Source organism: Kitasatospora sp. NPDC054795, assembly GCF_053611565.1.
The window spans coordinates 1-57394 of the sequence record NZ_JBSHAP010000045.1; the positions used below are offsets into that span (position 1 = coordinate 1).

Sequence of the window (57394 nt, forward strand, 5' to 3'; positions counted from 1 at the left end):
CGCGGCATCCACGTCGACGGGCTCGACCTGGTCGTCAACCTGGACCCGCCGGCCGACCACAAGGACTACCTGCACCGCGGCGGTCGCACCGCCCGCGCCGGCGAGTCCGGAACCGTCGTCACCCTGGTCCTGCCCAACCAGCGCCGCGAGATGGCCCGCATGATGGCCACGGCCGCCATCACCCCCGTCACCACCAGGGTCGGCGCCGGCGACGAGGAGCTCGCCCGCATCACCGGCGCCCGTGTCCCCACCGGCATCCCCACCGTGATCGCCGACCCCGTCGTCGAACGCCCCCGCCGCAGCGCCTCCGCGAGCCGCGGGCGCCGCGGCCGACCCACCCGCGCCGGCCGCAACGCGCAGAGCACCGCCGGCTCCCGCAACGCGGCACCCAGGCGCGTCGCCCTCGCCGCGTAGGACACCGCGCGGGTCCGGGCCGCGTCACGCTCCGGGCCCGCACGGTGCCACGCCCTCCCACAGGCACCGTCGCCCGCGCCATCGCCAGTGCCCCGACCGTCGCCACGACCGGCGGCAGAGATGCGAAGGAGTCCACCCATGACCATCACCCTCGAACGCCCCGCGCCCACCGCCACGGTCGGCGACCTCATGAAACGCCCGGAGCTGCAGATCAGTGACGACGTCATGGTCGACACGGCGATGGACATCCTGCGGAGCTCCGGCGCGGACCACGTCCTGGTCCGCGACGACGACGGCCGCTGCGCCGGGCTACTGACCCGCCTGCACCTCGCGCCGTTCCAGGCCCGCTCCTGGTACACCGAGCGCACCGCCGTGCGCGACATCGTCCTCGACCGCGCCCCCTTCGCTACCGCCGACATGCCCGCCACCACGGCCGCCGCCGCCATGCGCGCCCGCCGCCTGGACGCGTGGCCGGTGGTCGACCACGACGGCTACGCCATCGGCCTGCTCAACTTCTAGGCCCCGGCCGCAGGCACCCCACAAGCCGATATCCCCCCACTCCACAGGACGCGCCTACCGTCGACGGGCCGGGCGAGGAGCACGGTCAGGCGCCAACCCGCGAGAGCGCGGCGCTCCCATCCACGTCAGCAGCCACGGCCCCACTCGCGGCGTCCTTCCCGGACTGGTCCCGGGTCGTGTCCAGCGCGCTGTCCAGGACGGCGATCAGCGACGGCGCGGTGTCCTGGTCGAGGTCACCCGCCGCGTCCAGCACGTTGTCGCCTGATCCCGGCCGGTGAGGACGGGCGGGTCGAACTCGGCACGGACGGCCGCTCGGGACTCCTCACGGCCCCGACTCTCCTGCGCTCGGCAGGCCGCCCGCGGTGAGCGCCTGGCGCTCACCGCAGGCCTGTCCCATGAGGCGGGAGGGTCGTGGGGTCAGCTGTCGGCTGCGGATTCCGGGCCGGCCTGGGAGCGACGCAGTTGTTCGTTGATGCGCAGGGCTTCTTCGAGTTGGTCTTCGAGGATGACGATGCGGCAGGCCGCGTCGATGGCGGTGCCCTGGTCGACGAGGTCGCGGGCGCGCATCGCGATCCGCAGCTGGTAGCGGGAGAAGCGGCGATGACCGCCGTCGGAGCGCAGCGGGGTGATGAGGCCCTGCTCGCCCAGGGCGCGCAGGAAGCCGGGGGTGGTGCCGGTCATCTCGGCGGCGCGCCCCATGGTGTAGGCGGGGTAGTCGTCGTCGTCGAAGGAGCTGACGGTGTCGGGGGTGTGGGGCCTGTCGGTCGTCGTAGTCACTGCACCTCTCTTGGTTCCTGGGGAACGCGCCGAGGGGCCCCGGCGCCATAGCGGCTCCGGGGCCCCGAAGGGGATACAACACCATCTACCGGCCGGGGCCGGGTTCCTTGTTCCGCAACTCGCCATCGGTGGGGGGCTGCGGGGATCGCGTATGCGTGACCGGAAACCACCGTCCTCGTACTCAAAAGGGGGTCTGCGGTGTCCGCCCGGGTGACGTCTTCACGGGCCGGGCGATCCTGATGGCGCTCTGTCCCTCCGTTCATTCTCTTCATGGACTGGTACTGCCAACTGCGGATACTACGGACCTTCTCGGTACCGCTGAACTGCCAACTTTCTGTACTGCCGCGGCCCTGACGGGCCACCCGGCCCGGCCGCCAATCCTGTCGCCTACTGCACCAACCCTGGCTTCAGGACCCCACAGCCGTGCCGACCTGCAAACTTCTTTGATTCTGCCCGCCAGTTCGTGTCTGGCGGGTATCTCTTGACTGCGTCTACGAGAGAAACGCTAGCCGCACACCGGGGCAATGTCTACTCCAGCCAGCACAGATTTTTCGGTGTTCGAGAGGGAGGTAGTCTGCGCCCCGCAGGACGTGAGGTGAGGTCCGCAGGAGCCTGGTCGCGACCACGAGCGGCAGCACGGACGAGAGGGTGACCGGTGGAAGAGCCACAGACTGCGGGTCGGGGGCGCACACCCGACCCGCGCGGGCGGACGTCGCTGGTGGCCGCCCCTGCCGAGGCGGTCCGTGACCGGGACGAACGGGGCCTGCGCCGTCACGGTGACGGTCATCGTCGGCAGGTGTCATCCGTCCCCGGTAGTCGCAGACCCTGTGACGGGATGGGGTGGGTGGTGCAGTGGGGGCGCGACGGTGGCGATGCCGGGTACCGAATGTGCCCGGCTGTTCGTTTCGCAGGGTGGAGAGGCGCAGGCCGCGGGCGTGGATCGCGGTTCGGCCAAGGAGCAGGCACTGCTGCGGAAATGGCGGGCCCGCGCCCGACTGGCCGACGCCCTCCCACAGCCACGGTGACCGAACCGACGATGAGCCACGCCGCACTCGTCGACATCGGTTCCGCGTGGTCTTCGCCGAGCAGGAGTGCAGCGCGTTTCTAGTCCGCGGCCAGCGCGGACAGGATGTCGAGGCGAGCTGCCCGCACAGCCGGGGTCAGCGCCGCGAGGACACCGGCGATCACGGCAGCCGCCGCCAGTTCCGCAAGGGTGATCCAGGGCACTGACAGGACGGTTTGAGCCTCACCCGCCATGCGATGGAGGGCGATCCCCCAGACGATGCCGAGCGACAGACCTGACAGAGCCCCCAGAGCAGTGGTCACGACCGACTCCAAGCGGACCATGCGGCGGACTTCGCGGCGTGAGGCGCCGACCGCGCGCAGCATGCCGATCTCGCGCGTCCGTTCCCCGACCGACATGGCCATCGTGTTGGCCACGCCCAGCACCGCGATGACGACCGCGAGAGCCAGGAGCCCGTACGCCATCGAGAGCATCTGGTCGGCGCTGCTTCGGACGGATGCCTTGTAGGCCGCCCGGTCCTGCACGGCCAGCTGCGGATACCCGGCCAGCGCCGCGGTGAGCGCCTTCCCGACCGCTGTCGGGTCCGCGCCGCGGGCCACGAAGGCGAACAGGGTCGTGTCGGAGGCGGTGGGAGCCAGGGCGGACAGGACGTCGAATCCGACACTGGGCGCGAGTCGTACCCGGCCCATCGACATGCCGGACGGTTCTTGGCGTTGGACGGCGCCGATCGTCAGGGTCACCGGCGGGCTGCCCGGTCCGGCGAGGGTGACCTGGCCGCCGATGCCGACGCCGAGTCGCTCGGCCATGGCGTCCACGAGGACGATCTGGCCGTGGGCGAGCGCGGCCTGCGGGTCGCCCGCCGTGTAGGTCTCGTGCATCGCGGTGGGGAAACCTGGCTCGTCGCCGTAGACGGTGGTGGACAGCGTCGTCGCTCCCGCGGTGAGCGTGGCCCTGGTGATCCGTTCCCTGACGACCTCGCGGATTCCCGGTACGCGCCGCGCCGTCTCGGCGGCCTCGGGCCCGAACTGCGCCTGCGAGTGCTGTCCGCTGATGATGAAGTCCGCGCCGAGCATCCGGTCGGTGCGAGCCGCCATGGAGTCCGAGGCGGAGGCCGCCGAGACGGCCATCGCCGTTGCCACGCAGATGCCGATCATCAGCGCGGCAGAGGTGGCGGCAGTGCGGCGCGGGTTGCGCAGCGCGTTCCCGGCGGCGATCGCGCCGATCGGCCCGAAAAGCCGCGGGAAGGCGGCCGTCAGGACCGGGACGGCGCCGCGGACCAGTGCGGGCCCGAGCGGGAAGAAGGCGATCAGGGTCAGGATCATGCCCGGCGCCGTCGCGGCGTGGCCCGCGATCAGCAGACCGGCCCCGGCCAGCAGCAGCGCCGCGCCGGTCAGCGTGCGGCCGCGGCCGGGCCGGGTGTTCGGCGCGGCCGCCTCGCGGAGCGCGGCCATGGGCGGGATGCGTCCCGCACGCCGCGCCGGGATCACCCCGGCGGCCAGCGTGGCCACGGTGCCGACGGCGTATCCGGCCAGCACGGCGCCGGGCCCGACGACCAGCGAGGTCGAGCCCAGGTCGAGGCCGAAGGAGGTCATCGCCGCGTGCAGCCCGACGGCCAGCCCGATCCCGGCGCCGATGCCGAGGGTGGAGCCCAGGAGGCCGAGGACCAGGGCTTCGAGCAGGACGGACCGGTTCACCTGTCGGCGGCTCGCGCCGATCGCGCGCAGCAGGCCGAGCTCGCGGGTCCGGGCCCCGACCAGCATCGAGAACGTGTTGAAGATGAGGAGCACGCCGACCAGGACGGCCACCACCGCGAAGCCCATCATCACCATGCCGAGGAAGTCAGTGGTCTGACCGGCCCCGTTGTCCGGGCTCACGGCGGTCGGATCCTTGGCCTGGACCTGGACCGCGCCTCCCAGGGCGGCCGCGAGGCTGCGACGGAGATCGGCGGGCGTGACGCCGCCGGCGTCCACTCGGATCGAGGTGGCCGCGCCGGGCTTGCCGAGCAACCGCTGCTGGGCGGTGGCGGTGTCGACGTAGACGCGGGTGTTGCCCTGGCCGGCGGCCTTGAAGTCGGCGATGCCGGTGACCCGGGCCGCGAACGTGCCGGGGACGGCGACCACCCGGATCGTGTCCCCGATCCGCACGTGGGCGCGGTCGGCCGAGATGCGGTCGAGCACGGCCTCGTCAGGGCCCTGCGGGGCCCGGCCGCTGGCGAGCCGCACCGGCGACCGGTCGGAGTCGTACCAGTTGCCTGCCAGTACGGGGATGCTGCTCTTGGCGCCGAAGCCGGACATCCCGCCGGCCGCGTCGATCGCCTTGCCCTGCGAGTCGGTCAGCGTCGCGGTGTCGACCGTGACGTCGGCGTACGCCGCCGCCACGCCCGGCACGGCGCGCACCTTCCCGACCAGGGTGTCGGCGTCCGGCAGCGTGCCGCCCTCGCCGACCGCGGCCCGTTGCACCGCGTCGCCGACCTCGGCCGGCCCCGTGCCCGCCGGCAGCGGGGCGGTGACGGTGACGTCCGGGGCGCTCGCCGCCGCGGCGTCGTCCAGGGCGCCGTTGATCGTGCCGGTGAAGATCATCGTGCCGGTGACGAAGGCCACCGAGAGCACCACGGCCAGGCAGGACATCGCGAGTCGTCCCTTGTGCGCGAAGATGCCGCGCAGCGCCACCTTCAGCATCAGCGCTGCCCCCCGCCCCGGCGCATCCGGTGCGAGACGGCCTCGGCGGTCGGGGACCGCAGCTCGCCGGCCACCCGGCCGTCGGCGAGGAAGACCACGCGGTCGGCGAAGGACGCGGCGGTCGGGTCGTGGGTCACCATGACGACGGTCTGTTCGAGCTCGTCCACGCTCCGGCGCAGCAGCCGCAGTACCTCGGTCCCGGCCTGGGAGTCCAGGTTTCCCGTGGGCTCGTCGGCGAACACGATCTCCGGCCGGCCCGCGAGGGCGCGGGCACAGGCGACCCGCTGCTGCTGCCCACCGGACAGTTCCGAGGGCCGGTGGCGCAGCCGGTCCGCCAGGCCGAAGGTGACCAGGATCTCGTTGAGCCAGGCCCGGTCGGGCGTGCGGCCCGCGATCGCCATGGGCAGGGTGATGTTCTCCAGGGCGGTCAGGGCCGGGATGAGGTTGAACGCCTGGAAGATGAAGCCGATCCGGTCGCGGCGCAGCTCGGTGAGCTCACGCTCGCGCAGCGCGGTGAGCTCGATGTCGTCGATCCAGATCCGGCCGCCGTCCACCGAGTCCAGGCCCGCCAGACAGTGCATCAGGGTCGACTTGCCCGAGCCGGACGGGCCCATGATCGCGGTGAACGCGCCGCCCTCGATCTCGATGTCGACGGCGTCCAGAGCTGTGACCTTCGCGTCGCCAGCGCCGTGGACCTTGGTGATCTTCTCGCCGCGGGCGGCGGGTTCGGACACGGGAACCGGCGTCCGGCCGGAACCCGGTGGTTGATCCGGAGCGGGTGTTCGGTCGAGAGTCATGCGGATGCTCCATCCTTCGAAGATCGTCAGGTGTCGGACGGCCTTCCACGATGGCGGTCGCGGCCGGTCCGCCGGATCAGGCCGCGGCACGGGATCGGTGTCCGGGCCTCGGGCCCGGACACCGTGTGTGCCCCTGGTCCGAGGTACAGGTCCGAAGATGCGACCGAAGACGGATGACGCGCCCACGCACCCGCGACTAGCGTCAGGACGTGCACCTTCGGCCCCCGCTCACCAAACGGCTGACCCGCGACCAACTCGTCGGGCTGGATGTCGTGGTCGGCGCGGCGCTCCTGCTGTGGGGGCGTCCCACCGACGCCCAGCTCGCCACCGCCGGAGTCTCGCTCCCGGGCTGGTACGCGCTGTTGACCACGCTGGCCTGCGCGGTGGCGGCCAGACGGCTGTGGCCCCGGCTCGCCCTCGGGGTGTCGCTGGCGGCGTACGCCACGATGGCGGCCCATGGGTTCGCCAAGTTCCCGTCGCTGGCGGTCGCGTTGTGCCTCTACCAGTTCGCGTTCTCGCAGCCGCGGTTCCGGGCGGTGGCCGGCCTGGTGCTCACCGAGGCCGTCGTCGGCGTCGGCATCGCGATGGGCAGCAGCCCGGTGCTCTTCGACAATGAGTGGGCCGCGATGTGGTCGGGACAGAGCGCGCCGATCGTGGCCTTCTGGGCGGCCGGCATGATGATCAGGTCCCAGCGCGCCTACGAAGCCGGGCTGCGGGCCCAGGCCGAACGCCAGGCGCAGGCCCGCATCGAGGAGGCGCAGCGGACGGTCATCGAGGAACGCCTGCGCATCGCCCGCGAGTTGCACGACGTGATGGCCCACAGCATGAGCGTGATAGCCGTGCAGGCCGGCGTCGGCCGCCACGTCATCACCGGACACCCCGACGAGGCCGCCAAGGCGCTGACCGCGATCGAGACGGTCAGCCGCACGGCGCTGCGCGAGATGCGGGCCCTGCTCGACGTGCTGCGGGAGGAGTCACCCGCCGACGACGCGGCGGCCGGCTCGGACCTGGCGAGGCCCGGCCTGAGCGACCTCCCCTTCCTGATCGAGCAGACCGGCCGGACCGGACTCCAGGTCGAGCTGCGGATCAGGGGCGCCACCCGGCAGCTCCCGCCGTCGATCGACCTGGCCGGCTACCGGATCGTCCAGGAGTCGCTGACCAACTCCGTCAAGCACGCTGCGACCACCCGCGCCCGAGCCCAGGTCAGCTACCACCCGGATGGCATCGAGATCGAGGTGACCGACGAGGGCCGCGGCTCCCCCGCTCTGCCGGGCCACCCCGGCCCCGCCGTCGCGCCCGACAGCCCCGGCGGCCACGTCGGCCACGTCGGCCATGTCGGCCATGTCGGCCACGGCCTGATCGGGATGCGAGAACGGGTCGCGCTCTGCGGCGGCGACTTCGCCGCCGGCCACCTCCCGCTCGGCGGCTTCCGCGTCTGGGCCCGGTTCCCCACCGGGGAAGCGGCGTGAACGGGGACGTACGCGGCGACGTGCGGGTGGTGATCTGCGACGACCAGGCCCTCGTCCGTGCCGGCTTCCGAGTGCTCGTCGACACCACGCCGGGCCTCACGGTGGTCGGCGAGGCCGGCGACGGAGCCGAGGCGGTCGAGGTCATCCGACGGGAGCGGCCCGATGTCGCCCTGATGGACATCCAGATGCCCGGGATGGACGGGATCGAGGCCACCCGGCGACTGCTCGGCGGCGAAGACCCGCCACCGGTGCGGATCCTGATCCTCACCACCTTCGACCTCGACCGTTATGTGTTCACCGCGCTCCACGCGGGCGCCAGCGGCTTCCTGCTGAAGGACACCCCACCGGAAGACCTTCTCTCGGCCATCGGCGTCATCGCCGACGGCGAGGCTCTGCTCTCTCCCCGCGTGACCCGGAAGCTGGTGGCCGAGTTCACCAGGCGCCCCCAGGTGGCGGTCGGAGCGAACCGCCGCCTCGACGAGATCACCGACCGGGAGCGCGAGGTCCTCGTCCTGATCGCGAATGGCATGTCCAACACGGAGATCGCCGACGAACTGCACCTGTCGCACTCCACCGTCAAGTTCCACGTCAGCAGACTCCTCGCCAAGCTCGGTGCCCGGGACCGAGCCCAGCTCGTCATCGCCGCCTACGAGAGCGGCCTCATGAACCACCGGTGAACCAGCCCTCTCGCTTCCGCCATGGTTCCCTCGGGATTCGCCACCCAGTGGGGGGTATTTCCCAGCCGTTCCAAGAGACCAGCGTTTTAGCAGGTCAGAGGCTTGTTCGAGCAGTACTACGACCTGTAGAGGGCCGCGGGGCCGACAGTGCGTACCGGGCGGGTGGTCCGACGGAGGTCGGGCCGGCCGCCCGGTACGTGCTGTTTCCGGCCGCGGGGGTGGGGCGAGGTCAGTAGGAGTCGGGGGTGTGCTGCTGCTGCGGGTGGGTGTCCCTGGGGGTGAAGGCGGTGGCCCAGGGGGTGGTGACGGTTTCCAGGGCACCGGGGGTCCGGGCCGGGGCCGGCGGTGGGGCGGGCTGCGGGGGGAGGGGTTCGGCGGCGCGGAGCTCGGCGATGCTCCTGGTCATGCCGGTCTTGAGGCGGGGCGTCAGGGGCCTCTCGATGAGCCGGTGGGCCAGCCAGGAGGCGACGAGCATGCCGGCGGTGACGACGGCGACCGCCGTCCAGGGCTTGACGTCGCGCTCGTGGAGGGCGCGCAGGGCGGTCCAGCCCATGGTCTCGTGAAGGAGGTAGAGGGGGTAGGTGAGGGCGCCGGCGAAGGTGAGCCAGCGCCACTGGATCCGGGATCCCCAGCCCAGGGCGACCACGATCATGACGAGGTAGGAGAGGCTGGTCAGCAGGACGGCGGGCCAGGTCGGCAGGTCTACGCGACCGAGGTAGGGGTTCACGTCCTTCTGGTGCTGGATGGTGTAGAGCACCGAGAGGATCCAGCTGATCCCGACGATGCCGAAGAGCATGAGGTTGGGACCGTACCGGTGGACCAGGTAGAGCGCGAGGCCGGCGACGAAGAACGAGGAGACCTGCGACATCGCGAAGAAGTCGAGCACCGGCCACTTGGTGCTCGCCGCGACGATGCCGGCGACCGTCCAGATCGAGCAGAAGGCCACGATCCGCCGGTAGGTCACGCCCCGCCACACCACGATGGCGAACAGCAGGTAGAAGCGCAGCTCGATCCAGAGCGTCCAGTAGACGGCGTCGACGTCCTTGATGCCCAGGCCTTCCTGGAACATCGTCAGGTTGGCGAGGACCTGCTCCGAGGGGAGCGGCTGGCGCACGAGCGGCCACATCGTCACGACCGCGGTGGTGAGCAGGACGGCGAACCAGTACGCGGGGTAGAGCCGGATGACCCGGGAGCGGACGAAGTCGCCCACCGGACGGCCCCAGCTGCTCATGCAGATCACGAAGCCGCTGATCACGAAGAACAGGCAGATGCCGGTCCACAGATAGGCGCCGAGAAAGGAAGCGCGGTGGAACACCTGATCGACCGGCTTGCCCCAGGCACTGTCCTCGGGCTTGGTACCACCGCCGTAGCCGACGTAGTGGTGGAAGACCACCATCAGCGCGGCCAGGATGCGCAATCCGTCCAGGACCGCGAGACGGCCGCCCTTGGCGGACTTGCGGCGGCCCGAGGAACCTGATCGTTGCCGGGGGAAAATGCTCACGGCAGAAGATAGCGCACACACCTTCAATTGCCCGGTGCAGGCCCGGAGGCGCTCACTCCGGGAGGCTCGGCGGCACGGTCCGGACGACGGCCAGGAACGCCACGGCGGCCGCGAAGCCGAGCAGCGCGCCCGCCGCGACATCCCCCGGGTAGTGCACGCCGGTGTGGACCCGGGAGTAGCCGACCGCAGTCGCCAGCGCGCCGAGCGGCAGCGCCAGCGGTGGCAGCAGCACGCCCACGGCGGTGGCGAAGGCCGTCGCCGAGGCCGTGTGCCCGGACGGGAAGGAGGCCGACTCCGGCATCGCCACCTGCCGGCCGACGGTCACCCTCGCCAGCTCCCGGTCGGGCCGGGGGCGGTGGACCAGCTGCTTGCCGACCAGGTTCGCCGCCACCGAGGCCAGCGCCACCGCACCGACGCCGGCCACCGCCGCCTGCCGGGGGCGGCCGGGCCGCAGGGCGAGCAGGGCGGAGACGGCCAACGAGATCTTCGAGTGGTCGGCGGCCCTGGAGAGCCGGCGCAGCGCGGAGTCGAGCGTCGGGGTGGAGGTGGCGGCGACGGCCGCGTAGACGGCTCCGTCGAGCGCCCGAAGGTCGGTGAGTACGGACGGCGGGGCGGGAGGCGGGGCGGGAGGGGCGGCGTCGTGGTCCGGGTGGTCAGTCACGGGTCGGCCCCTCCGCAGTCGGGTCTGAGCTGTGGTCGGAGCCGCGGTCGGTGCCGGACCCGGAGCTGTCGCCGGTGCCGGGGTCGGAGCGGCCGAACGCGAGGGCGGCCAGCCGGCGCCAGTTCACGGACGGCACGGGAGCGGGGACGCCGGGGCGGTCGCGCGGCACCAGGACCCGCAGGGCCCGAGGGCGCAGCGTGCACACCACCGGGACGGGCATCCGCAGCGTCTCGCCGTCCACCGCCACCGGGATCTCCTCCTCGTCCGCCGTCACCTCCACCCGTCGTGCGGTCAGCGCGCTCAGCCCGGTGGACTGCGGGCCGCGCACGGCCAGGTCCGCGGCCTGCGCCGCGCCCTCCACCCGGATGCCCAGGACGCCGAGCAGGCCGCCGTCGAGCCGGGGTCGGCGGCCGCCGATGCCGAGCTCGTCGGTCGAGCCGTACGGGTTGTTGCTGACCAGCAGCGCCTGCTGGGCGGTGAGCACGGTGGCGTCGGCCCTCACGTCGACCCGCCGTACGCCCTCGCCGACCAGCAGGTCGGGCAGCAGGCTGAGCGCGGTGCCGGCCTTGGCGTCGCGGTACTCGGGGCGCTCCACGACGTCGGCGTACACCCCGAAGGAGACGGTGTTGACGAAGGCCCGACCCGCGACCTCGCCGAGGTCGACCCGCAGTTCCTCGCCGTCGGTCAGCGCGTCCAGGCAGCGGGAGGGGTCGTCGCGGTCGAGGCCGAGGTCCATGGCGAAGTGGTTGCGGGTTCCGGCGGAGACCACCAGGAACGGCAGGCCGTGCTCGGCGGCGACGGCCGCGACCAGCGCCTGGGTACCGTCGCCGCCCGCCACGCCGAGCAGGTCCGCGCCCTCGGCCACGGCCGTGCGGGCCAGCCCTGCGACGTCGGCGGGGGCGGCGGGGTCGAGCAGGACCACCCGGGCGCCGAGTCCCTCCGCCCGCTCGACGAGCCCGAAGCGGCCGACCTTCCCACCACCGGACTTCGGGTTCATGATCAGGACCGGTCGCAGCGGCCGGGGCGCGGCATGCCCCCGCATCGGCGGCTCCGGACGGGCCCGGCGCAGCGCGGCACGGGCGAGGGCCAGCGCGATGCCCCAGACCAGGACGAGGAGCAGGGCCGTCAGCCACAGCTGGTGGTGGGCGAAGAGCACCAGCACCGCGACCGGCGCCGCGATCGCGACCAGCAGCCCGAACACCCGGACCACGCCCCGGTAGGCCAGGAACCACCAGACGCCGGCGGCCCAGACGACCAGTCCGAGCAGCCCGGCCACGAGCACCAGCAGCCCGCCCTCCCCCAGCGCGAACAGCAGTACCCCGACAGCTCCCGCGGCCGCCAGCAGGGCGCAGCGGGCGAGCAGCGGCGCGCCCGCTCCCCCGGCGTGGTCCGCCGTCCGTGTCCTGTCGATCTCGTCCTCCCGTGCCGCGCCCCAGGGCGTGTCTGCCCCGGGCCCGGTCGGGCCCGGTCGTTGCCAGCAGCCTGCGCACTCCCGCGCCCGGGGGCATCCCGGCGGGCCCGTCCGGGTGACCGGGGCGGCGAGTGGCGGGTGGCGGGTGGCGGGAAGAACGACGGGTGGCGGGTGGCGGGAATGACGAGGGCGGGAAAAGCGGTTGCCGGGCCGAGTTGGATGGGGCCATGGGACACAGGGAGAAGGTCACCCCGACGGTGTACGTGTCGGTGGACGTGGAGTCGGACGGGCCGATCCCGGGGCCGTACTCGATGCTGAGCTTCGGGGCCGTGGTGGCCGGACGGCACGACGGGGAGGGGTTCCGGCGGCCGCCGGCGGGGGCGGCGGCGTTCTACCGGGAGCTGCGGCCGATCAGCGCGGAGTACGTCCCGGAGGCGCTGGCGGTGTCGGGGCTGGACCGGGCGGCGCTGCAGGCGGACGGGGCCGATCCGGCGGCGGCGATGCGGGAGTTCGGCCGCTGGGTGGAGGGGGTGCGGCGCGGGCCGGGCGGACAGCGGTACCGGCCGGTGATGGTGGGCTACCCGGCGGTGTACGACTGGCAGTTCCTCTACTGGTACCTGGTGCGGTTCACCGGCTCCAGCCCGTTCGGGCACTCCGGCTGCCTGGATCTGAAGACGCTGTACGCGGCGCGGGCCGGGGTGCCGTTCGCCGGGATCGGCAAGCGGTCGATGCCGCCGGAGCTGCTGCCGGACCTGCCGCACACGCACCATGCCCTGGACGACGCCCGGGAGCAGGCGGAGCTGTTCGCGAACCTCTGGGAGTGGTCCGGGCCTACGGGACGTCCGGAGTGAGGGCGAGGACGGCGAGGTCGTCGGCGAGCAGGCCGGCGTACCGGTGGACGTCCTGGGCCAGGAAGGAGACCACCCGGTCGGGGGCGGTGGTGCCGAGGGCGGCGAGGCGGGGGGCCAGCGGGTAGAAGGCGCCGGCGGTGTCGCGGGCCTCGCTGACGCCGTCGGTGTAGAGCAGGACGGTGTGGCCCGGGGGCAGCGCCACGGCGACCGCCTTGCTGCGCTCGTCGGCGGGGCCGAGGTGGCCGAGGCCGAGCGGGAGCTCGTCGGCGCAGGACACCGGGGTGATGCCGCCCCCGCCGAGGAGCAGCGGGGTGGTGTGACCGCGGTTGACGATCTCGACGCAGTCCGAGCCGGGCCGGTACTGGAGCAGGACGGCGGTGACGAACAGCTCGTCGTCGCCGCGGTCGGCGGCGTCGCGCAGCACCGCGCGGTCCAGCTGGTCGGCGAGTTCGACCAGCCCGGGGGTGTCGTACGCGGCCGCCCGGAACGCGCCGAGGACGTCGGCGACGGTGCGGACCGCGCCCAGGCCCTTGCCCCGGACGTCGCCGAGCAGCACCCGCACGCCGAAGCGGGTGTCGCAGACCTCGTACAGGTCGCCGCCGACCAGCACGTCGGCCTGGGCCGGGCGGTAGAGGCCGGCCACCCGCAGCCCGCCGGCCCGCTCGGGCACCGGACGCAGCACGGTGCGCTGCAGGGTCTCGGCGACCGTACGGGCCTGGAGCAGGTTGCGGTTCTGCCGGGTGCGCTGCCAGGACAGCGCGGTACCCATGACGCCGGAGAGCAGGGTGGCGATGTAGACCCAGACGTGGTGCTGCTCGTTGACGTGGTCCGCGCGCAGCGCCAGGCCGAGCTGGAGTCCCAGAGAGCCGGCCGTCGTGACGGCGGTCAGCACCGGGCCGTAGCTGAAGGCGGCCACCACGGGCAGTGCGGTGAGCAGGAAGCCGGCGGCGACGGCGTCCGGGACGACGGCCTCGGCGACCAGGTCCAGCACCAGCAGGAGCACCGGCAGCCAGGGCACCCAGCGCGGGACCCTGGGCTCCAGCACCGCGGGGCGCGGCGGGCGGGGTGCTGTGCGCACGGTGGGACCTCCTGGCAGGTGGCCGTTCCGGGTGATCGGTCCGGATTGGCCGCTTTGTCCCTCCATGCTCTCCCACGAACGGCCCAGCCACGAACGGCCGAACGTCCCGGTCCCCGGGGCCGGAGGAGCCAAATCCCCCGGTCCCGGGGACCGCGCGTTACCGGCCGGTCACCGGACGGTCACCGGCAGGGTCTCGTAGCCGCGCAGCACCAGGCGGTCGCGCCGGGTCGGGACGCCGCCCGGGGCGAGCCGGGGGAAGCGGTCGAGCAGGGCGGGCACCGCGACCTCGGCCTCCAGCCGGGCCAGCTGGGAGCCCAGGCAGAAGTGGGTGCCGCCGCCGAAGCTGAGCGGCTGGCTGTCGGTGCGGGTCGGGTCGAACACCTCGGGGCGCTCGTACCGGGCCGGGTCGTGGTTGGCCGAGCCGATCAGCAGGGTCACCGCGTGGCCGGGCGGGATCGGCAGGCCTTCGACGCTCAGGCCCTCCTCCAGCGCGACCCGGCCGGTGGCCTGCACCGGGGAGTCGAAGCGCAGCACCTCGTCGGTGAACCCGGCCGGGGTGATCGCGCCGCTGCGCAGGCCGGCGGCCGCCCCGGGGTGGCGGAACAGCAGGGCCAGGCCGTTGCCGAGCAGGTTGGTGGTGGTCTCGAAGCCCGCCACCAACAGCAGTACCAGGTTGGCCAGCAGCTCCTCGGCGGAGAGCCGCTCGTCGTCCGCGGCGGCGATCCGGGCCAGGTCGGTGACCAGGTCGTCCTGCGGCCGGGCCAGTCGCTCGGCGGCCAGCTCGGTGAAGTAGCGGGCCAGCTCGTCGGCGGCCTCGTCGGCGGCGGCCAGCTCGTCCAGGTCCTGGATGATCTCCAGCGCGACGGTCAGGTCGGAGGCGAGGTCGCGGAAGCGGTAGCGGTCCTGCTCGGGGACGCCGAGCAGCTCGCAGATCACCCCGACCGGCAGCCGGAAGGCGAAGGCGTCCATGAAGTCCACCGGCGAGCCGTCGGCGCCCTGCTCGGCCATGCCGTCCAGCAGCCGGTCGACCGCCGTCTCCACGGCCGGGCGCAGCGCGGCGACCCGGCGGGCGGTGAACACCGAGGCGATCAGCGAGCGGACCCGGGGCTGGTCGGGGGCGTTGCGCTGGAGGATCGAGCGGCCGAACAGGGCCAGCGAGGAGTGCACGGCGTACTCGGGGGCCAGTCCGGCCATCATCTCGGCGGTCGCCACCCCGAAGGCGGGCGTGCGCAGCACCTTGTTGACCGCCGTGTAGCCGCTCACCACGAACATGCCGTCCCCGGCCGGGGCCACCGGGCCCAGCTCGCGGGCCCTGGCGTACAGCGGGTACGGATCGGTCCTGACCTCCGCGGTCATCAGCTGTTCGATGATCGCCGCGCCGTCCATGCGGTGCTCCCCTCCCGAGATCACGCTTCCTGTCCGGTCAACCGCCGTCGGGCGCGGTGGAGTTCCCGTACCCACCGGAATCGCGCGGCGGGGTGGGGCGGGCCGATGCGCGCGGCGGGGCGGGGCGGGCGCGGACGGCTCGGTAGGGTGACCGGCATGGAGATCTGGATCAACCCGCGGTGCGGCAAGTGCCGGACCGCGCTCGGCGAGCTGGACGGCGCCGGAGTCGAGTACACCGTGCGGCGCTACCTGGAGCAGCCGCCCACCGCGGCCGAGCTGGTACAGGTGCTGGAGCGTCTCGGCCTGGAGCCGTGGGACATCACCCGCACCGACGAGCAGGTCGCGAAGGACCTGGGGATGAAGGGCTGGCCCCGGGAGGCGGGTGAGCGCGACCGCTGGATCGCGGCGATGGCCGAGCACCCGATCCTGATCCAGCGCCCGATCATCACCGCGGACGACGGGCACGCCGTCGTGGCCCGCACCCCCGAGGCTCTCAAGTCCGTCCTGCCGTAGGGGCCTTGCGGCCGGATCGGCCGGTCAGTGGACCTGGATCCGCTCCACCGGCCGACCCGGGTGCCAGTTGTGCACGAGCAGGTGGTCGCCCTCCACGGAGGTGTGCACCACCTGGTCGAGCTCCAGCCTGAACGCGTGGAACGGGCCGGGCGGCGCCTCGGGCAGATCGGCGGCGAAGGCGGCGAGTTCGGTCTCGTCGGTGACCTCCACGGCCCTGCCGGAGACCTTGGAGTCCCCGCCGGCCATGGTCTCGTCCCCCGGGTGCGCGTGCAGTGCGAAGCGGGCGTCGCGCTGGAGGTCACGTGCCTTGACCGCGCCGTACATCGACCCGATCCACAGGTCGGCGCCGACGAACTCGACCTCCGTGCCGCTGACCCGGGGCGATCCGTCCTTGCGCAGCGTCGCCATGACGTGGTGCTTGTTCGCCTCGAACCGGGCGCGGACCAGGGGCGCCAGATCGGGGGCCTCGTGCTCGAAATCCTGCCAGGTAGCCATGGCGCCAGTCTGGCACCCGGCACCGACGGCCGCCGTGCGCGGACGACCGGACGGGCGGGGGCCGGGCCGTTGTCGGTGGCCGGTGCCACACTGGCCGGGTGACCACCACGACCACGTACATCGCCTTCCTGCGGGCCGTCAACGTCGGCGGCCGGACGGTGCGGATGGAGCGGCTGCGGGCGCTGTTCGCCGAGCTCGGCCTGGGGAACGTCCGCTCCTACATCCAGAGCGGCAACGTCTTCTTCACCACCGACGAGCCGGACCGCGCGGCACTGACCGCGCGGATCGAGGAGCACCTGGAGCAGGCGCTCGGGTACCCGGTGCCGGCGCTGCTGCGGACGGTGGACGAGGTGGCCGGCCTGCTCGCCGCCGAGCCCTTCCGGGACGTCGAGGTGACACCGGACGTCCGGCTGGTCGTCGCCTTCCTCTCCGAGCCGCTGCCGGGCGAATTCGCCTTCCCGTACCGCTCGCCGAAGGGCGACGTCGAGGTGCTCGGCGCCGACCCGGGGGCCGCGTACGTGGTGATCCACCTCCGGGACGGCAAGTGGGTCACCAAGGACATGTTCGGCAAGGCCTACCGGGGCACGGTCACCTCCCGGTTCCTGCACACCACGGAGAAGATCCTGACCGCCGCCCGCAAGGCCTGACGGTCCGTACGGCGCCCCGGAACGGGCCGGGCGGCACGACCGGAGCACCCCGCCCGGGCGGCCCGGAACGTGCGGAACCGCCCGGCCGGAAAGGGCGTCTGGACTGCCGTGACGTACGAACCCCGCGCCCGTGCACGGCGTGATCTGGACAGCCTGAGTCGGCCGCGCCGACAATTTGGCCATGACGACTCCTGAGCTCCCCACCGGCGCGGCCGGTCCGACCGGCGCGGTCCGACCCTCCGACGCCGAGCGGGACCAGGCGCTCGGGGTGCTGCGGGACGGCGCGGGCAGCGGGCGGCTCTCGCACGACACCTTCCTCGGCCGGATGGACATCGTCCTGCAGGCCACCAGCCGCGGCGAGTTGGACGCGGCGGTGGCCGGGCTGCCCACCGGCGGGCCGGTCGAGCGCTTCGTGCTGCGCACGGTCGGGCGGGCGTCCGCCTTCGGCGACCGGCTGGGCCGGGCCTGGCGCACCGAGCGGCTGCCGGGACTGAGCCTGCCGCAGGCCGGGGCCGGGCAGTTGACGATCGGCCGGATCCCCGGTTCGGGACTGCGGCTGCACGACGCGTCGGTGTCCCGGCGCCACGCCGAACTGCGGCACGAGCAGGGCGGCTGGGTGCTGTACGACCTCGGCTCGACCAACGGCACCCATGTGAACGGGCGCCGGATAGCGGGCGGCGTACGGGTCGGCCCGGGCGACCAGGTGCGGTTCGGGAACCTGGAGTTCCGGCTCGCCGCGTTCTGACCGGCGTTCCGCGCCCGCGCTCCCGGTCAGTGCGGGAACTGCCGGGGCGGCCGCTGTCGGGGCAGCTCGTCCTGGAACTCGGCGATCACGGTGGCGATCTGGCGGGTCACCACGGTGTGCTCCAGCCGGTCCAGGTACCGGTTCTCGGCGGCCAGCGCCTCGACCGTGACGCCGAAGTAGAGCGTCATCAGCGGATTGACGAAGAGCTGCTCGCCCTTGGTCCGCTCGGTGAAGCGGACGTCGCCGAACTCGCCGCGCAGCGCCGCCGCCACCGAGCCGTTGACGATGCTGGGGTGGTCCGGGAAGGCGGCCCTGGCGTGCTCGACGGCGTCCAGGTAGAGCACGCCCTCCCGGCTGTCGCGCGGGATGGAGAAGGCGCCGAGGTAGCCGCCGGCCCGGTCGATCGCGGCGAGGTTCTCCAGCACCAGGGAGTGGTTGACGCCGTGGTAGGCGTCGATGCCGAAGCCGAGGCAGGCGACCAGCCGCTCGGGCACCTCGGACAGGCCGGCCACCGCGCCCAGGCTCGCCATGTCCTCCTCGGGGGTGCCGAGTCCGGCCTCGTCGCCGCGCATCAGGATGTCGGTGCCGCCGTCGACCAGCAGGATCGCGTCCACGCCCAGGCGGGCGACCAGCGCGCGGTAGGCCTCGCGCAGCGGCTGCACGCCCACCGTCGGGAAGGCCCACACGGTGTCGGGCATCCCGTGCCGGTTCAGCCAGCGGGCCAGGGTGCGCTCCGGGAAGTAGCCCTCGGGGGCGGCGGTGTCCGGCCCGATCCGGGCCACGTCGGGCTCCGCCCAGACGTCGAGGGGCAGACCGTAGAGGTGGGTGAAGGAGAGGTTGGCCAGGTGCACCTCCTTGCCCGCGGCCCGCAGGGCGAGGGCGATCGGCAGCCCCGCGTACACGTCGAAGCCGCCGCCGGCTCCGGCGATCAGGATGCGCTCGGCGGCCAGCAGCCGGGTGATCAGCGGTGGTTGCAGCAGAGAAGTCACCGGCGGACGGTAGCAGGGCGGTGCCGGGACGGCGGCGGCGGAGGCCCGGGCGTCGCACCGCAGGCCCGGGCGCTGTCGGTGGCGGGTGCGAGGATGCGGGCATGACCGAGGAGACGGTTCCCACCCCCGACGTGCTGCGCGAAGCCCGGGAGCGGGCCCGCGAGTTGATCCGGTGCGGCTTCCAGGAGCCGGACGAGATGGCCGAGTCCCTGGTCGAGCACCTCGACGACCGGGGGCTGACGCAGGAGGAGGCGGAGCGGATCCTCGCCCCGCTGTGGACCGAGCGGCTGGCCGAGCAGGCGGCCTGGCCGGAGACCACCGACGTGGACCGGCTGGCGGACGCCTTCGACGCGCTGGAGGACCGGGGCATCGTCGCGGCGATGGACTTCACCTGCTGCGCGGGCTGCGGCTACGCGGAGATCGGCGGCGAGGCCGGGACGGACTCGGTCGGCTTCGTCTTCTTCCACCAGCAGGACACCGGGGCGGCGGCCGCCGGGCGGGGGCTGATGCTGCGCTACGGCGGGTTCCGCGCCGGGGAGGAGACGGCCGAGGTGTCGGAGCGCCGGACGGTGGAGGTCGGGCGGGCGGTGGTCGCCGCGCTGGAGGCGGTCGGGCTGCCGGCGGAGTGGGACGGCTCGCCGCACACGGCGATCCGGGTCGCCCCGATGGAGTGGCTCAACCGCCTGCCGGGGTAGGCGCCGGGGAGCGCTTCGTCGTGGCGGGGCGCCTCGTCGTGCCCGGGGGCGGTCAGTCCCGCTCGATGTGCAGTTCGGCGTAGTGGTCGTCCTTGTTCGTCTTGCGCAGGGTGATCCTGACGCCGCCGACGGAGGTCTCGGAGTCCTTGGTGGCGGTCTTCCTGTCGTCGCCGACGGTCACCTCGGCCGAGTTGTCGCCGATGTGGCCGACGGTCATCCTCATCGGGTTGTCGCCGCCGAAGACCTTGACGGTCTTGGTGCCGTCGGCCTTGTCGGTCTTGATGCCGACGGTGCACTTGTGGTCGTCCAGGCAGAGGGCCACGCCGCCCTCGCAGGCGGTCAGTCCGGCGCCGAGCACCAGGACGGCGCCGGCGGCGAGGAACGCGGGGCCGCGTCGGAAGCGGGTCCCGGGACGGGTGCGGTGCGGGCCGGGTGTGCTGCGCGCTGTGGTCATGCGGTCGACGGTAGTGCGGCGGGTACGGCCCGCCATCAGCCGTCGGCGTGACGCCTTCCCTGGTGCGGCCCGGAGCGACCGGGGCGGCCCGACCCCGAGGGCGATGGGTCGAATCCCCTAGGGGGCGTGGGGAGTTGAGAGCTCCCCCGCACTGGGGACCGGCTCGGCATATGCCGCAGTCCCCTGCCTCCGGCTCATGCCACGCGCGTAGATCAAGGGCCCGCGAAGAGCCCCGGAGTCAGTCCGCGATGCGCCCCAGGTCGTCGAGGCCGAGGTCGTCGAGGCCGGCGCCGGCGGCCGGACCGTCCGGCGGGCCCCACAGCGACGAGGTGCAGCGCTGGTAGGTCGCGTGCCAGTGCGGCCAGTTGCGGGCCACGTCGTCGTCGCACTCGGCCAGCAGCCGCTCGACCAGCTCGGGCTCCACGCCCTCCAGGAGCCAGGCCAGCGCGTCCGCCGTGCCGGGGCCGTCGGCCAGGCGCAGCAGGTCCAGCAGCTCGCCCAGCCCACCGAGCCGGGAGCCGTCGGCGATCACCCGCTCCATCCGGGGCAGCAACTGCCGCTCCTCGATCCGCAGGTGGGTCTCCAGCCGGGCCGCGAGGTCCTCCATCGCGTACGCGACCGGCCAGGCGCTGCCGGTGTCCCAGCTGGCGATCCGCACCAGCGTGGTGACCCGGGTGAAGGAGTGGTCCAGGTTGTGGTGGTCGTCCTCCAGCCAGTTGAGCAGCAGCCGCAGCTCGGGCGCGAAGCGGCGCACGATCGGCCACAGCCGGGTGTCCTGCTGCTCGTGGTGGCAGGTGAGCATCGCGGTGATGAAGTTCCAGTGCCGCAGCAGGGCCTCGCCCTTGTGGTCCTCGTCGGGCTGGAGCAGCCGCAGCGCGTTGGGCAGCCGGGCGAGGTCCCGGCGCAGCGCGGCGTGCACCAGGCGGAGCCCGGAGAACCGCAGGACGGCCGGCTCGTCGGCCGCGGCCCGTCCGTACGCGTCCGCGCCCAGCGAGGCGGCTCCGGACTTGCCCTGCGCGGGCACGGTGGGGACGGGCTGGGGCACCAGGTGGATCGGCATGGCACTCTCTTCACGGCTTGGGGCACGGCGGGTGGTGGCGGCCGGTGGAGGACCGCCCCAGCCAAGGTGCTCGCAGTCGATCAGAAGCGAATCAATGTCCGATTGACGCGCAGGTCACGGGCCTGCGGACGGGCGGCACGACCTGCCCGGAGCCGCCGGAAAGCAGGACCGCCGGCGTCGGGAGCGCGAACGCGTCCCGGCACCGGCGGTACGGGTGAGAGCAGTGCGGCAGTCCGAGCAGTGCGGCAGCAGCACGGGCCGTGCGGGCAGTGCGGCAGCAGCACTGGCAGTGCGGGCAGCCGAAGGGCGGGCCCTCAGTCGGCCGCCGGCCCCGCCAGGTGGGCGGAGAGCCACACCAGGGTGTCCGGGATCATCTTCTTGAAGTCCGAGGTCAGGTGCTTGCCGCCGGGCTGCTCGTGGTACTGGAGGCTCACCGGCGGGACCGCCTTGTCCACCCAGCTCTTGACCACCTTGGTCTCGTACGGGTTGGCACCGCCCGCGGTCACGAGCATGCTCACCTCGGCCTTGCCCTGGGCGACCAGCACGTCCGGGTTGTTGGCGGCCCGCTCCGCGTCGTGGCCCTTCCACAGCCCCGAGTCCGGGATGAAGTAGCCGTCGATCGGCACCGCGGCCTTGTAGACCTGCGGGTACTGGAGGGCGAGCTTGGCACTGCAGAAGCCGCCGGTGGAGGCGCCCATGACGCCCCAGCCGTCGCGGCCCTTCACGGTGCGGAAGTTGGCGCGGACGAAGTCCGGGAGGTCCTCGGCCATCCAGGTGGCCATCTTGGGCTGGCCCGGGATGTCGGAGCAGTCCAGCGCGTTCTTCTCGTCGCTGTTGAAGTTCTGCACCGGCATGATCATGATGAACGGGTGGGACTTGCCCTCCTTGACCAGCCGCTCGTTCTCCTCCTGGATCGGCAGCTGGTTGTCGGTCCAGGTGTTGTAGCCGTTGCTCTGGCCGCCCGCGAACAGGGTCAGCACCGGGAAGCCGGTCTTGGCGAACTTGGGGTCGTTGTACTCGGGCGGCAGCCAGACCCAGACCTGGCCGGTGACGCCGGACTTGGCGCCGGTCACCTTGGTCATCATGATCGGGCCGGCGCCGGTGTCCCGGGACTTGTTGAGGGCGGCGGCGGGCCCGGTGGGCATCAGCACCTTGCCGGAGGAGGCCGCGGTGGCGGTGCCGGTCGCGGCCGGGCCGGTGCCGCCGGCGCTCGGGCTGCCCGCCGAGCTGCTGCCGCCGGCCGGGGTTGCGTTCTTGGCGCTGTCCCCCTTCCCACCGCCGGAACTCCCGCAGGCCGCGAGCGAGGCGGCCAGGGCGAGCACGGCGGCACCGGACAGGACGGCGCGGGAACGGGACGACTGCCTAAGCACGGTGAGGACTCTCCGACCGATGTCGCGCCCGGTCCGTCTGACCGGGCGGCGGCCCCCCGGTGGGGCCGGACAGACCGGGGGCACAGCGCTGGCGCGTCCCCCGGAGCGATGGCGCGCCGCCCCTCGCGGGGGTGCGCCTTCCTGCGATCTTATGACGTGGGCCCGGGTGGCCCGGTTGCGCGGTGGCCACCGGAAATCCAATGTTTGTTCGCGATCGGGTAAAGGCCTTCACCGCTCCCCCCGGTCGGCGGGGGTCGGATGGCGGGGGTGGCCGCCGGGCTCCCGCCGAGCCGTCCGGATTTCGGCGGCTTTGACCAGTGACGGCGGGCCGCCGGTCCGCGACGATCTCCAGGGCACGCCCAGGGCCGACCGGAAACAGTCATCGAGGAGGGTGCCATGAACCAGCGGATCGCCGTCGTCACCGGAGCCGGGAGCGGCGTCGGCCGCGCCGTGGCGGTCGAACTGGCCGCGGACGGCTGGCGGACGGTGCTGGCCGGCCGGCGGCCCGGACCGCTGCGGGAGACCGCCCGGCTCTGCGCCGCCCCGGCCGACGTGGTGCCGGCCGACGTCACCGACCCGGAGGCGGTGGACGCGCTGTTCGCCGCGGCCGCCGGGCGTCACGGCCGGGTGGATCTGCTGTTCAACAACGCCGGCGCCTTCGGCCCGGCCGTCCCGCTGGAGGAGCTGTCGGTCGAGGACTGGCGGGCCGTCGTCGACCTCAATCTGACCGGCGCCTTCCTCTGTGCCCGGGCCGCGTTCCGGCAGATGAAGGCGCAGGACCCGCGGGGCGGCCGGATCATCAACAACGGTTCGGTCTCCGCGCACGTCCCGCGCCCGCACTCGATCGCCTACACCGCGACCAAGCACGCCGTCACCGGCCTGACCAAGTCGCTTTCGCTGGACGGCCGCCCGTACCGGATCGCCTGCGGGCAGATCGACATCGGCAACGCGGCGACCGACATGACGGCGGCGATGGGCGCGGGCGTGCGTCAGGCGGACGGCCGGATCGCCCCCGAGCCGACCATGGACGTGGCCGACGTGGCACGCACCGTGCGGCACATGGCCGGGCTGCCGCTGGAGGCCAATGTGCAGTTCGCCACCGTGCTGGCGACGGCCATGCCGTACATCGGGCGGGGGTGACGGACGGCCGCGCCGCCCGCCTCCCGGCCGCCCTCGTGGGGGATCCCCGCCGGAACGGGCCGACGGGGATCCGGGACGGGCCGGGGCCCGCGGCTCACGGCCGCCAGGTGTCGTTCAGCGCGACGGTCCCGCCCGAGGGCACCGTCGCCGTCCGGTTGGCGCCGGACTCCCAGGTGACCGCACCGCTCGCGTCCTTGCGGACGTACTTGTACTGGAAGGACGTGCCGGCCGGCAGAGACAGCGCCAGCGACCAGACCGGGTAGCCGGCCGAGGAGAGCGGCAGGGCCTTCGCCGGGTCCCAGGCGCCGAGCGCCGCGGCGTCGCCGACGACGTAGATGTTCTGCCCGACCGAGGTGGTCGCGTTGACGTTGAACGAGGCGCCGGAGACGCTCGCGCCGGACTGGACGTACAGCGCGACCGCGTCGCCGGCACCGACCGTCGCGGTGAACTGCCCGTTGGCGCCCACCTGGTACGTCGGGCCGGTGCAGCCGCCGCCGGACTGCGGGTCGCCGTGCTGGACGTCGCAGTAGGTGCCGGCCGGCAGCCCGGTCTGGAAGGTCCGGGTGATCGCGCCGCCCTCGTGGTTGATCGCGACGTAGCCCTTGTTGCCGCGTCCGAAGGCGATCGCGTTGCCGCCGTTGGACCACCAGTCGGTCACTCCGGTGCCCGCCACCGCGTTGCGGAAGCCCACCATGTTGGCGACCTGCCGCCAGGCGTGGGTGCAGTTCCAGCCGTCCTGGTAGCAGGCGTTGACGGTGCCGCCGTTCGGCGGGCCGTCGTCCTTGTTGGCGAAGGAGTAGCCGGAGTGGACGTTGGGGGCGCCGTACGGCGAGGCCAGCAGGAAGACGTTGGCCAGCGTGTAGGTGTTGCCGTAGGTGTAGTTGAGGGTGGAGCCGTTGCGCTCGGTGTCCCAGTTGTCGACGAAGGCGCGCGCCTGCCCGCTCGGCAGGTAGCCCCAGGAGGCGCCCCAGCCGCTGAGGTTGGCGAGCTTGTCGGTGGTGAACATCCGCTTGAGGTCCGTGCCGACCCGGAACTCGTCCACGTCGCCGGTGCCGGTGTACTCGGTGGGCTGGACCGGCTCGCCGGCGCCGTAGATGACCTCCTGGACCCAGTAGGCCGCGGGGTTGGCCATCCTGGCCTTGATCGCCGCGAGGTCGGCGGCGGCGATGTGCTTGGCGGCGTCGATCCGGTAGCCGTCGACGCCGAGCGAGGCGAGGTCGTCCAGGTAGTGCGCGATGGTGGTCTGGACGTACGCGCTGCCGGTGTTCAGGTCGGAGAGGTTCTCCAGCTCGCAGTTCTGGACGTTGCCGCGGTCCTGGTAGTTGGTGATCGGCTGGCGGCAGGTGTGGAAGTCCTGGTCCTGGTACGTGCCGGGGTAGGTGTACTTGGTGTACGCGGTACCGCCGGTGCCGGTGCCGGACCCCGCCGACATGTGGTTGACCACCGCGTCGGCGATCACCTTGACGCCGGCCGCGTGGCAGGCGGCGACCATGTTCTTGAAGGACGTGCGGTCGCCGAGCCGTCCGGCGATCCGGTAGCTGACCGGCTGGTAGGAGGTCCACCACTGCGCGCCCTGGATGTGCTCCTGCGGCGGGGAGACCTCGACGAAGCCGTAGCCCTTGGGGCCGAGGGTGGAGGTGCAGGCCTGGGCGACGGAGTCGAAGCGCCACTCGAAGAGGGTGGCGGTGACGTCCTTGCCGTTGTTGGCCGGCGGGGCGGCCTGGGCGGCGGGGGCGCCCAGGGAGGTGCCGAGCGAGAGCGCGAGCGCCGCCGAGGCGGCGAGCGCACCGGCCGCGCGGGCGGGCCGGCGGGTGGGCCTGGGGGTCCTCCCGGCCGGAGGCCGGGGGAGGGTGGGGGCGGTGGTGACCACGTCGTCTCCTGAGGGGGGGGCTGGGGGGGGGCAGCCGGAGGTGAAGCCTGCAGGAAGTTTCTGCAACTTGCCGGAAACTTGCAGCGCCGAACCTAGAGGCGCCCGCGAGGGCCGTCAAGACCTCGGCCGAAACCCCTGACAGCACGACAAGGGCCCGGCGGCCGTAGCCGCCGGGCCCCTCACCTGTCCTGGTTCACCGGCCCTTCAGGAGCCGGCCCGGGGTCAGCCGGTCTGGACGGAGGTGTCGTCGATCACGAAGCTGGTCTGGAGCGAGGCGTCCTCGGTCCCGGCGAACTTCACGGTGACCGTCTGGCCCGCGTAGGCCGACAGGTCGAAGGTGCGCTGCTGGTAGCCGGCCGCGGCGTCCACGTTGGAGTAGGTCTTCAGCGCGGTGCCGTTGACCGAGACGGTCAGCTTGTCGTACGCGGTGCTGCCCGACTCGGCGGTGTCGATGTGCAGCCAGAAGCTCAGCGTCGCCTTGCAGCCCGACGGGATGCTCACCGTCTGCGACAGCGAGTCCGAGTGGGTCGAGCCGTAGCCGTTCATCCACGCCTTCCAGGAGCCGCCGTGGGCCGCCTGCGAGGAGCTGTTGTCCACCACGCCGCTGGACGCCGTCCACGGGGTGGCGGTGCCCGTCTCGAAGCCCGCGTTGCCCAGCAGCTGCGCCGGGGTGCAGCTGCCGCCACCGGTGGAGACGGTCCAGGTGAAGCTGGTGCTGCCGGTCTTGCCGGCCGCGTCCTTCGCCGTGACGGTCACGTTGTAGGTGCCCGCGGTGGAGGCGGTACCGGTGATCGCGCCGGAGGAGGAGATCGACAGCCCGGTGGGCAGGCCGGTCGCGGTGTAGGTCAGCGGGGCGGTGCCGCCGGTGGCGCTGACCTGGAGGTTCACCGCACCGCCGACGGCGGTGGACTGGTTGCCCGGGTTGGTGACGGTGACGCCGCCGCTGGGCGCGGTGCCGACGTTGACGCCCGCCCAGGCGGTGCTGACCGCGGTCAGCTCGGCGCTGCCGGCGCCGTACAGGTCGGTGGCCGCCTTCTCCGTCGCGATGCGCGCCGCGGCGTAGTTGGTGCTGGAGGTCATGTAGGTGGTCAGCGCGCGGTACCAGACGGCCGCGGCCTTGTCCCGGCCGATGCCGGTGACCGAGATGTTGCCCTGGGTCGGCGAGTCGTAGCTGACGCCGTTGATGACCTTCGCGCCGCTGCCCTCGGACAGCAGGTAGAAGAAGTGGTTGGCGACGCCGGAGGAGTAGTGGACGTCCTTGTTGCCGACGGTGGAGGACCAGTAGTCGGCCGAGGCACCGTCCTTGGACGGCTTGTCCATGTAGCGCAGCGGGGTGCCGTCGCCGTTGATGTTGATCAACTCACCGATCAGGTAATCGGGGTTGTCGGTGGGGATGTTGGCGGAGAACTCGACCATGGTGCCGAAGATGTCCGAGGTGGCCTCGTTGAGGCCGCCGGACTCGCCCGAGTAGGTCAGGTTGGCGGTGGCCGCGGTGACGCCGTGGCTCATCTCGTGGCCCGCGACGTCCAGCTCGGTGAGCGGCGCGGTGTTGTTGCTGCCGTCGCCGTACGTCATGCAGAAGCAGGAGTCGTCCCAGAACGCGTTCACGTAGTTGTTGCCGTAGTGGACGCGGCTGTAGGCGCCGACACCGTCGTTGCGGATGCCGTTGCGGCCGAAGGTGTTCTTGTAGTAGTCCCAGGTGGCCGCGACGCCGAAGTGGGCGTCGACCGCGGCGGACTCGCCGTTGTTGACGGTGCCGTCGCCCCAGGTGTCGGTCGCCTTGCTGTACAGCGTGCCGGTGCCCGAGGTCCCGTGGTTCAGGTTGGTGGTGTACATCCCACCGCGGGTGGTGTCCTTCATCTGGAACGTCGAGCCCGACTGGGTCGTGCCGATGGTGACGTTGCCGACGAAGACGCCCTTGCCGGAGCCGGTCTCGATGCCGTCCCACTGCTGGATGACCTGGCCGCTGGTGGCGTCGGTGACGACGTGCATCTTGCTCGGGGTGCCGTCCGACTTGGTGGAGGAGACGACGGTCTCCCAGGCCAGACGGGGGCTGTTGTCCCCGGCCCAGACCACCAGGCGCGGCGCGGTGTCGACCGCGGTGCCCGACTCGGCGGCGAGCGCGGCGCTCTGCGCGGCCGGCGCGGCCAGCTTCGGCGTGGTGCTCACACCGCTCAGCGAGGCGGTGCTGGCCCGGTCAACGCTCTTGGTCGCACCGGTGGGCGCCTGGTGCACCACCAGGTCCCCACCCAGGACGGGCAGTCCGTCGAGGGTGCGCTCGTACCGCAGGTGGCGGGTGCCGTCCGCGTCCTGGATGACGTCCCTGGTGACCAGCTTCTCGGTGCCGCTCAGGCCCAGGGTCTGGGCGAGGGAGGCGGTCTGCTGGTTCGCGACGGAGATCAGCTGGGCGCGGCTCGCCTGCTGGGCCGCGACGGCGGCCGGCGCGTCCGGCGTGGCCGCCTGGGCGATCACCGGTATGCCGGTGACCAGCAGCGCGGTGGAGGCGGCCATGACAACCGCCGCCTTCCGGGCGTGAGCGTAACGGGACATGCGGACTCCTTTTCCGACCGGCGCTGGGTCGCGCACGGTGGAGAGAAACCTGGGCCGCGGTTGCGGCGCAGTGGGGGCCCCCGCCGGGTGCGACGGGAGTGCGGATGCGTTGCTCACAACTCGTTTGCAGGGTCGGGACGCGCTGCACCTGAACTGGAACAGCTGCACCGGGGGGTGGGGTCCCCTCGTCTACAGCCGGGGGAATCGTGGCAGCTACCGAGCGGTTAATGACAGATGCATGCCACGGATTGGCCGATTCATTACCGAAACCGTATGCAGGACGGTTCGTCAGTTGTGTTACCCCGTGGCGAACTCGTGAACACGGTTTTCATGCTCCGGACAAAGTTCGATCACTGCCGACGGTCGGTGACCAGCACTCAGGGCCGCTTCTCCCCGCGGAGAGCGGCCGCCGGCGCCCGGCAGACCCGGCACATCACAGTTCAGGCCGTGCTATCAACGGTTTCCGGCCATTGTGCGTCCGGAACGGAACCTTGCCGTCCCCGAACCGGAGCCGGGCCCCGCACCACCTGAACAGTGGTACGGAGCCCGGGAGTTGTCGCAGTGTACGAATCAGTGTTGGACGAACACCGCCACGGTGCGGCCCGGCACGGTGAAGGTGCCGGTCGCGGCGTCGAAGCCGGACCGCTGCACCACCCGGTCCGCCCCGCCCGCCTGGACGGGGTGCAGCGCCTGGCCGGTGCCCCGCAGGGCCGGCACGGTCTGCGCCTGCGCCGCGGGGGTGGCGTTGAAGACCACCGTGATGCCCTTCTCCGCCCCCGGCAGCCCGGTGCCGTCCAGGTGCAGGGTGATCACCCCGGGCGTCTCACCGGCGGTGCCGGAGAGCGGGTAGGAGAGCCGCTGCTGGACGGCGGCCAGGCTCGGCAGCGAGAACAGCGGCGAGGACCGCTTGATCCGCAGGAACTCCTGATACTGCGCCGAGGCCGCCCGGATGTCGGCCGCCCCCACCGTCAGCTTCGGGTTCGCCAGCAGGGACCGCGCGGCCGTCCACTGCTCCTGGTTGTCCTTCGCCATCGGCAGGCCGCGGCCCCAGCCGTTGCCGTCCGCGGCGTCCCAGTGGATCGCGTTGAACCAGTCCCCCGAGTCGTAGGAGTTGGAGTCGAGCGACTTGGAGCGCAGCAGGTCGCTGCCGGCCTGGGCGAAGCCCGCGCCCTGGGTGAGCGCGGTCAGCGAGAGCGCGAGCGCCTGCATCCGGGCCCGGTCGGCGGGCGCGGTGCCGGTCGGCAGCTTGTACGCGAGGGCGTCGAAGAGGTCGGTGTTGTCGTGGGCGTCCACGTACTCCACCGCCTCGCCGGGCTTCGCCGCGTACCCGGTCGGGGCGCCGTTGTAGTCGACCTGGGCGCCGGTGACGGACTTTCCGGAGCTGTCGGTGAAGGAGTAGCCGGCCAGGTTGCCGGTCAGCCCGACCTTCAGCTGGTCCATCCCGTGCAGCAGCCGGGCCCTCTGCTCCTCCGGGGTGCCGTTCGCGGCCGAGCCGTTCGGGTCCGTGAACAGGCCCGAGGCGAAGCCCTGCTGCGGGGCGGAGTTCAGCATGAAGTTGCCGCCGCGGGCGGCGTCCCGGATCCGGTCGTCGAAGGTGGCGATGCCGGTGCCGGCCATGTTGGCCTGGGTGGCCTGCTCGAACCGGGCGTTGTCGGCGACCGCGCCGAAGTTCCAGCCCTCGCCGTACAGGAAGACGTTCTTCCCGTCCACGCCGTCCGAGTCCGGCGTCATCCTCCGCAGCGCGGACTGCACGTCCAGCATGGTGGACTTCGGGTCCAGGCCCATCAGGTCGAAGCGGAAGCCGTCCACCTTGTACTCGCGCGCCCACAGCGTCACCGAGTCGACCACCAGCCGGTTCATCATGGCGTGCTCGGGCGCGGTGTCGGCGCAGCAGCTGTCCGTCGTCACCTTGCCGTCGGCGTCGAGCCGCTGGTAGTAGCCGGGGACCACCTTGTCCAGCACCGAGTGCTCGGCCTGGCCCGCGGCCGCGGTGTGGTTGTAGACCACGTCGAGCACCACCCGCAGCCCGGCCGCGTGCATCGCCTGCACCATCTGCCGGAACTGCACGGTGCGCGCCGTCCCCCCGGGGTCGGTGGCGTAGGAGCCCTCCGGCACGTTGTAGTGCAGCGGGTCGTAGCCCCAGTTGTACGCGTCGTCGGCGGCGACGGCCGCCACGCACTCCTGCTGCTTCGGGCCTTCCGGGGGAAGGGACTTGAGGTCGCAGGCCGGCAGCTTCTGGTCGGCCCGGTTCTCCCGGACGGTGGCGATGTCGAAGGTCGGCAGCAGGTGGATCGTGGTCACCCCGGCGTCGGCGAGCTCCCGCAGGTGCCGCATGCCGGCCGAGTTCGACTCGGTGAACGCCAGGTAGGTGCCGCGCTCGGCGGCCGGGACGGTGGGGTCCTCCACCGAGAAGTCCCGGACGTGCAGCTCCTGGATCTGCTGCTGCGCGGGCGGGACGGCCTGCGGGCGGGCGTGGTCGTCCCAGCCCGCGGGCTTGAGCTCCTTGGCGTCGAGGTCGGCGACCAGGCTGCGCCGGGAGTCGGTGGACAGTGCCACCGAGTACGGGTCGGTGACGGTGTTGACCACCAGCTGCTGGGTCGAGGGAGCCCAGACCTTCACCTGGTACAGGTAGTACTTGCCGTCCAGCTCGCGCTTGTCACGGACGACTTCCCACACCCCGGTCTCGTCGTCGAGCTTCAGCGGCAGCGTCTTCGGGGTGCCCCCGGTGGCGCTGTCGAAGACCTGGACGGAAACCTCCTGCGCGGTCGGCGCCCACAGCGACAGCGCCACCTTGCCGTTGTAGTGGGCCGGCCCGAAGTCCACCTTGCCGGTCCGCCCGGCGTACAGGTCGTCCAGCACGCCCGGGATCTGCACCCCGGTGGCGGCCAGGACGGCGCCGCTGGGCAGGTGTTCGGTGAACAGCAGCTGGCCGCGCAGCGCGGCCGGGACGCGGGCGGCGTCCCGGCCGTCCACGGTGAAGGCCCGGTAGCCCGCCAGGTGCGGGTACTTCGCCTTCTGGGCGTCGGTCGGCCCGCCCTTGACCGGGGTGAGCCGCAGCCACTGGCCGGGCTTGGTCAGCACGCCCTTGTCGGCCTTGATGCCGCCGGCCGGGTCGTACACCAGCTGGGCGCTGGTGCCGCCGGCCAGGGCCTCGTCGCCCGCGCCGTAGTTCGCCGGGACGAGGACGGTCCTCGCGTCGATCCACTGGGCCTTGGCCCCGGTGAGGTCGATCTGCGCGGAGGCGGCCGGGTTCTGCGGCAGCAGGTAGCCCTCGCGGCCGCCGAGGATCCAGACCTCCTTGCCGTTGACGGCGAGGTCCAGCGACTGGTCGGCGGGCAGGTCCTTGTCGTTGCCCTTGTGCAGGATGTAGCTGAGGCTGGTCGCCCCGGGGGCCAGCGGCACCTCGAAGACGGCGCCGAAGGCGTCGCGGCGCACCGGCGCCAGCGGCTTGCCCCAGTCGGTCGGGGTGGCCGCGCCGGTCCAGTCGTGCAGTCCCCAGCCGTCGTAGTCGCCGTCGGCCCGGTTGTAGTGGATGACGGCGGTGTTCGCGGGCTGGGTGTTGCCCGGGCCGGGGTCGGCGGTGCGCACGGCCGGGTCGCCCTGCTTGAGCCACACCTCCCCGGTGCTGCCGACGTCGAGGTGCCGGTCGGCGTCGACGTCCTTGACGCCGTCCTTCTCCACGACGAACCCGACGTCCGAGGCGCCGGGCTTCAGCCGCACGTAGGCGAAGGCGCCGTACGCGTCCCGCCCGGTGAAGGGGTGCCCGGCCGGCCACGGGGTGGCCTCGCCGTCGGCGAGGTCGCCCCAGGCGTAGAGGTTCCAGCCGTCGTAGTCGCCGTCCGGCCGGTTGTAGTGGACGACGGCGTACGGGCGGGAGCCCGCGGTGGGCGCCGGCTTCGGTGCGGGGGCGCCGGTGGTGAAGCTCCCGGTGGCGGAGCGCAGGTGGCCGCCGGGGTCCTGCACGACGGCCTTGTAGCGGACCACCGTGCCGGGGGCGACGGCGCCGAGGTCCTGGGTGACCTTGTACACGCCGTTGTCGGCCGTGCCGAGGGTCTGCCAGGGCCCGTTGCCGACCTGGGCGGCGAAGCTCACCCGGTCGAAGCCACCGCCGTCGACCTTCGCACCGACCGTGACGAGTCCGCTCGAACCGTCCGCCGGCGGCTGCACCGCGAGCTGCGGAGCCGGGCCGACGGCCGCGAGCCGGGCGCCCGCCTTGAACACCACGGAGGACAGCGCCGGCACGGTGACGGTCACCTTGCGGTCGGCACCGCTGGTGATCCGGTCCCCCGCGGACGGGTAGATCAGGTCGAAGCCCGTTCCGGCCGAGAAGGTGTCCAGGGTGACGGTCTTCGCCTCGGCGGCGTTGTTGACCGCGACCAGGTACTCGACCTGCTGCCCGGCGTCGATCCGGGAGAAGGCGTACACGCCCGCGCCGTCGGCGGCGTACCGCTCGACCTGGGCGCCGTCGGCCAGTGCCGGGTTGTCCCGGCGCAGCCGGGCCAGCCCGGCGATGCCCTGGTAGAGCTCGCCGCCCTGCCCGTAGCGGTCGGCCGGGCCGGAGGGTCCGCCGAGCACCCGGTCGCCGTTGTAGGAGGCCGTCTTCGAGGCGAACAGGTCCTGCCGGGCGTCCTTGTCGCCGCCCGCGCCGGTGAAGCCCTGCTCGTCGCCGTAGTAGACGACGGGCTGGCCGCGGGTGAGGAACTGCAGCTCGTTGCCGAGCCGGTCCTTCTTCAGCAGCGTGGCGTCGTCGGCGCCCGGGTTGTCGGCGAGCAGGAAGGAGCCGAAGCGGCCCATGTCGTGGTTGCCGAGGAAGGTCGGCAGCTCGTACGCGTCGGTGTCGGCGCCGGTGTAGCGGTAGTCCTGGCCGTAGACGTCGGCGAGGCCGCGCGCCGAGCCGCCCTGGGAGACGTAGGAGCGGGCCGCGCCCTGGAACGGGAAGTCCAGGGTGGCCTGGAGCCTGCCCTTGGTGACGTACGGCGAGGTGACCGCCGGGTCTCCGGAGTAGACCTCGCCGAACATGAAGAACTTCTTGTTGCCCTGCTTGGCGGCGAAGTCCTTGAGCGCGGGCGCCCACTGCTGCCAGAAGGCCATGTTGACGTGCTTGACGGTGTCGATCCGGAAGCCGTCCACGCCGGCGTCCCTGACCCACTGCTGGTAGACCTTCTCGAAGCCCTTCACCACCTTGGGGTTCTGGGTGTCGAGGTCGTCCAGGCCGCTGAAGTCGCCCTCGGTGGCGGACTCGCCGACGAAGGTCGAGTCGCCCCGGTTGTGGTAGAGCGCCGGGTCGTTGAGCCAGGACGGGGTCTTGGCCCCGGCGTCGGCCGGGGAGCGGAAGACCGGGGTGTAGGGGAAGGAGTCCTTGGTGGTCCGCGGCCAGGGGGCTCCCGCGTCGGCGACGGCGGTCTCGTCCACCGGGTTCCCGTCCGCGTCGAGCGTCGGGTAGGCGCCGGCGGAGCGGTAGCCGTACTGCTTCTCGGCGTAGTCGACGACGTCGGCGGTGTGGTTGGTGATGACGTCGAAGAAGACCTTGATGCCGCGGGCGTGCGCCTTGGCTATCAGCTCCTTGAGCTGCTCGTTGGTGCCGAAGTGCGGGTCGACCTGGGTGAAGTCGGTGATCCAGTAGCCGTGGTACCCGGCCGAGGCGTCGGCCCCGCTGCCCTGCACGGGCTTGTTCTTGAAGATCGGGGCCATCCAGATCGCGGTGGTGCCGAGGTTCTGGACGTAGTCGAGCCGCTGGATCAGCCCGGCGAGGTCGCCGCCGTGGTAGAAGCCCTTGTCGGCGGGGTCGAAGCCGTTCTCCAGCCGCCCGCCGGTGATGCCTCCGCTGTCGTTGGCGGCGTCGCCGTTGGCGAAGCGGTCGGGCAGGACGAAGTAGAACTGTTCGCGGGTGAGGTCGTGCCGCCCGGCGGTGGCCGCCAGCGCGGCGTCCGAGGGCGGGGCCGGCGGGGCGGCGGCGAAAGCCGCGGGGGCGCCGCCGAGGGTGGCGGCGGTCAGTGCGGCGGCCAGCAGGACGGCGGTGCGGCCCGGCGGTCTGCGGCGGCCGGTGGTTCGTCGGGCGGTGCTCCGTCGGGGACGGAGCGGGGCATCGGCCACTGAGGGCTCCCTTAGGGGAAGGGGCGATCGATTTTCCCAGGAAGCTAGCGGCCTGCAATATGTTTCAGCAAGATGCTGAAACCGTTTCGTGGCCGGGAAATTCCAGTTGGGCGACCGTCTCCGACCACCCCGATTACTTCCTCGGAGCGACGGGCGTGACAATGGGACGTATGTCCGTCCCACCGGTACGCACCGAACCCCAGAGCACCCCCTACCCCGGTGGGCGCCGGCCCCTAGCCCTCAAGGGGGACAGCCGGTGAAGAATCCACTTCCAGAGGATGAGCGGACGGCTACGAGCGGTCTGGCAGACTTGCCGTCCATGGGGGAACCGACCGAGATCCAGCGAGGCGACGCCGGGCGCGCCGACGCGGCCAGTGGTGGCGGTTCCGAGGCAGCGAAGGCCCTCCCCGGCCGCCTGCCCGATGGAGCCACCCGTGCCGCACAGTCCCGTACCGCCGTCCTGCGCGGCCGCATCGGCGCCCAGCGCCGGTCACCGGCCAGACCGCGGATCTGGTTCGAACTGGCGCTGATCGGGATCAGCTACTGGATCTACTCGATCGTGCGCAACGCGGTTCCCGAACAGGAAGCGATAGCCCAGAAGCACACGCGCTGGATCTGGGACCTGGAACAGCACCTCGGCATCGCCGTCGAGCGCTCGATCAACCACGCCGTGGACAGCGTCGGGTGGCTCATCACCGGGATGAACTACTACTACGCGACGCTGCACTTCGTGATCACGATCGGCGTGCTGGTCTGGCTCTACCGCAGCCACCCCGGGCGCTACGTCGCGGCCCGCACCGTGCTGTTCGTGACCACCGGGATCGCCCTGGTCGGCTTCTACTTCTTCCCGCTGGCCCCGCCCCGGCTGATGACCGACGGCGGCTTCATCGACACCGTGAAGGTCCACGGGACCTGGGGCTCGATGGCCTCCGGGCCCGCCGCGCACGTCTCCAACCAGTACGCGGCCATGCCCTCGATGCACATCGGCTGGTCGATGTGGTGCGGCCTGGCGATCTTCTTCCTGGCCCGCCGGACGTGGGTCCGGGTGCTCGGCCTGCTGTACCCCGCCGCCACCCTGGTGGTCATCGTCTCCACCGCCAACCACTTCTGGATGGACGCCGTCGGCGGCGAGCTCTGCCTGGCCGTGGGCTTCCTCGCCGCCCGCTGGCTCTACCACGAGTGGGTCTACAAGCTGCCCAGGGTGCCCGCCCGGGAGACGCCGGCCGAGCAGCCGGTCACCGTGCCCGAGCAGTGGAGCGAACCCGCGGTCAGCAGCGCACGCCGCTAGCGGCGCCGCGCCGGCCCGCACGCCGGCCGCCCGGAACGTCGAAGGGGCCCCGCACGGGGCCCCTTTCGCGTGCCCGTCAGCCGGAGCCGTAGAACAGCCGGTCCACCACACCCCGGGCCCGCCGGGTGATCCGCCGGTAGTCGTCCAGCAGCTCGCCGCTGTGCCCGGAGCCGTACCCGAGGTAGCGGGCCACCCCGGCCAGCTCCCGGGCCTCCCCCGGGAAGCTGTCCCCGGGCCGGCCGCGCACCAGCATCACCGCCGCCCGCACCCGGGAGGCCAGCACCCAGGCCGCGTCCAGCACCTCGGCGTCCTCCGACCCGACCAGCCCGGCCTGCGCGGCGGCCGCCAGTGCCGCCCTGGTCCGGGTGGTGCGCAGGGCCGGCAGCTCGTGCCCGTGCCGGAGCTGCAGCAGCTGCACCGTCCACTCGACGTCCGCCAGCCCGCCCCGGCCGATCTTGGTGTGGGTGGTCGGGTCGGCCCCGCGCGGCAGCCGCTCGGCCTCGATCCGCGCCTTGATCCGGCGGATCTCCACCAGGTCCCGCTCCGGCACCCCGCCGCCGGGGAAGCGCAGCGGGTCGATCAGCCGGCGGAACCGCGCGCCCAGCTCCTCGTCCCCGGCCACCGGCTCGGCCCGCAGCAGCGCCTGGCTCTCCCAGGCGTGCGACCAGCGCCGGTAGTAGGCCGCGTACGAGGCCAGGGTGCGCACCAGCGGGCCGCTGCGGCCCTCCGGCCGCAGGTCCGCGTCGACCAGCAGCGGCGGCTCGGTGGAGGGCGCGCCCAGCTGGGTACGCAGCTCGTGGCAGACCGCCTGGGCGGCCCGGGCCGCCTCCTCCTCCAGCGAGCCCAGCAGCGGCTCGTGGACGAAGAGCACGTCCGCGTCCGAGCCGTAGCCCAGTTCGTGGCCGCCGAAGCGGCCCATCGCGATCACCGAGATCCGGGTCGGCAGATCCCCGTGCTCGGCCTCCCACCCGGCGACGCAGGCGCGCAGCGCGCCGCCCAGGGTGGCGGCGTTGAGCGCGGTGAGCGCCTCCCCCGCGGTGTCCAGCGCCTCGGCGGGGTCCTCCCCGAGCCGCCCGAGCACGTCCGCCGCGGCGGTGCGGAACAGCTCCCGGCGGCGCACCGAACGGGCGGCGGCCACCGCGGCGTGGGTGGACCCGGCCCGGCCGACGGCGGCCAGCACCTCCGACTGCAGCGCCGCCCGGCCGCGCGGCTCCAGGCCGCGCGGATCGCCCAGCATGGCCACCGCCTCGGGGGCGCGCAGCAGCAGGTCGGGGGCGAGCCGGCCGGCCGACAGCACCCGGGCCAGCTGCTCGGCGGCGGCGCTCTCGTCCCGCAGCAGCCGCAGGTACCAGGGCGTGCGGCCGAGCGCGTCGGAGACCTGGCGGAAATTGAGCAGCCCGGCGTCCGGGTCGGCGGACTCGGCGAACCAGCCGAGCAGCACCGGCAGCAGGGTCCGCTGGATCGCGGCCTTGCGGCTCACCCCGGAGGCGAGCGCGCCGAGGTGCCGCAGCGCGGCCGCCGGGTCCGCGTAGCCCAGCGCCTCCAGCCGGGCCCGGGCCGCGTCCGGGCTCAGCCCGGTGGCGCCCTGCGGCAGTTCGGCGACGGCGTCCAGCAGCGGCCGGTAGAACAGCTTCTCGTGCAGCCGCCGGACCTCCATCGCGTGCCGCTTCCACTCGCGCTGCAGCGCGGCCACCGGGTCGGCGCGGGTGTCGTCGTTGATCAGCGCCGCCAGCGAGCGGGCCAGCCGGCGCAGGTCCTCGTCGGCGGTGGGCATCAGGTGGGTGCGGCGCAGCCGGTACAGCTGGATGCGGTGCTCCAGCGAACGCAGGAAGCGGTACGCGGCGTCCAGCGAGGCGGCGTCCGCCCGGCCCACGTACCCGCCCCGGGAGAGGGCGGCCAGCGCCTCCAGGGTGTTGCCGCTGCGCAGCGCCGGGTCTGTGCGGCCGTGCACCAGCTGGAGCAGCTGTACGGAGAACTCGACGTCGCGCAGCCCGCCCGGGCCGAGCTTGAGCTGGCGGTCCAGCTCGGTGGCCGGGATGGAGTCGACCACCCGGCGGCGCATCTGCTGCACGTCGGCGACGAAGTTCTCCCGGGCGGCGGCCTGCCAGACCATCGGGGCGAGCGCCTCGACGTACGCGGCGCCGAGTTCCGCGTCCCCGGCGACCGGGCGGGCCTTGAGCAGCGCCTGGAACTCCCAGGTCTTGGCCCAGCGCTGGTAGTAGGCGAGGTGGCTGGCGAGGGTGCGCACCAGCGGGCCGTTGCGCCCCTCGGGGCGCAGGTTGGCGTCCACCGGCCAGATCGTTCCCTCGCCGGTGGTGTCCGCGCACAGCCGGGTGAGGGCGGCGGCCAGCCGGGTCGCGGCCCTGATCGCCTCCGCTTCGTCCACGCCCTCGCGCGGCTCGGCGACGAAGACCACGTCCACGTCCGAGACGTAGTTGAGCTCGCGGCCGCCGCACTTGCCCATGCCGATCACGGCGAGCCGGCAGGCCGCGGCGGCCTCCGGGTCCTGCTCGGCGGCGAGGTCGAGGGCGGTCTGGAGGGTGGCACCGGCCAGGTCGGCGAGTTCGGCGGCGGTCTGCGCGAGGTCGGTGGTACCGGTGAGGTCGCGGGCGGCGATGGCGAGCAGGCAGCGGCGGTAGGCGACGCGCAGCGCGTTGGCGGGGCCGCGGGCGTCGTCCCGGACGCCTTCGGCGAGGGCCCGGCGGAAGTCCTCCGGGCCCGGGTGCATGTCGCGCAGTTCGAAGGTGACCAGCACGTGCCAGTCGTGCGGGTGCCGGGCCAGGTGGTCGCCGAGCGCGGTGGAGACGCCGAGCACGCCGAGCAGCCGGTCGCGCAGCGGCTTGGAGGTGGTGAGGGTGTCGCGCAGGGTGTGCCGGTCGGCCTCGTCGGCGGCCTCCAGCAGCCGGGCCAGGCCGAGCAGCGCGAGGTCGGGGTCGGCGGTGGCACCGAGCGCGTCCAGCAGCAGCGGGTCGTCGGCCAGGCCCTCCAGCCCGGGGCCCTCCAGCAGCCGTACCGCCCGCGCCGGGTCGGTGAACCCGCGCCGGACCAGCCGGTTCTCCGGCCGGCTGACCCGGCTCCCGGCCCGCTGCTCCTCGACCGCCATCGACCCCTCCGTCCGTCCGAGGACCGCCCTCGCACCCGCGTCCTCAGGACCCGCCCCCGGATCCCTGCCGGGTCCGAGCCGCGGGCCCTAGCAGGCTACGCGCCCCCGGTGCCCGCCGCCGGACGCGCCCGCCGGGTGGACACGGCCGGCCCCTCGACCGCCGTAGGCGTGACCTCGTCCCGGCCGCGCTCGTTCAGCCGGTCGCCGCGGCGCTGCCCGCGGCCCCGCCCCTTCCCCCGGAGCGCCGATGCCCACGACCGGCCCCGCCCGCCTGCCCTCGCTCACCGGGCTGCGCTTCTGGGCTGCCCTGCTGGTGGTGGTCTACCACCTCTCCCACAAGGTGGGCACGCTTCCGGTGCTCGGCCCGCTCGCCTGGTACGGCCGTTCGGGTGTGACGTTCTTCTTCGTGCTCTCCGGCTTCGTGCTGGCCTGGACGTACGGGGCCTCGCCCGCCCCGGCCGGGGCCCTGGCCTTCGCCCGCCGCCGCTTCGCCCGGATCTGGCCGCTGCACCTGCTGACCACCGTGCTGTCCCTGGGCGCGGACGCGGCGATCGGCGCGGTGCTTCCGGTGGTGGCCGCGCTCTGGTCGCTGGCGCTGGTGCACCCGTGGGCGCTGCCCACCGTCTACGGCGGCAACCCGGCCTCCTGGTCGCTGGGCGCCGAGGCCTGGTTCTATCTGCTGTTCCCGCCGCTGCTGCGTCTGCTGGCCCCGCGCCGGCGCGCCTGGCTGCCGCTCGCGGCCCTGTGCACCGCGCTCGGCCCGGTGCTCTGGGCGGCCGGCGCCCTGCTGCCCGCCGACCCGACGGTGCGCGGCTGGCTGCTGGACTATCTGCCGCTGACCCGGACCCCGCAGTTCGTCCTCGGCGTGGTCACCGGCCTGGCCGTGCGGCACGGCGCGCTCCCCCGGGTGCGGTCGGCGCGGTCGGGGCTCCTGCCGGCGGCCGCCGCCGTGGCGCTCTGGCACCTGCTGCTGGTCCCCTGGCACGCCGCCGTCCCGGACGCCCTCTGGTACGGCCCGTACAGTGCCTCCCAGTTGCTCCCCGCGCCGCTGTTCGCGGCCCTGCTGGCGGCCGCCGCCCGGCGCGACGCCGCCGGGTGCCCGCCCCGGCCGCTGGCGGGCCGCACGGCCGTCCGGCTCGGCGAGTGGTCGTTCGCCTGGTACCTGGTGCACGAGATCGGCATCCGCTGCTGGCTGTCCGTCCAGGGCCGCCCGGCGCCGGGGGCCGCGACGCTCGGTGTCTGGCTGCTGCTGGCCGGCGGTTCGCTGGCCGCCGCGGGCGTGCTGTACCGCTGGGTGGAGCGCCCCTGCGAGCGGCTGCTGCGCGGCGCCGTGGTGCGACGGGGGATCAGCCCTCGGTGGAGCCGTCCAGGTTGACGTAGGCGTAGAAGACGCCGAGGTCGTAGCCGTCCTTGTCGGTGTCGAACAGCACCTTGATGTCGGTGTCCCCGTTGCGCAGGAACGGCGAGATGTCCCAGCGGTTGGAGTCGTAGCCGAAGTTGTTGCGGTTGTACGGGGTGCGGACGAACTGGTCGGCCGGGGTGAGCTCCTCGATGGTGGAGTTGAACGCGTCGTTGGAGGCGTGGTTGAGGTCCGAGAAGAGCGCCAGGGGGCCGTTGGTGGACTTGATGGCGAGGGTGTCGCCGGTCCACTTGAGGTCGCCGTCGTAGACCACGAAGCCGAGCTTGCCCTCCACCGGGCCGGCGGCCGGGGTCCTGAGCCCGGTGAGGTCGAACTCGCGCGGCGGGCTGTCGGGCAGTTCGACCCGGAAGCCGTCCCACAGGTGGACGTGCCGGTAGGGCTTGCACTCGTTCTCGTAGGCGACCACGATCGTCCAGCCGCCCCAGCTGTGCGGCTTCACCACCGAGTCCATGTTGGCGACGGTGTAGGTGCCGTTGCCGGCCTGCCTGACCAGGTCGGTGATGTCGGCGGAGGCCTGGTAGCTGCTCTCCACGTCGGTGGTGATGTAGCCGATGGAGGGCTGGTCGTTGGCGATGTTGCGGTACTGGGGCTCGCCCGGGACCTTCAGGTACACCTCGTCGATCTGGTTCTCCGGCAGCACGACGTCGTCGATGCCGCGGGTGCCTCCCCAGTACAGCCGGGCGTACTTGACCCGGGAGCCGTCGATCAGGCCGAGGTCGGCGGAGCTGGCGGAGTAGATCGCGTCACCGAGCGGGCCGACCGAGCCCGGGTCGATGTTGATGTACTTCATCTCGTACTTGTTGTTGATCGGCCTGGTGCCGAGGCCCTTGCGGGCGTCCAGGCAGGGCGGCTGCTCCGGGTCGAGCGGCGCCTTGGTCTCGTCGCAGGTCATCAGGGAGTTGCTGATCCGGGTGACGGAGCCGTGGAAGTCGCCCTCGAAGCGGGTGGTGAACGGCAGTTGGTTCTCGGCGATCGTGGTGGCCCGCTGCTTGGCGCGCTGGGCGGGCTGGCCGTGCCGGGCGTGCTGGACTCCCGCCTCCGGCCCGGAGGCCGTGCCCGAACCACGGGCGTCTGCGGTGGTCGGGGCGGCCAGCAGTTGGCCGGCGACGGCGGCGACGGCGGCGCCCGCGACGCAGGTCCGGCGGAGGAGCAGGCGGGTGGCGGAGGCGCGACTGACGGAGGAGATCATGTGATCCTCTTTCAGGATGGACGGACGAGCAGGCCGGTCGGACCACAACTCTCCGTCACATAAGCATCACATTCCGCCACCGGTGCGGCGATTCCGTCACAGGTCCACTCCATAGCAGGGCCCGCTGCCGCCCTCCTGGGCGACAGCGGGCCGACGGGGGTTTGAGCGGCCGTCACCCGCTCACAGCACCTGGAGGTTCTTCCGCAGCTCGAACGGCGTCACCTCGGAGCGGTACTCCTCCCACTCCTGGCGCTTGTTCCTGAGGAAGAAGTCGAAGACGTGCTCGCCGAGGGTCTCGGCGACGAGTTCGCTGCGCTGCATCAGGTCGATGGCCTCGCCGAGGTTCTGCGGCATCGGCTGGATGCCGAGGGCGCGGCGCTCGGAGTCGGACAGCGCCCACACGTCGTCGTCGGCGCCGGGCGGGAGCTCGTAGCCCTCCTCGATGCCCTTCAGGCCGGCCGCGAGGGTGACGGCGTAGGCGAGGTACGGGTTGCAGCCGGTGTCCAGGGAGCGGACCTCGATCCGGGTGGAGCCCTGCTTGCCCGGCTTGTACATCGGCACCCGGATCAGCGCCGAGCGGTTGTTGTGGCCCCAGCAGATGTAGGACGGCGCCTCGCCGCCGGCCCCGGCGGTGCGCTGGGAGCCGCCCCAGATCCGCTTGTAGGAGTTCACCCACTGGTTGGTGACGGCGGCGGTCTCGGCGGCGTGCTTCAGCAGGCCCGCGATGAAGGACCGGCCGACCTTGGACAGCTGGTACTCGGCGCCGGACTCGTGGAACGCGTTGCGGTCGCCCTCGAACAGCGAGACGTGGGTGTGCATGCCGCTGCCGGGGTGCTCGGAGAACGGCTTGGGCATGAAGCTCGCGTGCACGCCCTGCTCCAGCGCGACCTCCTTCATGACCAGCCGGAAGGTCATGATGTTGTCGGCGGTGGACAGCGCGTCGGCGTAGCGCAGGTCGATCTCCTGCTGGCCGGGGGCGCCCTCGTGGTGCGAGAACTCGACCGAGATGCCCATCGACTCCAGCATCGTGATCGCCTGTCGGCGGAAGTCGTGGCCCACACCCCGCGGGGTGTGGTCGAAGTAGCCGGAGTGGTCGGCGGGGATCGGCGGGGTGCCGTCGCCGGGCAGGTTCTTCAGCAGGAAGAACTCGATCTCCGGGTGGGTGTAGAAGGTGAAGCCCTGCTCGGAGGCCTTCTCCAGGGTGCGCTTGAGCACGAACCGGGGGTCGGCGTAGGACGGCGATCCGTCCGGCATCAGGATGTCGCAGAACATCCGGGCGGTGCCCGGGGTCTCCGAGCGCCACGGCAGGATCTGGAAGGTGGTCGGGTCCGGCTTGGCGATCATGTCGGACTCGTACACCCGGGCGAAGCCCTCGATCGCCGAGCCGTCGAACCCGATGCCCTCCTCGAAGGCCTGCTCCAGCTCGGCCGGCGCCACCGCGACCGACTTCAGGAACCCGAGCACGTCGGTGAACCACAGCCGGACGAACCGGATGTCACGCTCTTCGAGCGTCCGAAGCACGAACTGCTGCTGCTTGCCCATGGGGACAGTCTCACCTCTGCTCTTTACGCTCGTGTTACGCCCCGGAGGCCGTGGAAAGACCTCGTAAAGCGGTTGCCCCCATCATGGCCGATCCCCGCCCGGCCCGGCAGCGCCGACCCCGCCGCAGGCTCCCGCCCAGGACATCGCGTCAGTTGGACGATTACACTCGGGGCATGCCCAATCTCCGTCTCGCCCTGAGCCAGATCGACCCCTGGGTCGGTGACCTCGCCCGCAACGGCGACGAGGTGGTGCGCTGGGCCAAGCGGGCCGCGGAGGCCGGTGCGCAGCTGGTCGCCTTCCCCGAGATGGCCCTCACCGGGTACCCGGTGGAGGACCTCGCCCTGCGCCACTCCTTCATCGAGGCCTCCCGCGCCGCGCTGGTCGAGCTGGCCGGCCGCCTGGCCGCGGAGGGGCTGGGCGAGATCCCGGTGCTGGTCGGCTACCTCGGGCGCTCCGAGCACGCCTCGCCGCGCTTCAACCGTCCGGCCGGCTCCCCGCAGAACTGCGCCGCGGTGCTGCACCGGGGCGAGGTGGTGACCCGGTTCGCCAAGCACCACCTGCCCAACTACGGCGTGTTCGACGAGTTCCGCTGGTTCGTCCCCGGCGACCAGCTGCCGGTGCTGCGGCTGCACGGGGTGGACGTCGCGCTGGCCGTCTGCGAGGACATCTGGCAGGACGGCGGCCGGGTCACCGCCGCCCGCGAGGCCGGCGCCGGGCTGCTGCTGGTGATCAACGGCTCCCCGTACGAGCGGAACAAGGACGACCAGCGGCTGGAGCTGGTGCGCCGCCGGGCGGCCGAGGCGGGCTGCACCCTGGCGTACGTCAACATGGTCGGCGGCCAGGACGAGCTGGTCTTCGACGGCGACTCGATCGTGGTCGGCGCGGGCGGCGAAGTCCTGGCCCGCTCCCCGCAGTTCGAGGAGCACCTGCTGGTGCTGGACCTCGACCTGCCGGCCGCCGCGGGGGACGACACCGACGGACTGCTGCTGAGCGACGGGCTGCACCTGGTCCGCACCGAGCTGGGCGGCGAACCGCAGGCCGCCCCCGCCGAGCGGCTCACCGCCGAGGTGGCGCCGCGGCGGTCCGACGAGGCCGAGATCTGGGCCGCGCTGGTCTCCGGCACCCGGGCGTACGTGACCAAGAACGGCTTCTCGTCCGTGCTGATCGGCCTCTCCGGCGGCATCGACTCGGCGGTGGTGGCCGCGATCGCGGTGGACGCGGTGGGCGCGCGGAACGTGCACGGCGTCTCGATGCCCAGCCGCTACTCCTCCCAGCACTCCCGGGACGACGCGGCCGAGCTGGCCCGCCGCACCGGACTGCCCCTGCGGACCGTCTCCATCGCCCCGATGTTCGACGCCTACCTGGCGGCGACCGAGCTGACCGGCCTCGCCGAGGAGAACCTCCAGTCCCGGCTGCGCGGCACCCTGCTGATGGCGATCTCCAACCAGGAGGGGCACATCGTGCTCGCGCCCGGCAACAAGAGCGAGCTGGCGGTCGGCTACTCGACGCTGTACGGCGACTCGGTGGGCGCCTACGGACCCATCAAGGACGTCTACAAGTCACTGGTGTTCCGGCTGGCCCGCTGGCGCAACGAGGAGGCCGTGCGGCGCGGCGAGGTGCCGCCGATCCCGGAGCACACCATCACCAAGCCGCCGTCCGCCGAGCTGCGGCCGGACCAGGTGGACACCGACTCGCTGCCCCACTACGACCTGCTGGACGGCGTGCTGGCCCGCTACATCGAAGGCGACGAGGGCCGGGACTCGATCGTGGCGGACGGCTTCGACCCGGCCGTGGTGGACCGGGTGGTCCGGCTGGTCGACACCGCCGAGTACAAGCGGCGCCAGTACCCGCCGGGCCCGAAGGTCTCGGCCAAGAACTTCGGCCGGGACCGCCGCCTGCCGATCACCAACCGCTGGCGGCGCGGCTGACCGCTACGCCGAGTACCGGTAGGTGGCGGCCACCGCGAGGTGGTCGCTGCCGTCCCGGGACAGGGTGCGGGAGTCCACCGGCGTGAGCCCGCCCTTGCTCATGATCTGGTCGATCCGCGCCATCGGGAAGGCCGCCGGCCAGCTGAAGCCGAAGCCGTCGCCGGCGGCGCCCTGGGCCGAGCGCATCTGCGAGGTGACCGGCGCCAGGCTGCGGTCGTTCATGGTGCCGTTGAGGTCGCCGAGCAGCAGGACCTTCTTCAGCGGCTCGGCCTGGATCGCGTTGCCGAGCGCCTGCGCGCTGAGGTCCCGCTGGTTGACGGTGAAGCCGCCCTCGGCCTTCAGCCGCACCGAGGGCAGGTGCGCCACGTACACGGCGACCGGGCCCTGCGGGGTGGTGACCTCGGCCCGGAAGGCCCTGGTCCAGCCCATCTTGAGGTCCACCGGGGAGACGTCCTCGATCGGGTACTTCGACCAGAGCCCGACCGTGCCCTCCACGGTGTGGTACGGGTAGGCGCCGGCGAGCCCGGTCTCGTACGAGCGCAGCTGCCGGCCGGCCAGCTCCTGCAGGGCGACGATCTGGGCGCCGGAGTCCACCAGGGTGCGGACGGTGCCCGGCACGTCGGTGTTGGCGGCGGCGACGTTGTGGCTGACCACCGTCCAGTCGCCCTTGCCGCCGCTCTTGTCGGACAGCAGCCCGCCGAACAGGTTGACCCAGAGCACGACGGGCAGCAGCAGGGCGAGCAGCGCGGTGGCGGAGCGGCGCAGCAGCGCGGGTACCAGCAGCACCGGGACGGCCAGGCCCAGCCAGGGCAGGAAGGTCTCCAGCAGGCTGCCGAGGTTGCCGACGCTGTTGGGCACCTCGGCGTGGAAGGCGAGCAGTGCGGCGGTGAGCACGGCCAGCACGGCGACCACCAGGCCGCGCCGCCAGGTGCCGCTGCCGCGGGCGTCCCGGCCCCAGTGGCGCAGGCCGAGGAAGCCGCCGCGACGCACCGCGGGGGCCGGGCCGTCGGCGTCGCCCCCGGGGGCCGCGATCCGCTCGGTCCTGTCCGCCTGCGCCATGTAGTGGCTCCCGTCGCTCGTGCCGTCGCCGCTCCGGTGTCCGGCCCGTCGTCGGGCGGGCGTTCACCGGTCCGGTGCCGGTTTGATCGAATGTCCGGCTCAGCCTATGCCGGGACAGACGTCGGTCCCGCTGAGCGGGTTCCGGCGTGGCCCGGTTTGGTGAGCGAGGCCACGTTCGGGGCCGGGTCGGGCCGGGTCGGGCCGGGCGGTCAGCGGGGTGCGAGGCCTTCGAGCACGGAGTCGACCAGCTTGCGGGCCAGGTCCGGGTCCTCCAGGTCGGAGTCGTCCCACAGGATGCTGCGGTAGAGGATCGGCCCCATCAGGAGGTCGTTGAGCAGTTCCAGGTCGAGGTCGTCGCGGATCACGCCCTCGGCGACGGCCTGGCCGATCAGGCGGAGCCCGACCTCCCGGCGCGGCTTGATCACCCGCTCCCGGTACGCGGAGTACAGCTCGGGCAGGGTCTGCATCTGGCCGAGGGCCGCCTTGAGCACCCAGCGGGTGCGCTTGGCCAGGCCGCGCCGGCGGACGTGGTCGACCAGGGCGATCAGGTCGGCCCGGGCGCCGGCGCCGGTGGGCTCCGGCAGCGGCTCCTCCAGCCTGCTGACCACGTCGACCAGCAGGGCCTCCTTGTTGGACCAGCGCCGGTAGATGGTGGCCTTGCCGACGCCGCCGGCGGCGGCGATGCCCTCGATGGTGAGCTCGGACAGCGCGGTACCGCCGGCCATCAGGTCCTCGACGGCCGTGAAGATGGCCTGCTCGGCGGCCTCGCTCCGGGGCCGGCCACGGCGCACCTCCGCGCAGTGCTGCCCGGTGTCGGCGGTCGGCGTGTCCGTCTTCATCCCCGCTGTCTCTCCCTCGCTCTCCCCGGCGGCGCTGGCGCCGCGGGGTGTCCCTCGGTGGGTCCGCGGCGGGGGCCCGCCCCGGACCGAGGCCCTGCCGCCCTGGGCGCACCCGGGCGACAGGGCCATTGTCGCTCAGCCACGGTGGGCCCGGCCGCTGGTCAGGCCTCCGCGGCCGCGGCCTCGCGCTCCTGGCCGCGCTGTTCGGGGGCCGGGCCGGCCGGACCGGCGGGGGCGGCCGAGCGGCGCGGCAACAGGAACCAGGCGACGACGGCCCCGATCACCGAGACGCCCGCCGAGAGCGAGGCCACCACGTGCATGGCGTGGACGAAGGCGTCGTTCGCCGGGGCGATCAGCGCCTGGCCGCCGGGGATGCGGTCGGCGATGGCCAGGGTGGCCTCCAGCGACTCGCCGGCCTTGTCGCGCAGGCCCTCGGGCAGGTGGGTCAGGGTGTCGGCCATCCCGTCGCGGTAGACGGTGGAGAGCACCGCGCCGAGCACGGCGACCCCGAGCGAGCCGCCGACCTGGCGGAAGGTGTTGTTGACGGCCGAGCCGGCGCCGGCCTTCTCCCGGGGCAGCGAGGCCATGATCGCGACGGTGACCGGCGGCATGACGTGCGCCATACCGGCACCCATCACCAGGCCGAGCACGACCAGCACCCAGATCGGGGTGGTGGCGGTCAGCACGACGTAGCCGACGAAGCCGACCGCGACCAGCAGCATGCCGCAGGTCGCGGTGGCGGCGACGCCGAAGCGGTCGACCACCAGCCGGGCCCGCGGGGCGAACACCAGCTGGGCGGCGGCCAGCGGCAGCATCAGCACACCGGCCTGGAGGGCGCTGTAGCCGCGCACGCTCTGGATGTAGAAGACGCCGAAGAACGAGACGCCCATCAGCGCGAAGAAGATCACGCCGACGACCACCACGGACGCGCTGAACACCTTGTTGCGGAACCAGGTGACGTCCAGCGCGGGGAACGCGGTGCGGCGCTCGAACCAGACGAAGGCGACCAGCGCGACCACGCCGACCAGGGTCGGCGCCCAGGCCTCGACCGCGGTGAAGTCGGCCAGCTCGCCGCCCTTGATGATGCCGTAGATCAGCGAGACCAGGCCGACGATCGACAGCAGCACGCCGATCGGGTCCATCCGGCCCGGGCTGGGGTCCTTGGACTCGGGGACCAGGATCACCATCGCGATCACCGCGACGACCACGATCGGGACGTTGATCAGGAAGACCGAGCCCCACCAGAAGTGCTCGATCAGCAGGCCGCCGGTGATCGGGCCGATGGCGATGGCCAGGCCGACCGCGCCGGCCCAGATCCCGATCGCCTTGGGCTGCTCGGAGCGCTCGAAGACGTTCATGATGATCGCCAGCGTGGCGGGCATCGCGAGCGCGCCGCCGACACCCATCAGGGCGCGGTAGCCGATGAGTTCACCGGGCGAGGCGGCCAGCGCGGACAGCAGCGAGGCGATGCCGAAGACCACCATGCCGGCCAGCAGCGCGCGCTTGCGGCCGAACCGGTCGCCGAGCAGGCCGGAGGTGAACAGCAGCCCGGCGAAGACCAGGGTGTAGGAGTTGATCGACCATTCCAGGTCGCTCTGGGTGGCCCCGAGACCGACCGGCGCGGGCGTCGCGATGGTCTTCATCGCGACGTTGAGGATCGAGTTGTCGAGCACGACGACGAGCAGGGCGAGCAGCAGGGTGCCGAGGATCGCCCAGCGCCGACGGTGGATGGCTTCCGGCACGCGGGGTGGCGCGGCTGCGGTGGTCATGGGTGTTTCCCGTCCGTGGTGGTGTGGCACTGGCGGGCATTCCGAGCCGCATACGTCTCGTAACCCCCCGCACCAGAGTAACGGGCGATACGATACGAGACGAATCCGTTTCGTAAAGAGCAGGCAAATTCGGCGTCCGCCGGCGCACCCGGCGGGGATGACCCGCGTGCCCGGTGTGTCCCGGATCGCACCGGGACGCCCGCACCCCTCTTTGCGCGGGCGCCGGGGCGTGCAAGCATGGAGGTGATCCGGGGACGCCGTACGGCGCCACGAGACGACAACCCTTCAGGAGTCCGTTCGATGAACGCTTCTACGCCTTCGCCTGCCCAGAACCAGGCGTCGACCGCCACCCTCTACGGCGGGGTCACCAACCGCCGTGTCACCGTCCGCGACCTCGCCGCCGCCAAGCGGCGCGGCGAGAAGTGGTCGATGCTCACCGCCTACGACGCCCTCACCGCGGGCGTGTTCGACGAGGCCGGCATCCCGGTGCTGCTGGTCGGCGACTCGGCGGGCAACTGCCACCTCGGCTACGAGACCACCGTCCCGGTGACCATGGATCAGATGGTGATGCTCTCCGCCGCCGTCGTCCGCGGCACCGAACGGGCCATGATCGTCGCCGACCTGCCGTTCGGCTCGTACCAGGAGTCCCCCGCGCAGGCCATGCACAACGCGGCCCGGCTGATGAAGGAGGCCGGGGTCGGCGCGGTCAAGCTGGAGGGCGGGGAGCGCAGCGCCCGTTCGATCGAGCTGCTGGTCGAGGCCGGCGTCCCGGTGATGGCCCACATCGGCCTCACCCCGCAGTCCGTGCACGCCCTCGGCGGCTACCCCGTCCAGGGCCGCGGCGACGAGGCGGCGCACCAGCTGCTGCGCGACGCCAAGGCCGTCCAGCAGGCGGGCGCCTTCGCCGTGGTGCTGGAGGCCGTCCCGGCCGAGCTGGCCGCCCAGGCCACCGAGCAGCTGGCGATCCCGACCGTCGGCATCGGCGGCGGACCGGACACCGACGCCCAGGTGCTGGTCTGGACCGACATGGCCGGCATGACGGCCGGCCGGGTGCCCAAGTTCGTCAAGCAGTACGCCGACCTGCGGACCGTCCTCGGCGACGCCGCCCGGGCGTACGCCGAGGACGTGCGCTCCGGCGCCTTCCCGGCGGCGGAGCACAGCTTCCGCTGACACCCGCTCCTCGCGGCCCGCGGCCCCGTTCCGGTTCGGAGCGGGGCCGCTGCCGTGCCCGGGGCCGCGTCCGGAGGCCGGGGAACGCCTCCGGCGGCCGGTGACAGCGGCCTGACAGCACACGGCGCCGGCCGACAGGGAGCTGACAGCGCGGGCGGACACCCTGAGGGCATGACACGAATCGCGACAGCCCCGAACGACCGGGGAACCACCTCTCGGAACGCCGTGGAGGTGCACGGCATCGTCAAGCACTACGGCGAGACCAAGGCCCTCGACGGGGTCGACCTCACCGTCGAGGAAGGCACCGTCCTCGCCCTGCTCGGCCCCAACGGCGCGGGCAAGACCACCCTGGTGCGCGTCCTCTCCACCCTGATCAAGCCGGACGCCGGCACCGCGTTCGTCGGCGGCTACGACGTGCTGCGCCAGCCCAAGCAGCTGCGCCGCACGATCGGCCTCACCGGCCAGTACGCATCCGTGGACGAGCTGCTCTCCGGGTACGAGAACCTCTACCTCATCGGCCGGCTGCTCGACCTCCCCCGCAAGGAGGCCAGGGCCCGGGCCGCCGAACTGCTGGAGCGCTTCTCGCTCACCGAGGCCGCCAAGCGGACCGCCAAGACCTACTCCGGCGGCATGCGCCGCCGCCTCGACCTGGCCGCCAGCATGATGGGCCGCCCCCGGGTGCTCTACCTGGACGAGCCCACCACCGGCCTCGACCCGCGCACCCGCAACGAGGTCTGGGACGAGGTGCAGCGCATGGTCGCCGAGGGCAGCACCGTGCTGCTGACCACCCAGTACATGGAGGAGGCGGAGCAGCTCGCGAACGAGCTGACCGTCATCGACCGCGGCCGGGTGATCGCCAACGGCGCCGTCTCCGAGCTCAAGGCCAAGGTCGGCGGCCAGACCCTCCAGGTCCGCCCGGCCGACCCGGCCGAGCTGCCCGAGATGGCCCGCTGCCTGCACCGGAGCGGCATCCTCAACGCCACCTTCTCCGCCGACACCGGCCTGCTCGCGGTGCCGATCACCGGCGAGGAGCAGCTGACCGCGGTGATCGGGGTGCTCGGCACCCGCGGCTTCGCCGTCGCCGGCATCGACACCAAGGTGCCCAGCCTGGACGAGGTCTTCCTCGCCATCACCGGCAAGCCCGCCTCCGCCGCGGTGCCCGCCCCCAGCCTCGCCAAGGAGCCCGTCGCATGACCACCGCCACGCTCACCCCCTCCCGGGCCCGGGACACCCGGCCGCCGGCGGAGGACTCCCGGATCGGCCTGGCCGGCACCCTGCGCCACGTCGGCGCGCTGACCCGGCGCAACCTGATGCGGATCAAGGCCGACCCGGAGTCGATGTTCGACGCCGTGCTGATGCCGATCATCTTCACCGTGCTGTTCGTCTACGTCTTCGGCGGCGCGATGGCCGGCAACCAGGACGACTACAAGCAGTACCTGATCCCCGGTTTGCTCGGACAGACCGGCCTCACCCTCGCGATGGCCGTCGGCACCGGCCTCAACAGCGACTTCCAGACCGGCGTGATGGACCGCTTCCGCACCCTGCCGATCGGCCGGGCCTCGGTCCTGCTGTCCAAGATCGTCGCCGAGACCCTGCGCGGACTGCTCTCCTTCGCGATCCTGATCGGCTTCGCGATGTGCATCGGCTTCGAGGTGCGGACCGGACCGCTGGAGGTGCTGGCCACCATCGGCCTGGCCCTGGTGTTCGGCATGTCGATCGTCTGGATCTCGATGCTGCTGGGCATGGCCCTGCGCAGCGCCCAGGCCGTCCAGGGCGTGGCCATGCTGGTCCTGATGCCGATGCAGTTCGGCAGCTCGATCTTCGCCAGGCCCGACACCATGCCGGGCTGGCTGAAGTCCTTCACCGAGGTCAACCCGCTGTCGGCGCTGGCCGACGCCTCCCGCTCCCTGCTCAACGGCGAGGGCCCGGTGGCCCACCCGGTGATGATCGTGCTGGTCTGGTCGGCCGCCGTCACCGCGATCTTCGCCCCGCTGGCGGTCGCCCGGTTCCGCAAGCGGACCTGACCCCACGACCGCCGTCGGCTCCCCCTCGACTCCCGCCGGGAAGGGCCGGCGGACGAGAACGGCCGGCCGCCCGGGACAGGCGCCGGCCGCAGAACGGGCCCGTGCGGCCGGTGACCGGGGGACGGGCGCCGGCCGCACGGGCTCGGGGAGTCCGCGGAGTCCGCGGAGCCCGGGGAGCCCGGGGAGCCCGGGGAGCCCGGGGAGCCCGCCGAGTCCGGGGCTAGCCGATCAGCCCCTCCAGCAGCTCGAAGGCCTGCTCCTGGGACGTCCCGACCCCGCCGTCCCGGGCCTCCTCGTACTCGGCGTCGCCCATCACCTCCCGCAGGACGGCCTCCGTGCGCGCCCGCTCGGACCGCTCCAGGTAGCCGCCCTTGGGGCCGTTCAGCCCGCCGTGCGCGCCCATCAGCACGGCCGCCGCCCGGGCCCGCTCCAGGTCCCCGTCGCGCCCGGCGAAGCTGCACAGCACCGCCGTCACCGCGGGCACCACCATGACCGTCATGTGCTCGGCGAAGCCGCTCGCCGCCGTCACCGCCCGCAGCTGCCGCCAGCCGTCGCACAGCAGCGCGAACCCCGCCTCCGGATCGCCGGCCCGGGCCGTGATCCAGCCCCGGGCGCTCAGCAGCATCCCGGTCACCAGGCTCGGCGCGAAACCGCCGACCCGGACCGTGTCCAGCTCGTCCAGCTCGGCCAGCGCCAGCTCGAACTCGCCGCGCTGGGCGTGCAGTCCGCAGAGCGTCAGGTGGCCGAACATCAGGGCCCCGGTGGTGGACTGGTTGAGTCCCGGGGTCTCGATCGAGGCCAGCGCCTCCCGGACGACCCGCTCGCCGCGGTCCACGTCGTGCTCCAGCAGGGCGGTGCCCAGATTCACCCGCAGGATCGGCACCTCCAGCGGCGCCCCCAGCTCCTCGACCAGCCCGATCGCCCGCTCGTACGCCTCCGCGGCGGCCGCGGACTCGCCCCGGTTGGCCAGCGACTCGCCGTGCGCCGACAGCGCCTGGGAGATCCCCCAGAGGTTGCCCGCCCGCTCGTACAGCTCCAGCGAGCGCTTGCCGTCCACGATGCTCTGCTCCGCGCCGCTCGGCCAGTCGTTCAGCATCCTGGCCCGCACCTGCAGGATGAACGCCAGGTCGCTCGGCCCGCCGTACCGCTCGCAGCCGAGCACGGCGTCGTCCAGCAGGTCCTTCATCACCTCCAGGCGGCCGGCCAGGAACGCGCCGAACACCCGCATCAGCGCCGGGAAGCGGTAGGACTGCGGCAGGTCCGGGGTGTAGGCGTCCATCAGCCGCTGGGCGACCTCGACCGCCTCCCGGTCGCCGAGGACGTCCAGGTTGCCCTCGAACAGCCCGATCAGCCGGACCATCGCGAGCAGCCGGCGGGCCTCCTCGACCACCGGCGCGGACAGCGGCAGCTCGTACGCGAACACGCTGTGCTCCAGCGGCACCGCCCGCGGGGCGTCCGGGGCGAACGGGTCCGGGCCGAGCGCGCCGACCGCGGTGTACCAGGTACGCGCCTCCATGCTGTAGCCGCGCAGCGACCAGTACCAGCTCATGCCGAGGGCGAGCAACAGCGCCTGATCCTCGTCCCGCAGGTCGATCGCCCGGCGCAGCGCCGCGCGGATGTTGTCCTGCTCGCGCTCCAGCACCGCCAGCCAGTGCAGCTGCCGGGGGCCGTGGATCTGCGTGTCCGCGACCGAGATCATGGTGCGGAAGTGCGCCAGGTGACGGGCCTCGGTGGCGGCGCGCTCCGCGGCGGACGCGGCCAGGCGCTCGGTCGCGTACTCGTGGATGGTCTCCAGCATCCGGTAGCGCGGCAGGCTGGCCCCGTCCAGGTCGGCCACCAGCAGGGACTTGTCGACCAGCGACAGCAGCAGGTCGGCGACCTCGCCGGTGGCCACCTCGACGCCGTCGGCGCAGACCGCCTCGGCGTCCTCCAGCTGCCAGCCGCCCGCGAACACCGCGAGCCGGCGCAGCACCGCCCGCTCCCGCTTGCCCAGCAGGTCCCAGCTCCAGTCGACCACCGCGCGCAGCGTCTGCTGGCGCGGCAGCAGGGTGCGGCTGCCCGCGGTGAGCAGCGCGAACCGGCCGTCCAGCCGGTCGGCTATCTGGCGCGCCGTCATCACCCGCAGCCGGGCGGCGGCCAGTTCGATGGCCAGCGGCAGCCCGTCCAGCCGACGGCAGATCTCGGCACAGGCCTCCGGGTCGCCCTGCGGATCGAAGCCGGGACGGGCGGCGGCCGCGCGCTCGACGAACAGCCGCAGCGCGACCGGGTCGGGCAGCGGCTCCACCGGCAGCACCGTCTCCCCCGGCACGCCCAGCGGCTCGCGGCTGGTGGCGAGCACCGTCAGCCCGGGGCACTCGGCGAGCAGTACGTCGGCGAGGTCGGCGGCCGCCTGGATCAGGTGCTCGCAGTTGTCCAGGACGAGCAGCATCCGGCGGTGGCCGCAGTGCTCGACCAGCCGGCGCACCGGGTCCTCGGCCCGCTTCTCGATCACCTCGGCGACCATGCTGGTGCTGTGCAGCACGATCTCGCGCAGGCCGAGCGCCGAGACCACGGCGGCGGGCACCGCGTCCGGGCTCTCCAGCGGGGCGAGTTCGGCCACCCAGACGCCGTCCGGCCAGCCCCCGGCGGACTGCTCGGCGCGGCCGGCCTCGGTCGAGAGGCTGGTCTTGCCGGAGCCGCCGGGGCCGGTCAGGGTCACCAGTCGACGGTCCGTCAGCATCGCGCGCAGCGCGGCGAGATCGTCCTCGCGGCCGACGAAGCTGGTCAGCCGGCCGCGCAGGTTGCCGCCGGGGCGCGGAAGTTGGGGCGCCGCGGGGGCCGGGGTGGCGGCGGGGTCGGGGGCGGGATCCGGGTTCCGTCCCTCCTGGGTCGCCGGGGCCTTCGGGTCCGCCGGGCCCGTCAGGTCCGCCGGGTCCGCCGGGTTCGTCGGGTTCGTCGGGCTTGTCAGGTCCGTCGGAGCGAGCAATTCGGCGTACAGGGAACGGAGTCCGCGCCCCGGGTCGACGCCGAGCTCGTCGGCCAGGGCGCGCCTGGTCCGCTCGTAGTGGCGCAGCGCCTCGGCCGTCCGCCCGCCCTCGTGCAGCGCCCGGATCATCAGCAGCTGCAACGGCTCGTCCAGCGGCTGCCGTTCGCACAGCTCGGCCAGTTCGGCGATCAGCTCGGCGGCCCGGCCGAGGCCGAGGTCCGCGGTGATCCGGTGGCGCCGGGCCTCCTCGTACTGGGCCTCCAGCCGGACGGCCGGTCCGGTGCGGTCCGGCAGGTCGGCGAGCGCGGGGCCGCGCCACAGGGCCAGGCCGGCGCGCAGCCGCTCGGCCGCGAGCGCGTGGTCCCCGGCGTCCAGGGCGCGGCGGCCCTCACCGGTCAGCCGCTGGAAGTCGGCGAGGTCGGTGGCCGGGCCGGTCAGCCAGTACCCGGCCGGACCGGAGCCGACCTCGTCCCGGCCGATGGTGCGGCGCAGCCGGCCGACCAGGGTCTGGAGCGCGGCGGAGGAGTCCTGCGGCGGCTCGGCCTCCCACACCTCGTCCACCAGCAGGTCGGCCGGCACCGGCCGGCCCTGCCGCAGGGCCAGGGCGGTGAGCAGGGCCCGCAGCCGGGCGCCGCCGATCGCTACCGGCGTGCCGTCGTCGTGGTGGGCCGTCGTCGTCCCGAGGATGCCGTAGTGCACCGCACCATTCTGGTCGATGCCCGGGGGAAGGGCCGCACAATTGTGCTGGGCCCCTCCCGGCCCCGGCACGTAGGGTGGAACGCCACCGCGCGCCCGGACGTTCACCCGGGACGGCTTGTCCGGTCACCGGCCCGCCCGGCATGATCGACCCGCCCGCGCCCGCCCGCCTTCCCCTCCCCACGGAGCACCCAGACCATGACCTTCGCCGCCACGCCGCGCTCCCGCAGCGAGGACCGCCGGATCAGCCCGGTGTTCTGGGCGCTCCTCGCCGTCCTCGGCACCTCCGGCTGGGCGGTGTACCAGGGTTACGGCAACGCCTCGTTCGGGGTGTTCCTGTTCGTGGTCGCGGGCTGGATGGTCTCCCTCTGCCTGCACGAGTACGCCCACGCGCGCACCGCGCTGCACGGCGGCGACATCACCGTCGGGGCCAAGGGCTACCTCACGCTCAACCCGCTGAAGTACGCCAACGTGCTGCTCAGCTTCGTGCTGCCGATCGTCTTCGTGATCCTCGGCGGCATCGGCCTGCCCGGCGGCTCGGTCTGGATCGAGCGGCACCGCGTCCAGGGCCGGCTCAAGCACAGCCTGATCTCGGCGGCCGGCCCGCTGGTCAACCTGCTCATCGCGGCGGCGCTGCTGATCCCGATCGGCGCGGGCTGGCTGGACGACCCGACCGTGCACGCGTTCTGGAACGGCTACGAGCTGACCATCTCGCCGTTCTCCGGCGCGCTGGGCTTCCTCGGCTTCCTCCAGCTGAGCGCCGCCGTGCTGAACCTGCTGCCGGTGCCCGGACTGGACGGCTACGGGATCGTCGAGCCCTGGCTGTCCTACCGGACCAGGCGCGCGGTCGAGCCGTTCGCACCGTACGGGATGCTCGCGGTGTTCGCGCTGCTGTGGCAGCCCCAGGTGAACCAGTTCTTCTTCGGGATCGTCCACGGCCTGATGACCCTGTTCGGCGTGGACCAGGACTACGCCACGCTCGGCCGGTACCTGTTCAGCTTCTGGAAGAACTAGCCCCACCGGGGACCGCGGGCAGGGCGGGGCAGGGCCTCAGCCCTGCCCGGCGGCCGCCGCGGCGATCCGGGCCCGGCGGCGGTCCATCCACAGCACGTTGCTGGCCACGCCGGCCAGCGGCAGCCAGATCAGGCCCAGCCAGAAGCCCTGGACCAGCGAGACCACCAGGGCCACGAGCGCGAGGACGACGGCGGCCAGGGCGAAGAGGGACGTGCGAGGCATGGCGGGAGGCTCCTAGAACGGGTGCGGGCGGCCGGGTCACGGCCGCCACCCATTGTCGCCGACCTCACCTCCGGAGCCGGTCCAGGGGTGAGGTCGACACGGCCCCTGCCGGTCAGACGTCGGTGATCCGCAGGCCCGCGTGGGCCTTGTAGCGGCGGTTGACCGAGATCAGATTGGCGACCAGCGACTCCACCTGGTGGGCGTTGCGCAGCCGGCCCGCGTAGATGCCGCGCATCCCGGGGATGCGGCCGGCCAGGCCCCGCACGACGTCGGTGGCGTCCCGGTCGTCGCCGAGCACCATGACGTCGGTGTCGACGCTCTCCACCGACTCGTCCTGGAGCAGCACCGCCGAGAGGTGGTGGAACGCGGCGGTGACCCGGGAGTCCGGCAGCAGGGCGGCGGCCTGCTCGGCGGCGCTGCCCTCCTCCGGCTTCAGCGCGTACGCGCCCTGCTTGTCGAAGCCCAGCGGGTTGACGCAGTCGACGACGATCTTGCCCGTGAGCTCCTCGCGCAACGCGGTCAGGGTGGCGGCGTGGCCGTCCCACGGGACCGCGATGATCACCACGTCGCTCTCCCGGGCGACGGTGGCGTTGTCGGCGCCGCGGACGCCGAGGCCCAGCTCCGCCGCCGAGGCCTCGGCACGGGCGGCGTCACGGGAGCCGATGAGCACCTGCTGGCCGGCCTTGGCCAGCCGCAGGGCCAGTCCCCGCCCCTGGTCGCCCGTGCCGCCGAGGACACCGACCACCAGCTGCGAGACGTCCGGCACCTCGTGGGCCGGGTTTGTCGCTGAATCGAGGGAAGTCATGGGCCGATCCTGCCAAATCCCCGGCCCGGCGGGACATCCTGGCCCGCATGGACGCGGTGAGAGTTTCGGCACTCCGGGAACGGCTGACGGGAACGGGCTGGCTGGAGGCGGTCGGCGGCTTCGCCGGGGCGCTGCGCCGCTCGGTGGAACGGCGCGGGGCGAGCGGGCTGCTGCTGGTCGGCACCGAGGCGTACGAGCCCTGGCACCTGGCCGCCCACCTGGACGACGAGGCCGCGTGGTCGGACGTCCCCCGGCTGGCGCCCACCCTGCTGCGGCACAGCCCGCCGGCCGGCGCCCCCGCCCACCTGCTGCACGACCTGCGACGGCTCACCGGGGCCGGGCGCGGCGACACCGTGCTGGTGGTGGTCCCGGAGGCGGCCGGCGCCCCGCTGCTGGAGCGGGTGCAGGACGCCCGACGGCGCGGCGCGACCGTGCTCGCGCTGGACGGCGGCGCCCCGGCCGGGCCCGGGGCGGCCGACGGCCCCGGCGGCCCCGGT

Annotated in this window: 44 protein-coding genes (1 of these 44 cut by a window edge); 18 read left to right on the plus strand and 26 right to left on the minus strand. The window is 73.1% G+C overall.

From position 1 onward, the window contains the following. Positions 1 to 414: helicase-related protein (locus ACWGJO_RS18055; protein WP_452184880.1), on the plus strand; the 414-nt coding region annotated here is incomplete at its 5' end. Between the two features lie 138 nt (positions 415 to 552). Next, positions 553 to 933, plus strand: coding sequence for a CBS domain-containing protein (locus ACWGJO_RS18060; RefSeq protein WP_452184882.1), 381 nt, complete (start codon positions 553 to 555; stop codon positions 931 to 933). Between the two features lie 85 nt (positions 934 to 1018). Here ACWGJO_RS18060 and ACWGJO_RS18065 read toward each other — a convergent pair whose 3' ends face one another. The 4 genes from ACWGJO_RS18065 to ACWGJO_RS18080 all read right to left on the minus strand — a co-directional run bounded on the left by ACWGJO_RS18065 (position 1019) and on the right by ACWGJO_RS18080 (position 6209). Then, on the minus strand, positions 1019 to 1186 hold the full coding sequence (locus ACWGJO_RS18065) for a hypothetical protein (RefSeq protein ID WP_452184884.1): 168 nt from the start codon (positions 1184 to 1186) through the stop codon (positions 1019 to 1021). Between the two features lie 164 nt (positions 1187 to 1350). Further along, positions 1351 to 1632 carry a helix-turn-helix domain-containing protein gene (locus ACWGJO_RS18070; protein ID WP_452184956.1) on the minus strand — a complete coding sequence of 94 codons (282 nt, stop codon included), beginning with the start codon at positions 1630 to 1632 and terminating at the stop codon, positions 1351 to 1353. Between the two features lie 1182 nt (positions 1633 to 2814). Then, on the minus strand, positions 2815 to 5412 hold the full coding sequence (locus ACWGJO_RS18075) for an ABC transporter permease (RefSeq protein ID WP_452184886.1): 2598 nt from the start codon (positions 5410 to 5412) through the stop codon (positions 2815 to 2817). Next, on the minus strand, positions 5412 to 6209 hold the full coding sequence (locus ACWGJO_RS18080; protein ID WP_452184888.1) for an ABC transporter ATP-binding protein: 798 nt from the start codon (positions 6207 to 6209) through the stop codon (positions 5412 to 5414). Before ACWGJO_RS18080 ends, ACWGJO_RS18075 begins: the two co-directional genes overlap by 1 nt. Positions 6210 to 6418: 209 nt before the next feature. Between ACWGJO_RS18080 and ACWGJO_RS18085 the strand changes: the two genes are divergently transcribed. After that, entirely contained in the window at positions 6419 to 7678 is a 1260-nt protein-coding gene (locus ACWGJO_RS18085; protein WP_452184890.1) for a sensor histidine kinase, read from the plus strand. Continuing rightward, positions 7675 to 8355, plus strand: coding sequence for a response regulator (locus ACWGJO_RS18090; RefSeq protein WP_452184892.1), 681 nt, complete (start codon positions 7675 to 7677; stop codon positions 8353 to 8355). Before ACWGJO_RS18085 ends, ACWGJO_RS18090 begins: the two co-directional genes overlap by 4 nt. A 229-nt stretch (positions 8356 to 8584) precedes the next feature. Here ACWGJO_RS18090 and ACWGJO_RS18095 read toward each other — a convergent pair whose 3' ends face one another. Genes ACWGJO_RS18095 through ACWGJO_RS18105 form a run of 3 tightly spaced genes read right to left on the minus strand, consistent with a single transcriptional unit; the run spans position 8585 to position 11859 of the window. Further along, complete coding sequence (locus ACWGJO_RS18095; RefSeq protein WP_452184894.1) at positions 8585 to 9856, minus strand: acyltransferase family protein; 1272 nt, start codon at positions 9854 to 9856, stop codon at positions 8585 to 8587. A 52-nt stretch (positions 9857 to 9908) separates the two neighbouring features. Continuing rightward, entirely contained in the window at positions 9909 to 10517 is a 609-nt protein-coding gene (locus ACWGJO_RS18100; protein WP_452184895.1) for a phosphatase PAP2 family protein, read from the minus strand. Beyond that, on the minus strand, positions 10510 to 11859 hold the full coding sequence (locus tag ACWGJO_RS18105) for a diacylglycerol/lipid kinase family protein (RefSeq protein ID WP_452184958.1): 1350 nt from the start codon (positions 11857 to 11859) through the stop codon (positions 10510 to 10512). Before ACWGJO_RS18105 ends, ACWGJO_RS18100 begins: the two co-directional genes overlap by 8 nt. 296 nt (positions 11860 to 12155) lie before the next feature. Between ACWGJO_RS18105 and ACWGJO_RS18110 the strand changes: the two genes are divergently transcribed. Beyond that, the gene (locus tag ACWGJO_RS18110; RefSeq protein WP_380540287.1) at positions 12156 to 12779 is read left to right on the plus strand and encodes a 3'-5' exonuclease; all 624 of its coding nucleotides are present in this window, start codon (positions 12156 to 12158) and stop codon (positions 12777 to 12779) included. Here ACWGJO_RS18110 and ACWGJO_RS18115 read toward each other — a convergent pair. Both ACWGJO_RS18115 and ACWGJO_RS18120 read right to left on the minus strand, forming a co-directional pair. Then, positions 12760 to 13857 (minus strand): PP2C family protein-serine/threonine phosphatase, encoded by a 1098-nt coding sequence (locus tag ACWGJO_RS18115; RefSeq protein WP_452184896.1) that lies wholly within the window; start codon positions 13855 to 13857, stop codon positions 12760 to 12762. The two genes, ACWGJO_RS18110 and ACWGJO_RS18115, sit on opposite strands and share 20 nt — an antisense overlap. A gap of 168 nt (positions 13858 to 14025) precedes the next feature. After that, positions 14026 to 15243 (minus strand): cytochrome P450, encoded by a 1218-nt coding sequence (locus tag ACWGJO_RS18120; protein ID WP_452184898.1) that lies wholly within the window; start codon positions 15241 to 15243, stop codon positions 14026 to 14028. 156 nt (positions 15244 to 15399) lie between these two features. Here ACWGJO_RS18120 and ACWGJO_RS18125 point away from each other — a divergent pair, with 156 nt between their 5' ends. After that, on the plus strand, positions 15400 to 15756 hold the full coding sequence (locus ACWGJO_RS18125; protein ID WP_380352397.1) for an arsenate reductase family protein: 357 nt from the start codon (positions 15400 to 15402) through the stop codon (positions 15754 to 15756). 24 nt (positions 15757 to 15780) lie between these two features. On the opposite strand, the gene ACWGJO_RS18130 is transcribed toward ACWGJO_RS18125, so the two are convergent. Further along, the gene (locus ACWGJO_RS18130) at positions 15781 to 16251 is read right to left on the minus strand and encodes a pyridoxamine 5'-phosphate oxidase family protein (protein ID WP_359896970.1); all 471 of its coding nucleotides are present in this window, start codon (positions 16249 to 16251) and stop codon (positions 15781 to 15783) included. Positions 16252 to 16349: 98 nt separating this feature from the next. Here ACWGJO_RS18130 and ACWGJO_RS18135 point away from each other — a divergent pair, with 98 nt between their 5' ends. Continuing rightward, positions 16350 to 16898: a DUF1697 domain-containing protein gene (locus tag ACWGJO_RS18135; RefSeq protein WP_452184900.1), complete on the plus strand. Its 549-nt coding sequence runs from the start codon at positions 16350 to 16352 to the stop codon at positions 16896 to 16898. A 181-nt stretch (positions 16899 to 17079) separates the two neighbouring features. Further along, entirely contained in the window at positions 17080 to 17643 is a 564-nt protein-coding gene (locus tag ACWGJO_RS18140; protein ID WP_380540302.1) for an FHA domain-containing protein, read from the plus strand. Positions 17644 to 17669: 26 nt separating this feature from the next. Here ACWGJO_RS18140 and ACWGJO_RS18145 read toward each other — a convergent pair whose 3' ends face one another. Beyond that, a complete protein-coding gene (locus ACWGJO_RS18145; RefSeq protein ID WP_452184902.1) occupies positions 17670 to 18632 on the minus strand; it encodes a DUF1152 domain-containing protein in 963 nt (320 codons plus the stop codon). A gap of 101 nt (positions 18633 to 18733) precedes the next feature. On the opposite strand from ACWGJO_RS18145, the gene ACWGJO_RS18150 reads away from it, so the two are divergent. Continuing rightward, on the plus strand, positions 18734 to 19327 hold the full coding sequence (locus tag ACWGJO_RS18150) for a DUF6891 domain-containing protein (protein ID WP_452184904.1): 594 nt from the start codon (positions 18734 to 18736) through the stop codon (positions 19325 to 19327). 52 nt (positions 19328 to 19379) lie between these two features. On the opposite strand, the gene ACWGJO_RS18155 is transcribed toward ACWGJO_RS18150, so the two are convergent. The 3 genes from ACWGJO_RS18155 to ACWGJO_RS18165 form a co-directional block, all read right to left on the minus strand. Then, positions 19380 to 19781: a hypothetical protein gene (locus tag ACWGJO_RS18155; protein WP_452184906.1), complete on the minus strand. Its 402-nt coding sequence runs from the start codon at positions 19779 to 19781 to the stop codon at positions 19380 to 19382. A 238-nt stretch (positions 19782 to 20019) separates the two neighbouring features. Then, complete coding sequence (locus ACWGJO_RS18160) at positions 20020 to 20841, minus strand: hemerythrin domain-containing protein (protein WP_452184908.1); 822 nt, start codon at positions 20839 to 20841, stop codon at positions 20020 to 20022. A 314-nt stretch (positions 20842 to 21155) separates the two neighbouring features. Next, on the minus strand, positions 21156 to 22211 hold the full coding sequence (locus ACWGJO_RS18165; protein ID WP_452184909.1) for an alpha/beta hydrolase: 1056 nt from the start codon (positions 22209 to 22211) through the stop codon (positions 21156 to 21158). Positions 22212 to 22607: 396 nt separating this feature from the next. Between ACWGJO_RS18165 and ACWGJO_RS18170 the strand changes: the two genes are divergently transcribed. Next, positions 22608 to 23351, plus strand: coding sequence for an SDR family oxidoreductase (locus ACWGJO_RS18170; RefSeq protein ID WP_452184911.1), 744 nt, complete (start codon positions 22608 to 22610; stop codon positions 23349 to 23351). 94 nt (positions 23352 to 23445) lie between these two features. Here the strand turns inward: ACWGJO_RS18170 and ACWGJO_RS18175 are convergent, their stop codons facing one another. The 3 genes from ACWGJO_RS18175 to pulA form a co-directional block, all read right to left on the minus strand. Next, the gene (locus ACWGJO_RS18175) at positions 23446 to 25221 is read right to left on the minus strand and encodes a carbohydrate-binding module family 20 domain-containing protein (protein ID WP_452184913.1); all 1776 of its coding nucleotides are present in this window, start codon (positions 25219 to 25221) and stop codon (positions 23446 to 23448) included. A gap of 222 nt (positions 25222 to 25443) precedes the next feature. Then, positions 25444 to 27771, minus strand: a complete 2328-nt coding sequence (locus ACWGJO_RS18180) for a M4 family metallopeptidase (RefSeq protein ID WP_452184915.1) — start codon at positions 27769 to 27771, stop codon at positions 25444 to 25446. A gap of 570 nt (positions 27772 to 28341) precedes the next feature. After that, positions 28342 to 33864 (minus strand): pullulanase-type alpha-1,6-glucosidase, encoded by a 5523-nt coding sequence (gene pulA / locus ACWGJO_RS18185; protein WP_452184917.1) that lies wholly within the window; start codon positions 33862 to 33864, stop codon positions 28342 to 28344. A gap of 319 nt (positions 33865 to 34183) precedes the next feature. On the opposite strand from pulA, the gene ACWGJO_RS18190 reads away from it, so the two are divergent. Continuing rightward, positions 34184 to 35152 carry a phosphatase PAP2 family protein gene (locus tag ACWGJO_RS18190; protein WP_452184919.1) on the plus strand — a complete coding sequence of 323 codons (969 nt, stop codon included), beginning with the start codon at positions 34184 to 34186 and terminating at the stop codon, positions 35150 to 35152. A gap of 76 nt (positions 35153 to 35228) precedes the next feature. Here ACWGJO_RS18190 and ACWGJO_RS18195 read toward each other — a convergent pair whose 3' ends face one another. Continuing rightward, positions 35229 to 38255: a bifunctional [glutamine synthetase] adenylyltransferase/[glutamine synthetase]-adenylyl-L-tyrosine phosphorylase gene (locus tag ACWGJO_RS18195; protein ID WP_452184921.1), complete on the minus strand. Its 3027-nt coding sequence runs from the start codon at positions 38253 to 38255 to the stop codon at positions 35229 to 35231. A 247-nt stretch (positions 38256 to 38502) separates the two neighbouring features. Between ACWGJO_RS18195 and ACWGJO_RS18200 the strand changes: the two genes are divergently transcribed. Further along, positions 38503 to 39630 (plus strand): acyltransferase family protein, encoded by a 1128-nt coding sequence (locus ACWGJO_RS18200; protein ID WP_452184922.1) that lies wholly within the window; start codon positions 38503 to 38505, stop codon positions 39628 to 39630. On the opposite strand, the gene ACWGJO_RS18205 is transcribed toward ACWGJO_RS18200, so the two are convergent. Both ACWGJO_RS18205 and glnA read right to left on the minus strand, forming a co-directional pair. Then, positions 39602 to 40864: a hypothetical protein gene (locus ACWGJO_RS18205; protein ID WP_452184924.1), complete on the minus strand. Its 1263-nt coding sequence runs from the start codon at positions 40862 to 40864 to the stop codon at positions 39602 to 39604. The genes ACWGJO_RS18200 and ACWGJO_RS18205 overlap by 29 nt on opposite strands. 180 nt (positions 40865 to 41044) lie before the next feature. After that, a complete protein-coding gene (glnA, locus tag ACWGJO_RS18210; RefSeq protein WP_359896944.1) occupies positions 41045 to 42406 on the minus strand; it encodes a type I glutamate--ammonia ligase in 1362 nt (453 codons plus the stop codon). 173 nt (positions 42407 to 42579) lie between these two features. Here glnA and ACWGJO_RS18215 point away from each other — a divergent pair, with 173 nt between their 5' ends. Next, positions 42580 to 44334, plus strand: a complete 1755-nt coding sequence (locus ACWGJO_RS18215) for an NAD+ synthase (protein ID WP_452184926.1) — start codon at positions 42580 to 42582, stop codon at positions 44332 to 44334. Between the two features lie 3 nt (positions 44335 to 44337). Here ACWGJO_RS18215 and ACWGJO_RS18220 read toward each other — a convergent pair whose 3' ends face one another. The 3 genes from ACWGJO_RS18220 to ACWGJO_RS18230 all read right to left on the minus strand — a co-directional run bounded on the left by ACWGJO_RS18220 (position 44338) and on the right by ACWGJO_RS18230 (position 48001). Further along, the gene (locus tag ACWGJO_RS18220; RefSeq protein WP_452184928.1) at positions 44338 to 45393 is read right to left on the minus strand and encodes an endonuclease/exonuclease/phosphatase family protein; all 1056 of its coding nucleotides are present in this window, start codon (positions 45391 to 45393) and stop codon (positions 44338 to 44340) included. Positions 45394 to 45602: 209 nt separating this feature from the next. After that, positions 45603 to 46232, minus strand: a complete 630-nt coding sequence (locus ACWGJO_RS18225) for a TetR/AcrR family transcriptional regulator (protein WP_387689356.1) — start codon at positions 46230 to 46232, stop codon at positions 45603 to 45605. Between the two features lie 161 nt (positions 46233 to 46393). After that, positions 46394 to 48001: an MFS transporter gene (locus tag ACWGJO_RS18230; RefSeq protein ID WP_452184930.1), complete on the minus strand. Its 1608-nt coding sequence runs from the start codon at positions 47999 to 48001 to the stop codon at positions 46394 to 46396. 300 nt (positions 48002 to 48301) lie between these two features. Between ACWGJO_RS18230 and panB the strand changes: the two genes are divergently transcribed. The 3 genes from panB (at position 48302) to ACWGJO_RS18245 (ending at position 51195) form a co-directional block, all read left to right on the plus strand. Beyond that, positions 48302 to 49171, plus strand: a complete 870-nt coding sequence (panB, locus tag ACWGJO_RS18235; RefSeq protein ID WP_452184932.1) for a 3-methyl-2-oxobutanoate hydroxymethyltransferase — start codon at positions 48302 to 48304, stop codon at positions 49169 to 49171. A 171-nt stretch (positions 49172 to 49342) separates the two neighbouring features. Next, positions 49343 to 50365, plus strand: a complete 1023-nt coding sequence (locus ACWGJO_RS18240) for an ATP-binding cassette domain-containing protein (RefSeq protein ID WP_452184934.1) — start codon at positions 49343 to 49345, stop codon at positions 50363 to 50365. Continuing rightward, complete coding sequence (locus tag ACWGJO_RS18245; protein ID WP_452184936.1) at positions 50362 to 51195, plus strand: ABC transporter permease; 834 nt, start codon at positions 50362 to 50364, stop codon at positions 51193 to 51195. The genes ACWGJO_RS18240 and ACWGJO_RS18245 overlap by 4 nt, the downstream gene beginning before the upstream one ends. A 220-nt stretch (positions 51196 to 51415) precedes the next feature. Here the strand turns inward: ACWGJO_RS18245 and ACWGJO_RS18250 are convergent, their stop codons facing one another. After that, complete coding sequence (locus ACWGJO_RS18250; protein ID WP_452184938.1) at positions 51416 to 54859, minus strand: AfsR/SARP family transcriptional regulator; 3444 nt, start codon at positions 54857 to 54859, stop codon at positions 51416 to 51418. Between the two features lie 195 nt (positions 54860 to 55054). Here ACWGJO_RS18250 and ACWGJO_RS18255 point away from each other — a divergent pair, with 195 nt between their 5' ends. Further along, positions 55055 to 55870, plus strand: coding sequence for a site-2 protease family protein (locus ACWGJO_RS18255; RefSeq protein WP_452184940.1), 816 nt, complete (start codon positions 55055 to 55057; stop codon positions 55868 to 55870). A gap of 36 nt (positions 55871 to 55906) precedes the next feature. Here ACWGJO_RS18255 and ACWGJO_RS18260 read toward each other — a convergent pair whose 3' ends face one another. Then, entirely contained in the window at positions 55907 to 56092 is a 186-nt protein-coding gene (locus tag ACWGJO_RS18260; RefSeq protein ID WP_452184942.1) for a hypothetical protein, read from the minus strand. Positions 56093 to 56204: 112 nt separating this feature from the next. Beyond that, positions 56205 to 56897: an NADPH-dependent F420 reductase gene (npdG, locus tag ACWGJO_RS18265; RefSeq protein WP_452184944.1), complete on the minus strand. Its 693-nt coding sequence runs from the start codon at positions 56895 to 56897 to the stop codon at positions 56205 to 56207. Positions 56898 to 56944: 47 nt separating this feature from the next. Here npdG and ACWGJO_RS18270 point away from each other — a divergent pair, with 47 nt between their 5' ends. Continuing rightward, positions 56945 to 57394 carry the 5' portion of a hypothetical protein gene (locus ACWGJO_RS18270; protein ID WP_452184946.1) on the plus strand. Its footprint extends 183 nt past the window's final position, so 450 of the gene's 633 nt are visible here — the first part of the coding sequence; it begins with the start codon at positions 56945 to 56947; its stop codon lies off the right edge, out of view.

Excerpts from the sequence above, each read along its gene's own strand:
- ACWGJO_RS18230 (WP_452184930.1), bottom strand. The coding sequence starts at position 48,001 with ATGACCACCGCAGCCGCGCCACCCCGCGTGCCGGAAGCCATCCACCGT.
- panB (WP_452184932.1), top strand. The coding sequence starts at position 48,302 with ATGAACGCTTCTACGCCTTCGCCTGCCCAGAACCAGGCGTCGACCGCC.
- ACWGJO_RS18220 (WP_452184928.1), bottom strand. The coding sequence starts at position 45,393 with ATGGCGCAGGCGGACAGGACCGAGCGGATCGCGGCCCCCGGGGGCGAC.
- npdG (WP_452184944.1), bottom strand. The coding sequence starts at position 56,897 with ATGACTTCCCTCGATTCAGCGACAAACCCGGCCCACGAGGTGCCGGAC.
- ACWGJO_RS18170 (WP_452184911.1), top strand. The coding sequence starts at position 22,608 with ATGAACCAGCGGATCGCCGTCGTCACCGGAGCCGGGAGCGGCGTCGGC.
- ACWGJO_RS18200 (WP_452184922.1), top strand. The coding sequence starts at position 38,503 with ATGCCCACGACCGGCCCCGCCCGCCTGCCCTCGCTCACCGGGCTGCGC.
- ACWGJO_RS18110 (WP_380540287.1), top strand. The coding sequence starts at position 12,156 with ATGGGACACAGGGAGAAGGTCACCCCGACGGTGTACGTGTCGGTGGAC.
- ACWGJO_RS18120 (WP_452184898.1), bottom strand. The coding sequence starts at position 15,243 with ATGGACGGCGCGGCGATCATCGAACAGCTGATGACCGCGGAGGTCAGG.
- ACWGJO_RS18190 (WP_452184919.1), top strand. The coding sequence starts at position 34,184 with ATGGGGGAACCGACCGAGATCCAGCGAGGCGACGCCGGGCGCGCCGAC.
- ACWGJO_RS18255 (WP_452184940.1), top strand. The coding sequence starts at position 55,055 with ATGACCTTCGCCGCCACGCCGCGCTCCCGCAGCGAGGACCGCCGGATC.
- ACWGJO_RS18240 (WP_452184934.1), top strand. The coding sequence starts at position 49,343 with ATGACACGAATCGCGACAGCCCCGAACGACCGGGGAACCACCTCTCGG.
- glnA (WP_359896944.1), bottom strand. The coding sequence starts at position 42,406 with ATGGGCAAGCAGCAGCAGTTCGTGCTTCGGACGCTCGAAGAGCGTGAC.
- ACWGJO_RS18160 (WP_452184908.1), bottom strand. The coding sequence starts at position 20,841 with ATGCCGATCCACCTGGTGCCCCAGCCCGTCCCCACCGTGCCCGCGCAG.
- ACWGJO_RS18225 (WP_387689356.1), bottom strand. The coding sequence starts at position 46,232 with ATGAAGACGGACACGCCGACCGCCGACACCGGGCAGCACTGCGCGGAG.
- ACWGJO_RS18060 (WP_452184882.1), top strand. The coding sequence starts at position 553 with ATGACCATCACCCTCGAACGCCCCGCGCCCACCGCCACGGTCGGCGAC.
- ACWGJO_RS18205 (WP_452184924.1), bottom strand. The coding sequence starts at position 40,864 with ATGATCTCCTCCGTCAGTCGCGCCTCCGCCACCCGCCTGCTCCTCCGC.
- ACWGJO_RS18125 (WP_380352397.1), top strand. The coding sequence starts at position 15,400 with ATGGAGATCTGGATCAACCCGCGGTGCGGCAAGTGCCGGACCGCGCTC.
- ACWGJO_RS18140 (WP_380540302.1), top strand. The coding sequence starts at position 17,080 with ATGACGACTCCTGAGCTCCCCACCGGCGCGGCCGGTCCGACCGGCGCG.
- ACWGJO_RS18215 (WP_452184926.1), top strand. The coding sequence starts at position 42,580 with ATGCCCAATCTCCGTCTCGCCCTGAGCCAGATCGACCCCTGGGTCGGT.
- ACWGJO_RS18130 (WP_359896970.1), bottom strand. The coding sequence starts at position 16,251 with ATGGCTACCTGGCAGGATTTCGAGCACGAGGCCCCCGATCTGGCGCCC.
- ACWGJO_RS18260 (WP_452184942.1), bottom strand. The coding sequence starts at position 56,092 with ATGCCTCGCACGTCCCTCTTCGCCCTGGCCGCCGTCGTCCTCGCGCTC.
- ACWGJO_RS18080 (WP_452184888.1), bottom strand. The coding sequence starts at position 6,209 with ATGACTCTCGACCGAACACCCGCTCCGGATCAACCACCGGGTTCCGGC.
- ACWGJO_RS18180 (WP_452184915.1), bottom strand. The coding sequence starts at position 27,771 with ATGTCCCGTTACGCTCACGCCCGGAAGGCGGCGGTTGTCATGGCCGCC.
- ACWGJO_RS18150 (WP_452184904.1), top strand. The coding sequence starts at position 18,734 with ATGACCGAGGAGACGGTTCCCACCCCCGACGTGCTGCGCGAAGCCCGG.
- ACWGJO_RS18075 (WP_452184886.1), bottom strand. The coding sequence starts at position 5,412 with ATGCTGAAGGTGGCGCTGCGCGGCATCTTCGCGCACAAGGGACGACTC.
- ACWGJO_RS18070 (WP_452184956.1), bottom strand. The coding sequence starts at position 1,632 with ATGGGGCGCGCCGCCGAGATGACCGGCACCACCCCCGGCTTCCTGCGC.
- ACWGJO_RS18245 (WP_452184936.1), top strand. The coding sequence starts at position 50,362 with ATGACCACCGCCACGCTCACCCCCTCCCGGGCCCGGGACACCCGGCCG.
- ACWGJO_RS18155 (WP_452184906.1), bottom strand. The coding sequence starts at position 19,781 with ATGACCACAGCGCGCAGCACACCCGGCCCGCACCGCACCCGTCCCGGG.
- ACWGJO_RS18195 (WP_452184921.1), bottom strand. The coding sequence starts at position 38,255 with ATGGCGGTCGAGGAGCAGCGGGCCGGGAGCCGGGTCAGCCGGCCGGAG.